Source organism: Xanthomonas fragariae, assembly GCF_900183975.1.
Lineage (GTDB): Bacteria > Pseudomonadota > Gammaproteobacteria > Xanthomonadales > Xanthomonadaceae > Xanthomonas > Xanthomonas fragariae.
On the sequence record NZ_LT853882.1, the window covers coordinates 1,486,843 to 1,544,513 of the forward strand.

The 57,671-nt window shown below is 62.6% G+C and carries 44 protein-coding genes, 1 tRNA gene and 10 pseudogenes (2 of these 55 only partly in view); 36 read left to right on the forward strand and 19 right to left on the reverse strand.

What is annotated here, in order from left to right; genetic code table 11:
• Positions 1–523, reverse strand: the 5' portion of a protein-coding gene (locus tag PD885_RS06860) for an IS5 family transposase (protein ID WP_088056725.1). It extends 446 nt beyond the left edge of the window; 523 of the gene's 969 nt are visible here — the first part of the coding sequence; it begins with the start codon at positions 521–523; its stop codon lies off the left edge, out of view.
• Positions 524–578: 55 nt separating this feature from the next.
• A pseudogene (locus tag PD885_RS06865) lies at positions 579–1,856 on the reverse strand (alginate export family protein); the annotation flags it as partial.
• A 148-nt stretch (positions 1,857–2,004) separates the two neighbouring features.
• On the opposite strand from PD885_RS06865, the pseudogene PD885_RS21970 reads away from it, so the two are divergent.
• A pseudogene (locus PD885_RS21970) lies at positions 2,005–2,106 on the forward strand (PadR family transcriptional regulator); the annotation flags it as partial.
• Between the two features lie 18 nt (positions 2,107–2,124).
• A pseudogene (locus PD885_RS22665) lies at positions 2,125–2,232 on the forward strand (sensor domain-containing protein); the annotation flags it as partial.
• Between the two features lie 222 nt (positions 2,233–2,454).
• Here PD885_RS22665 and PD885_RS06875 read toward each other — a convergent pair.
• Positions 2,455–3,762 (reverse strand): polyhydroxyalkanoate depolymerase, encoded by a 1,308-nt coding sequence (locus PD885_RS06875; protein WP_162597196.1) that lies wholly within the window; start codon positions 3,760–3,762, stop codon positions 2,455–2,457.
• Between the two features lie 314 nt (positions 3,763–4,076).
• Between PD885_RS06875 and PD885_RS06880 the strand changes: the two are divergent.
• Positions 4,077–4,931: pseudogene (locus PD885_RS06880) on the forward strand (IS1595 family transposase).
• A gap of 323 nt (positions 4,932–5,254) precedes the next feature.
• Here PD885_RS06880 and htpG read toward each other — a convergent pair.
• Positions 5,255–7,159, reverse strand: coding sequence for a molecular chaperone HtpG (gene htpG / locus PD885_RS06885; RefSeq protein WP_088056729.1), 1,905 nt, complete (start codon positions 7,157–7,159; stop codon positions 5,255–5,257).
• A 240-nt stretch (positions 7,160–7,399) separates the two neighbouring features.
• Between htpG and rsmD the strand changes: the two genes are divergently transcribed.
• The 7 genes from rsmD to PD885_RS06920 all read left to right on the forward strand — a co-directional run bounded on the left by rsmD (position 7,400) and on the right by PD885_RS06920 (position 13,426).
• Positions 7,400–8,023, forward strand: coding sequence for a 16S rRNA (guanine(966)-N(2))-methyltransferase RsmD (rsmD, locus tag PD885_RS06890; protein ID WP_002802980.1), 624 nt, complete (start codon positions 7,400–7,402; stop codon positions 8,021–8,023).
• A complete protein-coding gene (gene coaD, locus PD885_RS06895; protein ID WP_002802982.1) occupies positions 8,020–8,526 on the forward strand; it encodes a pantetheine-phosphate adenylyltransferase in 507 nt (168 codons plus the stop codon). Before rsmD ends, coaD begins: the two co-directional genes overlap by 4 nt.
• Positions 8,527–8,574: 48 nt before the next feature.
• Positions 8,575–9,072: a hypothetical protein gene (locus tag PD885_RS06900; protein ID WP_040762101.1), complete on the forward strand. Its 498-nt coding sequence runs from the start codon at positions 8,575–8,577 to the stop codon at positions 9,070–9,072.
• Between the two features lie 231 nt (positions 9,073–9,303).
• Positions 9,304–9,588 (forward strand): YfhL family 4Fe-4S dicluster ferredoxin, encoded by a 285-nt coding sequence (locus PD885_RS06910; protein WP_002802985.1) that lies wholly within the window; start codon positions 9,304–9,306, stop codon positions 9,586–9,588.
• On the forward strand, positions 9,585–11,363 hold the full coding sequence (gene ggt / locus PD885_RS06915; RefSeq protein ID WP_002802987.1) for a gamma-glutamyltransferase: 1,779 nt from the start codon (positions 9,585–9,587) through the stop codon (positions 11,361–11,363). Before PD885_RS06910 ends, ggt begins: the two co-directional genes overlap by 4 nt.
• Before the next feature lie 147 nt (positions 11,364–11,510).
• On the forward strand, positions 11,511–11,672 hold the full coding sequence (locus PD885_RS21375; protein ID WP_156775362.1) for a hypothetical protein: 162 nt from the start codon (positions 11,511–11,513) through the stop codon (positions 11,670–11,672).
• Complete coding sequence (locus PD885_RS06920; protein ID WP_088056731.1) at positions 11,669–13,426, forward strand: glycoside hydrolase family 9 protein; 1,758 nt, start codon at positions 11,669–11,671, stop codon at positions 13,424–13,426. The genes PD885_RS21375 and PD885_RS06920 overlap by 4 nt, the downstream gene beginning before the upstream one ends.
• Positions 13,427–13,553: 127 nt before the next feature.
• On the opposite strand, the gene PD885_RS06925 is transcribed toward PD885_RS06920, so the two are convergent.
• Both PD885_RS06925 and upp read right to left on the reverse strand, forming a co-directional pair.
• A protein-coding gene (locus PD885_RS06925; protein ID WP_088056732.1) for an IS5 family transposase occupies positions 13,554–14,359 on the reverse strand; the annotation gives its coding sequence in 2 pieces (ribosomal slippage) (positions 13,554–14,029 and positions 14,029–14,359; 807 coding nt in all).
• A gap of 62 nt (positions 14,360–14,421) precedes the next feature.
• A complete protein-coding gene (upp, locus tag PD885_RS06930; protein ID WP_002804577.1) occupies positions 14,422–15,054 on the reverse strand; it encodes a uracil phosphoribosyltransferase in 633 nt (210 codons plus the stop codon).
• 240 nt (positions 15,055–15,294) lie between these two features.
• On the opposite strand from upp, the pseudogene PD885_RS06935 reads away from it, so the two are divergent.
• Both PD885_RS06935 and PD885_RS06940 read left to right on the forward strand, forming a co-directional pair.
• Positions 15,295–15,558 (forward strand): annotated as a pseudogene (locus tag PD885_RS06935) (hypothetical protein); the annotation flags it as partial.
• Positions 15,559–15,694: 136 nt separating this feature from the next.
• A complete protein-coding gene (locus PD885_RS06940) occupies positions 15,695–16,402 on the forward strand; it encodes a glycosyltransferase family 32 protein (protein ID WP_002804579.1) in 708 nt (235 codons plus the stop codon).
• A 102-nt stretch (positions 16,403–16,504) separates the two neighbouring features.
• Here the strand turns inward: PD885_RS06940 and PD885_RS06945 are convergent, their stop codons facing one another.
• Positions 16,505–18,001, reverse strand: coding sequence for an aminotransferase class III-fold pyridoxal phosphate-dependent enzyme (locus PD885_RS06945; RefSeq protein ID WP_088056733.1), 1,497 nt, complete (start codon positions 17,999–18,001; stop codon positions 16,505–16,507).
• 121 nt (positions 18,002–18,122) lie between these two features.
• On the opposite strand from PD885_RS06945, the gene PD885_RS06950 reads away from it, so the two are divergent.
• From PD885_RS06950 to secF, 6 genes are all read left to right on the forward strand, one after another.
• Positions 18,123–18,554: an Lrp/AsnC family transcriptional regulator gene (locus PD885_RS06950; RefSeq protein WP_002804581.1), complete on the forward strand. Its 432-nt coding sequence runs from the start codon at positions 18,123–18,125 to the stop codon at positions 18,552–18,554.
• Between the two features lie 122 nt (positions 18,555–18,676).
• The gene (gene queA, locus PD885_RS06955) at positions 18,677–19,747 is read left to right on the forward strand and encodes a tRNA preQ1(34) S-adenosylmethionine ribosyltransferase-isomerase QueA (protein ID WP_002804582.1); all 1,071 of its coding nucleotides are present in this window, start codon (positions 18,677–18,679) and stop codon (positions 19,745–19,747) included.
• 81 nt (positions 19,748–19,828) lie between these two features.
• Positions 19,829–20,974 (forward strand): tRNA guanosine(34) transglycosylase Tgt, encoded by a 1,146-nt coding sequence (gene tgt / locus PD885_RS06960; RefSeq protein ID WP_002804583.1) that lies wholly within the window; start codon positions 19,829–19,831, stop codon positions 20,972–20,974.
• A 131-nt stretch (positions 20,975–21,105) separates the two neighbouring features.
• Entirely contained in the window at positions 21,106–21,459 is a 354-nt protein-coding gene (gene yajC / locus PD885_RS06965) for a preprotein translocase subunit YajC (RefSeq protein ID WP_002804584.1), read from the forward strand.
• A gap of 186 nt (positions 21,460–21,645) precedes the next feature.
• Positions 21,646–23,490 carry a protein translocase subunit SecD gene (gene secD / locus PD885_RS06970; protein ID WP_002804585.1) on the forward strand — a complete coding sequence of 615 codons (1,845 nt, stop codon included), beginning with the start codon at positions 21,646–21,648 and terminating at the stop codon, positions 23,488–23,490.
• Positions 23,491–23,549: 59 nt separating this feature from the next.
• The gene (secF, locus tag PD885_RS06975; protein WP_002804586.1) at positions 23,550–24,518 is read left to right on the forward strand and encodes a protein translocase subunit SecF; all 969 of its coding nucleotides are present in this window, start codon (positions 23,550–23,552) and stop codon (positions 24,516–24,518) included.
• 209 nt (positions 24,519–24,727) lie between these two features.
• Here the strand turns inward: secF and PD885_RS06980 are convergent, their stop codons facing one another.
• From PD885_RS06980 to ptsP, 4 genes are all read right to left on the reverse strand, one after another.
• Positions 24,728–26,005 (reverse strand): carbohydrate porin, encoded by a 1,278-nt coding sequence (locus PD885_RS06980; protein WP_002804587.1) that lies wholly within the window; start codon positions 26,003–26,005, stop codon positions 24,728–24,730.
• Positions 26,006–26,188: 183 nt separating this feature from the next.
• Entirely contained in the window at positions 26,189–27,925 is a 1,737-nt protein-coding gene (locus tag PD885_RS06985) for a PTS fructose transporter subunit IIC (RefSeq protein ID WP_002804588.1), read from the reverse strand.
• 117 nt (positions 27,926–28,042) lie between these two features.
• Positions 28,043–28,996, reverse strand: a complete 954-nt coding sequence (pfkB, locus tag PD885_RS06990) for a 1-phosphofructokinase (protein WP_002804589.1) — start codon at positions 28,994–28,996, stop codon at positions 28,043–28,045.
• Positions 28,993–31,509: a phosphoenolpyruvate--protein phosphotransferase gene (gene ptsP, locus PD885_RS06995; RefSeq protein WP_002804590.1), complete on the reverse strand. Its 2,517-nt coding sequence runs from the start codon at positions 31,507–31,509 to the stop codon at positions 28,993–28,995. The genes pfkB and ptsP overlap by 4 nt, the downstream gene beginning before the upstream one ends.
• A 160-nt stretch (positions 31,510–31,669) precedes the next feature.
• On the opposite strand from ptsP, the gene PD885_RS07000 reads away from it, so the two are divergent.
• Positions 31,670–32,665: a LacI family DNA-binding transcriptional regulator gene (locus tag PD885_RS07000; protein WP_002804591.1), complete on the forward strand. Its 996-nt coding sequence runs from the start codon at positions 31,670–31,672 to the stop codon at positions 32,663–32,665.
• A 404-nt stretch (positions 32,666–33,069) separates the two neighbouring features.
• Here PD885_RS07000 and msrP read toward each other — a convergent pair whose 3' ends face one another.
• Positions 33,070–34,038 (reverse strand): protein-methionine-sulfoxide reductase catalytic subunit MsrP, encoded by a 969-nt coding sequence (gene msrP / locus PD885_RS07010; protein ID WP_088056734.1) that lies wholly within the window; start codon positions 34,036–34,038, stop codon positions 33,070–33,072.
• Between the two features lie 180 nt (positions 34,039–34,218).
• On the opposite strand from msrP, the gene serC reads away from it, so the two are divergent.
• From serC to aroA, 3 genes are all read left to right on the forward strand, one after another.
• Positions 34,219–35,304: a 3-phosphoserine/phosphohydroxythreonine transaminase gene (gene serC / locus PD885_RS07015; RefSeq protein WP_002804593.1), complete on the forward strand. Its 1,086-nt coding sequence runs from the start codon at positions 34,219–34,221 to the stop codon at positions 35,302–35,304.
• 66 nt (positions 35,305–35,370) lie between these two features.
• Positions 35,371–36,597: a prephenate dehydratase gene (gene pheA, locus PD885_RS07020; protein ID WP_002804594.1), complete on the forward strand. Its 1,227-nt coding sequence runs from the start codon at positions 35,371–35,373 to the stop codon at positions 36,595–36,597.
• 124 nt (positions 36,598–36,721) lie between these two features.
• Complete coding sequence (gene aroA, locus PD885_RS07025; RefSeq protein ID WP_088056736.1) at positions 36,722–38,044, forward strand: 3-phosphoshikimate 1-carboxyvinyltransferase; 1,323 nt, start codon at positions 36,722–36,724, stop codon at positions 38,042–38,044.
• Between the two features lie 120 nt (positions 38,045–38,164).
• Here aroA and PD885_RS07030 read toward each other — a convergent pair whose 3' ends face one another.
• Complete coding sequence (locus PD885_RS07030; RefSeq protein WP_082244207.1) at positions 38,165–38,743, reverse strand: energy transducer TonB; 579 nt, start codon at positions 38,741–38,743, stop codon at positions 38,165–38,167.
• A gap of 249 nt (positions 38,744–38,992) precedes the next feature.
• The gene (locus PD885_RS07035; RefSeq protein ID WP_002804598.1) at positions 38,993–39,649 is read right to left on the reverse strand and encodes an energy transducer TonB; all 657 of its coding nucleotides are present in this window, start codon (positions 39,647–39,649) and stop codon (positions 38,993–38,995) included.
• A gap of 112 nt (positions 39,650–39,761) precedes the next feature.
• On the opposite strand from PD885_RS07035, the gene serS reads away from it, so the two are divergent.
• Positions 39,762–41,042 carry a serine--tRNA ligase gene (gene serS / locus PD885_RS07040; RefSeq protein WP_002804599.1) on the forward strand — a complete coding sequence of 427 codons (1,281 nt, stop codon included), beginning with the start codon at positions 39,762–39,764 and terminating at the stop codon, positions 41,040–41,042.
• A 291-nt stretch (positions 41,043–41,333) separates the two neighbouring features.
• Here serS and PD885_RS07045 read toward each other — a convergent pair.
• A pseudogene (locus PD885_RS07045) lies at positions 41,334–41,601 on the reverse strand (NAD(P)H-dependent oxidoreductase); the annotation flags it as partial.
• 105 nt (positions 41,602–41,706) lie between these two features.
• Between PD885_RS07045 and PD885_RS07050 the strand changes: the two are divergent.
• The 3 genes and pseudogenes from PD885_RS07050 to PD885_RS07060 form a co-directional block, all read left to right on the forward strand.
• A complete protein-coding gene (locus PD885_RS07050; protein WP_002804601.1) occupies positions 41,707–42,720 on the forward strand; it encodes a LysR family transcriptional regulator in 1,014 nt (337 codons plus the stop codon).
• Positions 42,721–42,908: 188 nt separating this feature from the next.
• Positions 42,909–42,998 (forward strand) — tRNA-Ser (locus PD885_RS07055).
• Positions 42,999–43,081: 83 nt separating this feature from the next.
• Positions 43,082–44,203, forward strand: a pseudogene (locus tag PD885_RS07060) (DUF6538 domain-containing protein); the annotation flags it as partial.
• Positions 44,204–44,210: 7 nt separating this feature from the next.
• Here the strand turns inward: PD885_RS07060 and PD885_RS07065 are convergent.
• Positions 44,211–45,009, reverse strand: a protein-coding gene (locus PD885_RS07065) for an IS5 family transposase (RefSeq protein ID WP_088056738.1) whose coding sequence is annotated in 2 segments (ribosomal slippage) — positions 44,211–44,739 and positions 44,738–45,009 — 801 coding nt in all. Because the reading frame shifts where the segments join, the coding sequence is not laid out codon by codon here.
• A gap of 37 nt (positions 45,010–45,046) precedes the next feature.
• Between PD885_RS07065 and PD885_RS21975 the strand changes: the two are divergent.
• From PD885_RS21975 to PD885_RS07080, 3 genes and pseudogenes are all read left to right on the forward strand, one after another.
• A pseudogene (locus PD885_RS21975) lies at positions 45,047–45,400 on the forward strand (site-specific integrase); the annotation flags it as partial.
• Positions 45,401–45,710: 310 nt separating this feature from the next.
• Positions 45,711–46,679, forward strand: a complete 969-nt coding sequence (locus tag PD885_RS07075; RefSeq protein WP_088056740.1) for an IS5 family transposase — start codon at positions 45,711–45,713, stop codon at positions 46,677–46,679.
• 558 nt (positions 46,680–47,237) lie between these two features.
• Positions 47,238–48,606: pseudogene (locus tag PD885_RS07080) on the forward strand (IS5 family transposase).
• A 186-nt stretch (positions 48,607–48,792) separates the two neighbouring features.
• On the opposite strand, the gene PD885_RS07085 reads toward PD885_RS07080, so the two are convergent.
• A protein-coding gene (locus PD885_RS07085; RefSeq protein ID WP_088057106.1) for an IS3 family transposase occupies positions 48,793–49,937 on the reverse strand; the annotation gives its coding sequence in 2 pieces (ribosomal slippage) (positions 48,793–49,700 and positions 49,700–49,937; 1,146 coding nt in all).
• A gap of 207 nt (positions 49,938–50,144) precedes the next feature.
• Here PD885_RS07085 and PD885_RS07090 point away from each other — a divergent pair.
• A complete protein-coding gene (locus PD885_RS07090; protein WP_002814546.1) occupies positions 50,145–50,636 on the forward strand; it encodes an acyl-CoA thioesterase in 492 nt (163 codons plus the stop codon).
• A 281-nt stretch (positions 50,637–50,917) separates the two neighbouring features.
• On the opposite strand, the gene PD885_RS07095 is transcribed toward PD885_RS07090, so the two are convergent.
• The gene (locus tag PD885_RS07095; protein ID WP_002814544.1) at positions 50,918–51,667 is read right to left on the reverse strand and encodes a C40 family peptidase; all 750 of its coding nucleotides are present in this window, start codon (positions 51,665–51,667) and stop codon (positions 50,918–50,920) included.
• A 109-nt stretch (positions 51,668–51,776) separates the two neighbouring features.
• Positions 51,777–52,388 (reverse strand): C40 family peptidase, encoded by a 612-nt coding sequence (locus PD885_RS07100; protein ID WP_002814543.1) that lies wholly within the window; start codon positions 52,386–52,388, stop codon positions 51,777–51,779.
• A gap of 46 nt (positions 52,389–52,434) precedes the next feature.
• On the opposite strand from PD885_RS07100, the gene PD885_RS07105 reads away from it, so the two are divergent.
• The 6 genes and pseudogenes from PD885_RS07105 to PD885_RS07130 form a co-directional block, all read left to right on the forward strand.
• Complete coding sequence (locus PD885_RS07105) at positions 52,435–52,914, forward strand: FKBP-type peptidyl-prolyl cis-trans isomerase (protein WP_002814541.1); 480 nt, start codon at positions 52,435–52,437, stop codon at positions 52,912–52,914.
• A 236-nt stretch (positions 52,915–53,150) separates the two neighbouring features.
• Entirely contained in the window at positions 53,151–54,392 is a 1,242-nt protein-coding gene (locus PD885_RS07110) for a DUF418 domain-containing protein (protein WP_002814538.1), read from the forward strand.
• A 7-nt stretch (positions 54,393–54,399) separates the two neighbouring features.
• Positions 54,400–55,650 (forward strand): NAD(P)/FAD-dependent oxidoreductase, encoded by a 1,251-nt coding sequence (locus PD885_RS07115; protein ID WP_088057107.1) that lies wholly within the window; start codon positions 54,400–54,402, stop codon positions 55,648–55,650.
• On the forward strand, positions 55,647–57,017 hold the full coding sequence (gorA, locus tag PD885_RS07120; protein WP_002814534.1) for a glutathione-disulfide reductase: 1,371 nt from the start codon (positions 55,647–55,649) through the stop codon (positions 57,015–57,017). Before PD885_RS07115 ends, gorA begins: the two co-directional genes overlap by 4 nt.
• A gap of 27 nt (positions 57,018–57,044) precedes the next feature.
• Positions 57,045–57,233, forward strand: a pseudogene (locus PD885_RS07125) (MGMT family protein); the annotation flags it as partial.
• A gap of 40 nt (positions 57,234–57,273) precedes the next feature.
• Positions 57,274–57,671: the 5' portion of a rhomboid family intramembrane serine protease gene (locus tag PD885_RS07130; RefSeq protein WP_002814531.1), read on the forward strand. The gene runs 301 nt beyond the window's last position; 398 of the gene's 699 nt are visible here — the first part of the coding sequence; it begins with the start codon at positions 57,274–57,276; its stop codon lies off the right edge, out of view.

Here is a 57,671-nt window from a genome sequence, read left to right on the forward strand (position 1 = left end):
CGAAATACCACTGATTGCCTTTCTTGGTCTGATGCATTTCAGGGTCGCGCGCGCGGTCGGTGTTCTTGGTCGAACTGGGCGCAGCGATCAGGGTTGCATCGACGATCGTGCCGGACCGCAGGCTCTGACCCTTGCGCACCAGATGCGCGTTGACGGCCTCCAGCATCCGCGCTGCAAGGCCATGGGTTTCCAGCAAGCGGCGAAAGTTGAGAATCGTGGTCTCGTCGGGAACATTGTCCAAACCGCCGAGCCGGGCAAAACGGCGCAAGGTCCGGATCTCGTGCAACGCTTCTTCCATCGCCGGATCGCTCAACGCATACCACTGCTGCTGCAAATGAATCCGCAACATCGTCGCCAGTGCGTACGGCTGTCGACCAGGCCGCCCCGACACCGGATAGTGCGGCGAGATCAGTCCGAGCAAATGCCTCCACGGAACCACCTGCTCCATCTCGGCCAGGAAGATCTCGCAGCGAGTCTGCTTGCGCTTGCCCAAACCTTCAGCGTCACCGAACGTCAGTTGCATGGATGACTCCTCAACGTAGGTGTGTAGTGTCGCGCATTTGAAGTGCGTTGTTCAGAGGTTCCAAAGTGAACGTGGATGCTGCGGTGACCAGATTGACCGGGCCGAAGAACGTCGCCCAGCTGAAGTAAATCGTGTTGCCATACAGGAAGTTGTTATTGCGCAAGGTGCCTGTACCGGAGGTGCCACCGCCACCGGAGGCGATCTCGCTATGGAAGCCCAGGCGCGGTTTCCAACCGGTTTCGCTCAGCGACCACGCGTTGGAGGTGCTCGCCATATATGCGCGTAGATCGCGTCCGCCGAAGCTACCGCGCTGCATGGTTAAAAACGAGTCGGTGCGCAGTTTGCCCACATTGCCCCACAAGCGCAGGCCGTAGTAATTGCGATTTTCTTCGGCGGTCTGGCGACCCCAGACATGATTGTCGTTGCGGTACTGATAGAAGAACGGTTCCAGATATATCGGTTTGGCGGTCGGCAACCGGTAGCCACCGACCACACCGCGGAGATGCCGCGAGCGGTCGATGCGGTCGTCGCCCAAGCCTTCGGTTCCATCCAGATTGAAGCTGAAATCGAACACATCCACACGGGTTTTTTCGCCGATTGCCCAGGCGCGCACACCGTTCAAGGTCACGAAGATATCGGTGTTGTCGCGCAACGCCATCAGCGTGGTCGGGCCGTCGACAAACACCTGACGACCAACGCGCAAGCCGAGGTCGGTGCCGGCGACGCGGCCTTTCACGTCGAAGAACACTTGCTGCAGGATCGCGTTGTTTTCCTGTGTGCCGGTCTTGGTACCTTCGTTGCGCCCATCCAGGCTGCCGTGCGCCAGTTCCGTATACAGGCGGAAGTGTTCGCCAACATGCAGATCCGCGCCGAAGAACGCGCGGAACAAGTACTGCTGCTGCGAATAGCTGCCCGGAAGCAGGCCGAGGTTGGTGATAGTGTTGCTGCGCGCGCGCAGTTCGTTGCTGAGCGACACATACACCTTGCCCGACTCGTTGAGCGGAATGTACTTGAGTGGATCGAACAGGCTCTTGCGCTTGGACGGGTCTTTCAAATATGACCAGTCTTCGGCCCAGCGCACCTGCCACATATTACCGCTCTGTTTGGCACCCCAACCCTGCGCTTCAAGCGGGTAGCCCTTCGACGCAGCAGGCGCGACAGGTGCGGATGCCTTCGCTGGCTCAGGCTGGGTCTGTTCGGGACTGACCGACGCAGTTTGCGCTTGCGCAAAACTCAGCCCAGGCAGCGAAAAACCTATCGCAAGGCACAGGCAGCGTTTCGCGCCAAGGGAAATATCGACCATAGCCGGCCGCATCAAGCGTGAAAATCGCATCGTGCCGCCCTATCTGAAAGCTGCTTCGTCTAACGAACGATATCGGCCCAGTAGGCAATGACTGTAGTGAAGCAATGGCGCAAAGGGGGTAATCCAATGGTCCTGAAAACATGAACTGGGATTGTCATTTGGGATTGGGGAATCGTAAAAGCGGGCTTGTCGATACCCCGTGCTGCGCAATCTGGAAGCGGTAGGGTTACTGCAAAGCCGTGTCGAGCCCTCCGCGCCAGGTCCGCCGCGGCGCTATTACCCATCACCCAAACCGTGTGCCTGGCTGACGTTACCGTTGTTGGTCACGCTGCATCTGGCACGCGCGTTCGGCAAGCTGCACGGCGTGTTCGCCAAGCACCTGCTGGTCAAGAGGGGCGAAGGCTGAGTGCGACGGTTCGTCGATCGCGACGTAGTAAATGCTTGCGATCAGATTGCAAACAGCGGGTCAGCAGCGGGTCTTCGATTGCAGCGTCTCAGTCAAGCGCTGCACCTGCGTGAGGTGTGGAGCACTATCGCGTCTGTTTAGTTGTGCTCAATACTCGCTCAGCACGATAACCTGATAAAAACGCGCCTGATTGTTTGCGATCAAAGAGCGTTTTTTGGCGAGTCAAGCGCGTTTGCTGCGCCTGCGGATCGACGTTACAGTGGCAGGGTCGCGGCTGCCCACCGGATCTGCATCGTAGCGACCGATGAATTCGCGTACCTGCGGATATACCACCTCGCGCCAGCGCCGGCCGCTGAAGATACCGTAGTGGCCAGCGCCTTCTACCACCATATGCCGGCGATGCGCAGCATCGATGCCGGTGCATAGATCGTGCACCGCTTCGGTCTGGCCAAGGCCAGCCATATTGTCCAGTTCGCCTTCAATGCTGAGCAACGCGGTCTTGCGGATCGCAGACGGCTTGACCAACTGGCCGTCCACTTTCCACTTGCCCTGCGGCAACAAGAAGTCCTGGAACACGACGCGAATGGTGTCGAGGTAATACTCGGCCGGCATGTCGAGCACGGCATTGTATTCGTCATAGAACTGACGATGCGCCTGCGCATCCTGCAGATCGCCCTTGACCAAGTCGATGTAGAAATCCCAGTGCGACATTACGTGACGATTCGGGTTCATCGACAGGAAGCCGGCGTGCTGCAAAAAGCCCGGATAGACCTGACGTCCCTGGCCCGGATAAGGAAAAGGCACAGTGTGGATCAGGTTGTTCTGAAACCACTCAATGCCGTTTTCCGTTGCCAGGTTATTGACCTGGGTCGGACTGCGCCGTGCGTCGATCGGGCCGCCCATCATCACCAGCGAGCGCGGCGTTGGCTCGTCATTGGAGGCCATCAGCGACACCGCCGCCAGTACCGGCACGGTTGGCTGGCACACGCTTACCACATGCAAGCGCTCGACTCCGATGTGGCGGATGAATTCCTGGATGTAACCGATGTAGTCCTCGAGCCGGAACGCGCCGGCTTCCAGCGGCACCATGCGCGCATCCACCCAGTCGGTCACATAGACCTTGTGGTTGCGCAGCAGCGTGCGCACGGTGTCGCGCAGCAAAGTTGCGTGGTGCCCGGACAACGGCGCAACCACCAGCACGGCCGGCTGCTGCTTCATTTTGCCGATCAGCTCGACATGGTCGCTGAAACGCTTGAAGCGCAGCAGGCGACAGAACGGCTTGCTTAGCACCTCGCGTTCGATGATCGGCAGCGAGTGGCCGTCGACCTCGACATCGTCGAGCGCCCAGGCGGGCTTTTCGTATTCCTTGCCCAGCCGATGGAACAGCTCGTTGGTGGCGGCCATGCGTTCGGCGCCAGGAAGCGATGCCCACAGGCTGTCGGGGTCGGAAAACATCTTTGCGTTCGCCTGGGCCTGATGCACCCAAGGGGCTAGAAGATTGCGGGTTAGCTCATGCAGTTGATAAAGCATTCTACCCATCCGTGCTGCTCTTTGCTGCCGCGCAGCATACCCGCTTTGGCGCATTTGCACCTTAATGGGGCTGGTTAGCTGACCATGTCGTCATATGAATGATTCATTTTTATGGTCGCGTGAAATCTTTTGCTCCGCGTGGGGGTGCCCCGCTTGCACACCGCACACCCAAGCTTGTGTTAGGTGGAATCCCTAGAGGAACATTATTACGAAAAAAAAACACCTGATTCGCCCCAAACCTTCAGCCGCCAGTCGCAGGATCAGCGTCGTGCTTTGTAGATGCTGTTGTCACCTGAAGCCAACGAGGTGGCGGGATGCGCATCAATGCCATGCAGTTCCAAGCTGGATTGTCGATGTCTGAGTTCTTCGCGTCCTATGGTACCGCGGCCAAAAGCTACCGCGCTGTGTACAAATGGTGGTGGCCGCAGGGATTTCGCTGCCCCTGCTGTGCTGGACGGGCGTGGTGCTGCGATCTATTACCAACGCAGCGCTTGCCGTCATCAGACCAGTCTGATGACGGCACGATGTTCGAAGGCACAAAACTGCCGCCGCGCACCCGGATGCCGGCCTTACACTTGTTGACCTCGACCAAAACCAATATGGCCGCGCTGGAGTTAATGCGCCATCTGGGGGGCAACTACAAGAGTGCCTGGCGGATGAAGCACAAGATCATGCAGGTCATGGCCGAGCGCGAAGCCACGCGCAGACTGTCTGGTTTTGTGCAGATCGATGCCACATTCACCGCGCCTAGTTATGTGGTGATCGAGCCGGTGCGCAGCTTTGATAATGCCTCGCTCAAGGACTGGACTGCGCATCGCCTGGCTCGCGAATGCGAGGTCTATACAGACGGGCTGGCCTGCTTCCGCCGCCTGGAAGATGCCGGCCACGCGCACACCACGCTGGACACCGGTGGCGGACGTGCGGCGACCGAAGCGGCCGGCGACCGCTGGGTCAACGTGGTGCTCGGCAACCTCAAACGCGCCATCGGTGGCGTGTATCACGCCATCACGCAAGGCAAATACGCAAGGCGTTATCTGGCCGAAGCCGCCTACCGCTTCAACCGAAGATTCCAATTGCGCGAGCTACTGCCACGACTTACCAAGGCCATGATGCAATGCAAACCCTGTCCAGAGTCGGTTCTGCGTGCGGCGAGCAATTTCCACAACTGAGAGTCAGGGCGAATCAGGTTTTCTTTTGATATGAAGCCGCAGCTCTCTTGTCGGCTCGGCCGACAAGATCACTTTCTGTTTGACGCAATAATCCGTGCAGTTGCGTACGAGGCGACGCCCTCATTGGCCCAGCGTCCAGATTTGACATCAAAGTAAAGAGGGCGGTTACTCGCCCAAGCGGCTCCAATGAGCGCCAAGATGCACTGTTCAAAATGTTGACAACGCAGAACGATGTGGTGATGAAGGCGGCTGCTGGCGCCCAAACACAAAGACCGGCGCATGCGCCGGTCTTTGTCTGCATCACTGCCAAATCACCGGCACTCTCAGGCCGACAGTTCCAGCAACAACTTATTCAACCGCCTTACATACCCAGCCGGGTCCTTAAGACTATCGCCCGCCGCCAAAGCAGCCTGATCGAACAACACCCGGCTCAAATCGCCGAAGCGGTCCATGTCGGCTTCGGCATCGAGTTTTTCGATCAGCGGGTGGGCCGGGTTGAATTCGAACACCGGCTTGCTTTCCGGCACGGCCTGGCCGCTGGCTTCCAGTAGCTGACGCATCTGCAGGCCCAGGTCGCCCTGGCCGATGGCGAGAATAGCCGGGGAGTCGGTCAGGCGGTGCGAGACGCGCACTTCGGCCACGTCGTCGCCGAGGGCGGCCTTGATGCGCGAGGCCAAGCCTTCCTTGGACTTGGCGACTTCTTCCTGTGCCTTCTTGTCTTCTTCCGAATCCAGCTTGCCCAGATCCAGATCGCCGCGTGCCACGTCCACGAACGACTTGCCGTCGAATTCGGTGAGGTAGCTCATCAACCATTCGTCGATGCGGTCGGTGAGCAGCAGCACTTCGATGCCCTTCTTGCGGAACACTTCCAGATGCGGGCTGTCCTTGATCTGCGCGTAGCTTTCGCCGGTGAGGTAGTACAGCTTGTCCTGACCTTCGGCCAGACGGCTGAGGTAATCGGCCAGGCCAACGCTCTGCGCGCCGGTGGTGTCGTGCGTGGAGGAGAACCGAAGCAGGCCGGCGATCTTTTCGCGGTTGGCATAATCTTCGGCCGGGCCTTCCTTCAACGCTTGGCCGAAGTTGCGCCAGAACGTCGCATAGTCGTCCGGCTTGTCCTTGGACAGCTTTTCCAGCATGTCCAACGAGCGCTTGGTCAGTGCGGACTTCATCGAATCCACCACCGGGCCGGATTGCAGTATTTCGCGCGAGACGTTGAGCGACAGGTCGGACGAATCCACCACGCCCTTGATGAAGCGCAGGTACAGCGGCAGGAACTGCTCGGCCTGGTCCATGATGAAAACGCGCTGCACATACAGCTTCAGGCCCTTGGCCGAGTCGCGGTGATACAGGTCGAATGGGGCGCGGCCGGGGACGAACAGCAGCGAAGTGTATTCCAGCTTGCCTTCGACCTTGTTGTGGCTCCATGCCAGCGGATTGCCCGCGTCGTGCGCCACATGCTTGTAGAACTCCTGATATTGCTCGTCTTTGATCTCGGACTTGGGTCGCGTCCACAGCGCGCTGGCGCGGTTGACTGCCTCCCACTCTGGATCGGCCGGCGTATCGGCCTGTTCGCCGTAATGCTCTTTGCGCATTTCGATCGGCAGGCCGATGTGGTCGGAGTATTTCTTGAGGATGCCGCGCAGCGTCCAGCCATCGGCGAAGCTGTCTTCGCCTTCCTTCAGATGCAGCACGATGCGGGTGCCGCGCTCGGGCTTGTCGACGCTGGCAACTTCGAATTCGCCTTCGCCACGCGAGGACCAATGCACGCCTTCCTCGGCGGGCAGGCCGGCACGACGCGAATACACGTCCACCTGGTCGGCCACGATGAAGGCGCTATAGAAGCCCACGCCGAACTGGCCGATCAGGTTGGCGTCCTTCTTTTGATCGCCGCTCAGGTGCTTGAGGAAGTCGGCAGTGCCGGACTTGGCGATGGTGCCCAGATGCGACACCGCATCTTCGCGGCTCATGCCGATGCCGTTATCGTCGATGGTGATGGTGCGCGTGTCCTTGTCGTAGTCCACGCGGATGCGTAGATCGCTGCTGCCTTCCAGCAGCTCGGGCTTGACCAACGCTTCAAAACGTAGCTTGTCGGCGGCGTCGGCGGCATTGGAAACCAGCTCGCGCAAGAAGATTTCCTTGTTCGAGTACAACGAATGGATCATCAGCTGCAGAAGCTGCTTGACCTCGGTCTGGAAGCCAAGCGTTTGCTTGTCGGTGTCAACGGTCATGGTGGTGGTGCTCCGTGGTGGCCCAGGCCGCAACGCGGCCGATGGCCAGGGGGATGAGGCCGCATGCGGATTTTTCAAGGCGCGCGTGCGCGAATGTGCCGTCTCGTGGATGTGGGCTCGGGGAGGGCGGCTGCGGCAGTCGCGGCGGTATCATGGTCGACCATTCGTCTTGCTCCGAGCCATGTCGCCATCTGCTCTGCTGCTGTCCTGCATCCGTTCGCCTTTAAAAGGCACGATGCGATGAGCCGCCCGGCACGGCCGGCGCCACGCGGCGCGGAAGGGCAGGTGCGCATCGTCGGCGGACGCTGGCGCAATACGCGGCTGGCGGTGCCCGAGTTGCCCGGCCTGCGCCCGAGCAGCGACCGCGTCCGCGAGACGGTGTTCAATTGGCTGATGCCGCGTCTGCCTGGTGCGCGCGTGCTGGATCTGTTCGCCGGGTCCGGCGCGCTGGGCCTGGAGGCGGTGTCGCGCGGCGCTGCGCACGCAACGCTGATCGAACGCGACCCTGGCCTGGTGCAACGGCTACGCGAGCACGTGACCAGACTCGATGCGGTCGCCCAGGTCCAGGTGCTGCAGGAAGACGCGCTGCGGTGGCTGGAACGCGCGCCCGCGGCCCAAGCCAACATCGTGTTCGTCGATCCGCCGTTCGCCGCCGGCCTGTGGCCCAGCGTGCTGGAACGGCTGCCCGTACATCTGGCCGCCGATGCCTGGCTGTACCTGGAAGCGCCGGCCGATGCGCCGCCGCAGGTGCCGGCCGGCTGGCACCTGCATCGTGAGGGCGCCACCCGGCAGGTGCGCTATGCGCTGTACCGCCAGCCCGCTGCTACACTGAAAAGCGATCAGACCCCGGTAGTTTCCGTATGAGCGTTGCCAGTAGCCGCACCGCCGTCTATCCCGGTACCTTCGACCCGATCACCAACGGTCATATCGATCTGGTGAACCGCGCCGCGCCGTTGTTCGAGCGTGTGGTGGTCGGCGTGGCCTACAGCCCGTCCAAAGGCCCTGCATTGTCGTTGGAACGCCGTGTCGAGCTGGCCCAGGAAGCGCTGGCCGCGCATACCAATGTGGAAGTGCGCGGCTTCGATATCTTGCTGGCTCACTTCGTGCGCGACATGGGCGCCGGCGTGCTGCTGCGCGGCTTGCGCGCCGTGTCCGACTTCGAATACGAATTCCAGATGGCCAGCATGAATCGCCATCTGATTCCGGAGGTGGAAACGCTGTTTCTCACACCGTCCGAGCAGTACAGCTTCATCTCGTCCTCGCTGGTGCGCGAAATCGCGCGGCTGGGCGGGGACGTGTCCGGTTTCGTTCCGGCTTCGGTCGTCGAGGCTTTGCGGCAGGTGCGCCAATCCCGCGCGCAGGCTTAATCTCATCAGCAGTTACATCACCACATCCTTTTCAAAGGGAGGAGTTTCATGAAACACACCATGCGCGCTCTGGCGCTCGCTTCGATCGCCGCTCTGGCGGTTACTGCTTGTAAGAAGGAAGCGCCGGCTCCTACCGCTGCCGCGGCTCCGGCTGCGCTGACCGCACCGGCCAAGGACGACAACGCCGGCTGGAAGAAGTACCTGCAGGAAGTGGTCGGCCAGAACCTGGGCACAACCACCAACAGCCCGTTCCTGTACTACTTGCCGCCGGAGTCCGATGCCGAGTTCGCCGGCAGCTATGAGCGTCAGCTGGAAAGCGTCAAGACCGCGCTCGCCCGTGGCGTGCAGCCGGGCAACATGCTTGCCTTCGGCTCGTCGGCATCGACCAAGATGGCCGACCTGATCGATGCGGCGTTCAAGGACGTGGCACCGGACTCGATGAAGGGCGTGCGCGTGTTGTTTATCGGCAATGCCGCCGACAAAGCGCGTGTGCAGACCATCATCCAGCCCAAGGGCGCGGAATACATTTTCGTTGAAGCCAAGTAATGCCGTGCCAGGCAGGATGCGCGGGAGGGTGCATCCGGTCGCAGCGTGGAAACGCACCATGCTGCCGAGTTCGCACTCCACCGGAGCCGGCCGTCTCAGGCCGGTGTCCAACAATGCTCACGGTGTTGTCCGTTCGTTACTCTGTGCGATGTGCGCCCGTCTGCAACAGCATGTTGTGTTTCAGCGCCTGCAGTTGAATCGCGCTGCGCCACATCGCATGGTGTCGTCGACATGTCGCTGAAGATCAACGAGCTCTGCGTCAACTGCGATGTTTGTGAGCCAGCGTGCCCGAATCAGGCCATTTCGATGGGCGAAACCATCTACGTGATCGACCCGGCACGGTGTACCGAATGCGTGGGCCATTTCGACGAAGCGCAATGCGTGGTGGTATGCCCGGTCGAATGCATCGACCCGGATCCGGCCATCCCGGAAACCCATGATCAATTGCTCGCCAAGCTCATGCAGCTGCAGCGTGATCATCCCGAATTGTACGAACAGGAGCCTCCCGCGGCATGAGCATTTTCTCCCGACGTCTTTCTTCGCGCGGCCTCGTGTTGCTGGCCTTCGTGCTGGCACCGCAAGCCTGGCCTGCCGATGGCGCCAAACCCGCGGCGGCTGCGACCTCGCCGTTGGCAGCGCATCCGCCCGGTGCGGCGATCGCCAGCGGTCACGCGCTGGCGACCGATGCCGGCCTGCAGATCCTGCGTGAAGGCGGTAATGCGTTCGATGCGGCGATTGCGGTGTCGTCCACGTTGGCGGTAGTCGAGCCGATCAGCTCGGGTCTGGGCGGCGGTGGTTTTTTTCTGTTGCACGACGCCAAGACCGGCAAGGACGTGATGCTGGACGCGCGCGAATATGCGCCGGAGTCGGCGAGCGAGGCGCAGTTCCTCGACAGGAAAGGTGAGCTGGACCGCGACCGCCCGGTCAACGGCCCGTGGTCGGCCGGTATTCCGGGCCTGCCTGCCGCGCTGGTGGAGCTGGCGTCCAAGCACGGCCGGCTGCCGCTGAAGCAGTCGTTGGCGCCATCGATCCGCATCGCCACTGAGGGCTTCCCGGTGTACGCGCGAATGGCCAAGGGCTACGCATCGCGTCGCGAGGTAATGGAGCGCTACCCAGGGACGCGCGAGGTGTACCTGCGCGGCGGAAAACCCATTGCCGAAGGCGACATCTTCAAGCAACCCGAGCTGGCGCACACCTTGCAGCTGCTCGGCGCCAACGGCTTCGACGGCTTCTACAAGGGGGAAACCGCCAAGAAGCTGCTGGCCGGCGTCAAACAGGCCGGGGGGCGGTGGAAAGCGTCCGAGTTGGCCGGGTATCGGGTCAAGGAGCGCACGCCGATCCAGTTCGATTACCGCGGCTGGAAGATCACTACCGCGCCGCCGCCTTCCTCCGGCGGCATCGCCCTGGCGGCGATGCTACAGATACTGGAAGGCTGGGACCTGGACAAACTCGACGATGTGCACGGCACCCATCTGGTGGTGGAAGCGATGCGCCGCGCCTACCGCGACCGCACCTTTTTTCTTGGCGACCCAGACTTCGTCGCCGTGCCGCAGCGCGTACTGACCAGCAAGGATTACGCGCAAGGTCTGCGTGCCACGATCAACCCCGAGAGGGCCACGCCCAGCGATATGCTGTCAGGCAACCCCAGCCCGCTGGAAGACGACGAGACCACGCATTTTTCCATCATCGATGACGAAGGCAACCGCGTTGGCGCCACCCAGACCGTCAACCTGCTTTATGGCTCCGGGCTAATCCCCAAGGGCACCGGTGTGCTGCTCAACGACGAGATGGACGACTTCGCGCTCAAGCCGGGCACCCCGAACGCCTTTGGCGTGATGGGTTACGCCGCCAATGCGCCGAAGCCGGGCAAGCGCATGGTCAGCTCGATGACACCGACCTTCATGGAATCGGTCGACAAAGTTGCGGTAATCGGCACCCCGGGTGGCAGCCGCATCATCACCATGGTGCTGCTCGGCATCCTGGGCTACGACGCCGGCCTGGATGCGCAGCAGGTCAGCGCCCTGCCGCGGTATCACCACCAGTGGCTGCCGGACGTGATCGACGCCGAGAGCAACGCGTTCTCGCCACAGACCGCCAAGGCCCTTGAAGCGATGGGCCACGCGCTCAGGCTGCCAGGCGACACCGCCGAGGGCGGCCGCGGTTCCAGCCACGTGTGGGGCAACCTGCAGACGGTGGAATGGGACAAGCGCATCAACGTGCTCAGCGGCGGTAGCGACCCGCGCAATCCGGTAGGCAAGGCCGAGGTGCAGCTGGACGCAGCGGCGCACTGAGCGCTGAGCCCGGTCGACTGAGAGCGCTTGGTTCCGTGCGATGGAGCCATACGCTCAGTGTGTTGTTGCCATGACGCCCGGGCAGGCAGCAAGCAGACGTGGCTTTTACGGCGATTGGCGTCTGCAGCACACATAGCGCATTGCTGGTTGAAGCGCATACCTCCCGATGTGTTGGAGCCGCGCGACAGCGGCGCGCCGCTGGTGTTTGTCGCGGCGTGGGCGCCGCCGCGGCAATGCGCATTGACGCAGTGGGCGATGCCTGGATTGCACTTGTCGCCGTCATCCAATGCAGTGACCATCGCGGCATGACTATTTTCCAGGCTCTGCTCACCAGCATAGCGATCGCATCGCCTATTGCCGCCTGCGCGGCCGATACCACCGGCAACCAGGCCGCATTGGCACCTGGCGCTGCCATCCACGTCAACCAGCTCGGCTACCTGCCGGGCTCGGCCAAGCTTGCGGTGGTCGGGTTGCCGCAAGGCGCGGCGACCGTTTCGGACCGCTTCACAGTCGAAGATAGGCAAGGCCGCCGTGTGCTCCAGGGCACCTTGCAACCTGCTGCGCTGTGGTCACCAGCGGGCCAACAGGCGCGAGTGGCGGATTTTTCCAGTGTGCGCGTTGCAGGCACGTATCGATTGAAGATCGAAGGGCTGCCGGCATCCGATCCGATCCGGATCGCGGCGGAGGCGTATCAGTCAGTCGTCGATGCATCGCTCAAGGCGTTCTATTTCAATCGCGCCAGCACCGCGTTACCGACGCAGTTTGCCGGGCGTTATGCGCGTGCGGCCGGGCATCCGGATACGCAGGTGCGCATCCATCCGTCGGCGGCATCGGACACGCGGTCGGCGGACAGCGTGATCAGCGCGCCCAAGGGCTGGTATGACGCCGGCGACTACAACAAATACATCGTCAATTCCGGCATCAGCACCTACACCTTGCTGGCTGCCTACGAGCAGTATCCGGCGTTGTTCGGGGCGCAGGCACTGATCATTCCCAACGATGCGCCAGGCGTGCCCGGCATCTTGCAGGAGACTTGGTGGAATCTGGAATGGATGCTGGCCATGCAGGATCCTGCCGATGGCGGCGTGTATCACAAGCTCACCGACAAACAGTTCGATGGTCTGGTGATGCCCGACCAAGCCAAGCAGCAACGCTATGTGGTGATGAAGGCGACTGCCGCCACCCTGGATTTTGCTGCAGTGATGGCGGTGGCCAGTCGCGTGTATGCGCCGTTCGACAAGCAATATCCAGGTGTGTCGGCGCGCATGTTGAAAGCTTCACGCAGTGCCTGGGCATGGGCGCAGCTGCATCCGGATGTGATCTATCGCCAGCCCGACGATGTGCGCACCGGCGGTTACGACGATGCGCATGTCGACGATGAATTCGCTTGGGCCGCGGCGGAGTTGTACCTAACCACGCGCGAGGATGGTTTTTACGATGCAATGACCGCGCAGAATGTGCCAGCGACGGTGCCGTCGTGGGGCAATGTCGGTGGGTTGGCCTGGATGTCGCTGGCCGGGCATCGCGACCAGCTCACCTCGCATGCCGATCGCACGCGCATCGAGCGTGAGGTCGCCGGGCTGGCGCAACGGTTGGCCGACAAATGGCGGGCCTCGCCATGGCGCTTGGCGATGACCGACAAGGACTTTGTCTGGGGCAGCAATGCGGCGGTACTCAACCGCGCGATGATGTTGATGCAGGGCTACCGGCTCACGCAGCAGCGCCAGTACCTGGATGCTGCGCAGTCGCACTTGGACTACATTTTGGGTCGTAATCCGCTGGGGTTGTCGTTCGTCACCGGAATGGGGCGGCGCACGCCGAAGCATATCCATCATCGCCCCTCCGAGGCCGACGGTATCGATGCACCGGTGCCCGGTTGGTTGGCCGGTGGCCCGCAACCAGGCCAGCAGGATGCCAAGGACTGCAACGTGGCGTATCCCTCAAAACTGCCGGCGCTGTCGTATCTGGACAACACCTGCAGCTACGCTACCAACGAAGTGGCGATCAACTGGAACGCACCGCTGGTGTATGTGAGTGCGGCGATCGAGGCGTCGACGCGGTAAGGGGCATGCGACGTCGAGGCTCCCTCTCTCCCATCTGACGCCGTCCTCCGTCTAGGCATGTCGGTTTTCTCGTCCGGACACGCTGCGGTCGCTTCCCGTCCCCGTTGGAAGAGGGGGTTTAGAGCGGCTAACAAAACCCAGGAAGAAGCCGTAAGCAGACGATGGAGCAAGCAAGCGAGAGCAACGCCAAGTGGAGATCGATGCGGCGTTCAAAGCGGATGCGCAGTTTGCCCATGCCTGCGAACCAGGCATGGGTGCGCTCGACGACCCAGCGATGGCGGCCCAACCGGTCGTTGCGCGCGATCCCCTTGCGTGCGATCCGCGCAATGATGCCGCGCTGCTTGAGGAAGGCGCGACAGCGGTCGATGTCGTAAGCCTTGTCGGCGTGCAATTTGTCTGGCCAACGTCGCAGGCGCCCTGGTTTGCCACCAATTGGCGGCAAGGCGTCGATCAACTCCTCGAACACGACCGAGTCGTGCCGATTGGCGCCGGTGACGCACACCGCCAAGGGGATGCCGTTGCGATCGACGATCAGATGCCGTTTGCTGCCGAGTTTGCCGCGATCGGTCGGGTTCGGCCCGGTATATGGGCCCCCCGGGGGGAGGCTACGCTAGCGGCGTCCAGACCAGCTCGGCTCAGGTCCAGCGTCTGAGCGCAACGTCGCTCGGCCAGCAACACCTGATGCAGACGATGCCACACACCGGCGGCCTGCCAATCACGCAACCGGCGCCAGCAGGTCATGCCGCTGCCGTAGCCCAGCTCCATAGGCAGGTCTTCCCACGGCACGCCCGTGCGCAGGACATAGACGATGCCGTTGAGGGCTTGCTGATCACTGATACGCGGCCGTCCACCTTTGGGCGAACGCTTCACTTGCGGAATCAGCGGCTCGATGCGCTTCCACAGCGCAATGGGGATCTCTTTGCGACGTGTCATGTCCGCAATTTTGCCACCGGCGAGACAAGATTCAAGGGGTTTTGTTAGACGCTCTTAGTCGTTCACTCCACCCGCGTACCAAAAATCCGGTCACCGGCATCGCCTAGGCCGGGCAGGATGTAGCCCTTCTCGTTGAGATGGCCGTCGATCGCCGCGGTGTAGACCTCTACGTCCGGATGCACTGCCTCTAGCGCTTTCAGACCTTCAGGTGCGGCGACCAGAAAGATGCCCTTGATGCGCTGCGCGCCGGCGCGTTTGAGCATGTCGATGGTAGCGATCAGGGTGCCTCCGGTCGCCAGCATCGGATCCAGAATCAGCGCATCGCGCTCTTCGAGGCGTCCGGTGAGGCGTTCGAAGTACGGTACCGGCTGCAACGTTTCTTCGTCGCGTTGCAGGCCAACAACGCTCACGCGCGCGGTGGGGATCAGCGCCAGTACGCCGGGCAACATGCCCAAGCCTGCGCGCAGGATCGGCACCAACGTGATCTTGGCGCCGGCGATGCGCTGCACTTCCACCGGACCGGCCCAGCCCGGTTGCACGTGCGTTTCGGTATCCAGATTCGCGGTGGCCTCGTATGCCAGCAATGTGCCCAGTTCGGTGACCAGCTCGCGAAAGCCCTTGGTGCTCAAGGCCGCATCGCGCAGCAGGCCGATTTTATGCTGGACGAGAGGGTGGCGGACTTCGACGATTTTCAAGGCCAACGACAGGCGTGAGAGGCGCACAGTGTGCCGCAGCCACCGGTGACGTCGCCACACATCGGATGTGATTGCGTTTGCATATGTCATGGCGGCGAAAAATCATGAACATAGTGTGCCAGCCCAGTCTTGACCGATTGGGGAAACCCCTGTATTAAACAACACGCCGGGCTGTCCTGCGATCACGCTGACGTTGTGGCCGCGGCCATGTGGGCACGCGCTGGCGCATGCGGCTGAGGGCGATACCGGCTTCCGGATAGGGCGCGCAAGACCATGCGCCCAGTGAGTGAAGACACCCAGCTGTCACAGGTGCTACGTATCGACAACCAGCAGCTTGTTGACCAGTCGCGCACCGCGACCGGTCGCCTGTACGACGCGTTCGAACTGCGGCGCGATAGCGCCGGTGGCAAGCGACTGATCGAACACGAGGCAGGACGCATCGCGCCGTGCGATTGTCCACGCAGTGCAACCTTCAAAGGTCGGGCGGATCGCTGCTGGGAATGATGCTGCGGCGGCCCACTTTAATAATGATAGTAATGATAGTAACGTGGGGTTAGCCGGAACTAAGACCGGGTAACCGGCTTCAGGGCGGTGCTGCGGTGGAGGGCCTGGTTCTCCCCCCCGCCCGCCGAGAAGCTCCATGATTCCCAACGTATTCCATCTGACTGCGCCGACCAAGCATCTGCTATGGGAAGAGCGCAAGATTCAGGCCCGTTTGCAACGGCTGTTGCCGAGCTGGACCTGCCATGTCTGGGACGATGCCGACAATTCGGAACTGATGCGCCGCGCATTTCCGGAGTTTGCCCAGCGTTACGAAAACATCCGCTTTGGAGTGATGAAGGCCGACATCGCGCGTTGCGCCTATATGCACACGCACGGCGGCTTCTACTTCGACACCGACTACAAATTGTTGCGTCCGCTTGACGCCGACCTCCTGTCACAGCAATGCGTGTTGCCGATCGAAGAGGGCGCGCCCGGTCATGAGGACTTCAAGATCGGCAACGCCGTGTTTGGTTCCGAAGCCGGACATCCGTTCTGGCGCGCATTTATCGAGCACATCTTCAAAGTGCACACGCCGGAAACGCTGGAAGACCACCGGCAGATCCCGATGATTTCCGGTCCACGCGGGTTGACGCGTTTTTATAACGCGCACGCCGCGGATTTCTCCGGCATCGTGTTTCCGGCCCGTGATGCGTTCCACCCGGATCGCACCTGGTTTGGACTCGGTCACCGCGGCGGCAAGGTCGCGGTGGGTTCGCATCTATGTTGGGCGTCCTGGCGCGGCAAGTCGCCACGCCGGGCGGTGACTAACTATTTAAGGCGCAAGTTGAGCGCAGTGCCGATTTGATCGGCTGGTGGTCGTGTAGATCCGCAGTAAAACCTTGCAAAGTAGAAGGTTACCTCGATTCAATTCAGCAGGTGCGCAGTCGACGCGTCACCTGCTGTCAGCTCAGGCCGCCTCGGCCTGCTCCTGACGTGGACCTTCCTTCAGTGCACGTGCGATTAACCCGACTAGCAGATCGAGCTCGTCCTCGTCCATCGCAAAGTGCGGGGTGAAGCGCAGCGAATTTTCGCCGCCATGAATCACGTTGACGCCGCGATGGCGCAGCCACTCTTCCGTGGAACCGGCGCCGTAGCATTTGAATTGCGGTGCCAGCTCGCACGAGAACAGCAGCCCGGTGCCTTGCACTTTGGTAATCAAACCACCTAGCTCGGACTTCAGCGCTTCGAGTTTGCTGATCGCTTGCGCGCCGCGAGTGCGGATGTTCTCGCGCACTTGCGGCGTAAACAACGCCAGCGTGGCGCAGGCCACATCGAGCGCGCGTGGATTGGTGGTCATGGTGTTGCCGTAGGTGCCTTCGCGATACACCCGCGCGGCATGTTCGGTCACCGCTAGCACCGACAGCGGGTACTGCGCGGCGTTGAGCGCCTTGGAATAGGTTTCCAGATCCGGTGGGTCGAGTTGCTCGAAGCCGGGGTAGTCGACCACCGACAGCACGCCATGCGCACGCAGGCCGGCCTGGATCGAATCCACCAGCAGCAAACCGCCATGTGTGCGGGTCAGCTCGCGCGCGGCTGCGTAGAACGCGGCCGGCAATGCACGCCCCGGGTCGCCTTCGCCCATCACCGGCTCCAGAAACACCGCCTCGATAAACCATTGATTGCGCGCAGCCTCGTCGAATGCGCGCTGCAGCGCCGCCACGTCGTACGGCGCGATCGCGATCACTGAATCTTCGTCGCGGTAGCTGGCAAGATACTTGGTGTAGGTCTTGCGGCTAGAATCGGAATACAGGCCGGGGCGATCGGTGCGGCCGTGGAAGCTGCCCTTGACCACCACGCGCTTGATGGCGGCGCGGGCATGGCGCGCACCTGGATCGGTGTGCAGCTTGGCGTTGGTATCGACAATACGCGCGGCCAGGCCCACCGCCTCAGAGCCGGAGTTGAGGCACATGAAGCGTGCGAACGGACAACCGCCGCGGCTGTGGCCGATCTCCGCACGCAGCGCGCGGTCGAGCCGGCGCTGCGCCAGGCTGGGCGTCATCACATTGGCCATTACCTGCGGCCGCGCCATCGCTTCGAGCACTGACGCGGGGGTGTGGCCGAAGCCGAGCATGCCGTAGCCGCCAGCGTCGTACAGCACCGCACCCTTGAGCGTGACCACCCACGGGCCGCGTGCGGCCAGCGCCACGTACGGAGTCACCGCATCAGCGGCGTAGAAATTGATGAAGCCTTCCTGCACCGCGCTGGTCTGCGCGTCTTCGTCCAGATCCAGCAGGTCCGCCGCCTCCTCGCGCACCAGCGCGTATTCGGCAGCGGCTGCGCTGATGGCCTGAGCGAGATCCGGGTGGTTGCTGGCCAGGCGCGCGATGCTGGCATCGTCCAGACCATCTGTCAGGCGGCGGCCGGCATGGGCGCGCAGCGGGGCGAGCGGGGCAAGGACGGACATGGCGCATCTCCTACAAGGTGGCATTCCCCTTCTATTATCGGCAGAACATCGGCGTTTGGCAGCGTAAATCTGGACACGATGTGCGGTATTTTCGTCGATTCGCCGAAGCAAACAGTCAAAAATGAAAATCACCCCTTCCGATGAACGCCTGTTGTCGCTGCTACGCGAGGACGCACGTGCTTCCACCGCGCAGATCGCGCGCCGGCTCGGGCTGTCGCGCACCACCGTGCAGAGCCGCATCGAGAAGCTCGAACGCGACGGGGTGATCAGCGGCTACACCGTGCGCACCCACTACAGCTACGAGCAGGGCCGCATCCGTGCGCACATCCTGATCACCGTGCTGCCCAAGAGGATGCCTGCCGTGGTCAAGGCACTGCGTGATATCCCTGCAGTGCGCTTGCTGCACTCCGTCAGCGGTGCCTATGACCTGATCGCCCTGGGCGTGGTCGGCTGCGTCAACGAAATGGACGTGCTCACCGACGCCATCGGCGCCATCGACGGCGTCGAGCGCACGACCACATCGATCATCTTGTCGACGAAGTTTGAACGGTGATGGTGCGGGGATTAGGGAATCGGAATTGGCAACAGCACCAGCGCGCCCGCGTTTACGGCTCCCGACTCCCGACTCCCGGCCCAGCTACAATACCGGCCCCCGTTTACGCGATCTAACGGCCCTTGAAGAAGTCCGATTTCCATTACGCGCTGCCTGATGACCTGATCGCCCAGGCACCGCTCGCCGAGCGTGCTGCCAGCCGGTTGCTGGTAGTGCCCCCATCGCCGCGGGCGCTGGTCGACCGCCAGGTGCGCGATCTACCCGCGCTGCTGCAACCCGGCGATCTGCTGATCTTCAACGATACCCGTGTGATCCCGGCGCGCCTTTTCGGGCAGAAGGCCAGCGGCGGGCGGGTGGAGATCCTCATCGAGCGGCTGCTCGGCGAGCGCGAGGCGCGGGTGCAGATCGGCGCCAGCAAATCGCCGAAGGCCGGGAGCCTGATCGCGCTCGATGCGGGCGGTCAGGCCGAGGTACTGGGCCGCGACGACGCGTTCTATCTGCTGCGCTTCGATATCCCCACGCCGCTGGAGCATTGGTTGCTCGAAGCAGGGCGTTTGCCGCTGCCGCCCTACATCCGTCGCGAGCCGGGTGTTGAAGACCGCGAGCGCTATCAGACCGTGTTCGCGCGCGCAGTCGGCGCGGTTGCCGCCCCCACCGCTGGCCTGCATTTCGACGAGGCGCTGTTGGCGCAACTGCGCGAGCGGGGGGTGGAGTTCGGCCACGTCACGCTGCATGTGGGCGCCGGTACCTTCCAGCCGGTGCGCGTGGACAAGCTCGATCAGCATGTGATGCACAAGGAATGGCTCAATGTCGGCGCCGGGCTGGTGGAGCAGGTCCGCCGCACTCGAGCGCGCGGTGGCCGTGTCATCGCGGTGGGAACAACGGTGGTGCGCTCGCTGGAAAGTGCCTGGCGCGTCACCGACACCGCACCCGAGGGCGAATTGCTGCCGTTCGCCGGCGAAACCCAGATCTTTATCCTGCCCGGCTACCGCATTCGCAGCGTCGATGCGATGGTCACCAACTTCCATCTGCCCGAAAGCACACTGCTGATGATGGTCTCGGCCTTTGCCGGCCGCGAGCGCATCTTCGAGGCCTATCAGCATGCTATTGCGCAGCGCTATCGCTTCTTTTCGTATGGCGATGCGATGTTGTTGTGGGGCCGGGAATCGGGAGTGGGGAATGGTGAATCGTAAAGCGGCACTCACCGCACGTTCCGCCATTTGCCAACCGCTTCTGCGATTCCCAAATTCCGATTCCCCATTCCCGGCTTTCCAATGTCCCGACTCCAGTTCCAGCTCCAAACCACCGAAGGCAATGCCCGGCGTGGCCGCCTGACGTTTCCGCGCGGGACGGTGGAAACGCCGGCGTTCATGCCGGTGGGCACCTACGGCTCGGTCAAGGGCATCCTGCCCGAGCAGATCCGCGCGCTGGGTGCGGAGATCATTCTGGGCAATACTTTTCATTTGTATCTGCGGCCGGGTCTGGAAGTGATCGGCGATCACGGCGGGCTGCACGGGTTCGCGCGCTGGGACGGGCCGATCCTTACCGATTCCGGCGGTTTCCAGGTGTTTTCGCTGGCGCATCGTCGCAAGATCACCGACCAGGGCGTGACGTTCTCCTCGCCTACCGATGGCGCGCGGGTGTTCTTAGGTCCCGAAGAAAGCATGCAGATCCAGAAGGTGCTCGATTCGGACATCGTGATGATCTTCGACGAGTGCACGCCTTACCCGGCCACCGAAGACGTCGCGCGGCGCTCGATGGAACTGAGCCTGCGCTGGGCGCAGCGCTCGCGCGACGCGCACGACGGGCTTGGCAACGACGCGGCGCTGTTCGGCATCGTGCAGGGCGGTGTGCATCCGGATCTGCGCAGCCGCTCGCTGGACGGGCTGCAAGGCATCGGCTTTGACGGGTATGCGATAGGCGGGCTGGCGGTCGGCGAGCCGGAGCACGAGCGCAACGCCATGCTCGAACACCTGCATCCGCGCCTGCCGGCCGAGCGCCCGCGCTACCTGATGGGGGTGGGCCGCCCCGAAGATCTGGTCGAGGGCGTGGCGCGTGGAGTGGACATGTTCGACTGCGTGATGCCCACCCGCAACGCACGCAACGGCCACTATTTCACCTCGTTCGGCACGGTGCGCATCCGCAATGCCAAGTACGAGCGCGATCCGGACACCATCGAGCCGGGTTGCGGCTGCCATGCCTGCAGCAGCGGCTACACGCGCTCCTACCTGCGCCATCTGGACCGCTGCGGCGAGATGCTGGCGCCGATGTTGGGCACCCTGCACAACCTCTGGTACTACGAAAAATTAATGTCCGACATGCGCACGGCGATCGCCTCGGGAACCTTCGTGGAGTTCCGGCGGTCTTTCTATGCGGCCCGTGGCGCCACCACGCCGCGGTTGCCGGGGGAGTCCAGCTGAGAACGGCCGTCCGTGCCCTGGCGCGTACGGCGTGGGACCTGCATGGCATAATTGCCGGCCGTTCCGCTACGGCGGTACCTGAATAGCGAGCGGCCCTATTGGCGCGCTGGCACCAAACTAGGATGCATTGAATGACTCTGCTCGATTTCCTGATTCCCGTCGCCCAGGCGCAGGCCACTGGCGGCGCGCCGGTGCCCGGCCCGATGGGAAGCCTGTCTACCTTCGCGCTGCCTGTCATCCTGATCGCGGTCATGTATTTTTTGATGATCCGCCCGCAGATGAAGCGCCAGAAAGAGCACAAGTCGCTGCTGGACAAGCTGGCGCGCGGCGATGAAGTCATCACCTCCAGCGGCGTCGCTGGCGTAATCACCGATATCGGCGACAACTTCATCACCGTGGAAGTGGCCGACAACGTTCGGATCCGCGTGCAGAAGAGCGCCGTGGGCCATGTGCTGCCCAAGGGCACGCTGAAGTCCGCCAACTGAGAGCGGCTTCAAAACGACTGCGCACACCGTCAGGCGGGCGCAGTCGGTGCTCCGATTCGGTACCCATTCCGATTCCGCGCACAGCTCGTATCCCCCTGACGACCGCTCGCGACGTTGTATCGGCCGCTTGAAGTCGTTCTCACTGCTAGGCGCGTCGCCGGGATGGTGTCGCGCGGGACCGTCGCAATGCTTGAATTTCCTCGCTGGAAATACTTCCTGATCCTGCTGGTGTTGGCGGTCAGTGCGCTGTATGCACTGCCCAATATCTATCAGAAGAACCCGTCCGTGCAGATCACCGCCAACCGCGGTGCTCACCTCGACGACGCCTTGCGCAGCCGCATCGACGCCGACCTCAAGGGCGCCGGCATTACGCCGAAAGCCGTCACCAAGGAAGGCGAGAGCCTGATGGTGCGTCTGCCGAGCCTGCAGGCACAGACCCGCGCCAACGACGTGCTGCGCCAGCAATTGGGTGAGAACTACACGGTGGCGCTGAACCTGGCGTCCACCGTGCCGGACTGGCTGGCCAAGCTGGGCGGCCGGCCGATGGTGCTGGGTCTGGACTTGGTCGGTGGCGTGCACTTCGCCATGCAGGTGGATCAGAAAGCCGCGCTGGAAAAGCGTCTGGACGGCTTTGCCGAAGACATCCGCACCACGCTGCGCGACAGCCGCATCGCCTATCGCGCGGTCGAGCGCCGCGGCGACAACAGCATCCACGTCAGCCTGGGCGAGGACGCCAGCGCCGATGCCGCGCGCGCTGCGTTGGCCAAGTCGCAGCCGACCCTGGCGTATAACGTCAGCGGCCAGAACATCACCGTCGAGGTGCCGGAGGCCGAGCTCAAGCAAATCGCCGCCGGTGCGATCGAGCAGAACCTCACCACGCTGCGCAACCGCGTCAACGAGCTAGGTGTGGCCGAGCCGATCATCCAGCGTCAGGGCGAAGACCGCATCGTGGTCGAACTGCCGGGCGTGCAGGACACCGCCGAGGCCAAGCGCCTGATCGGCGCGACCGCCACACTGGAATTCCGCGGCGTAGTCGAAGGCAATGCCGAAGACGCCGTGCGTACCGGCAGCATCCCGCCGGAAGCCAAGGTCTATCGCGTACGCGATACCGGCGCGTCGGTGCTGCTCAACAAGCGTGTGCTGGTGTCCGGCGACCAGATGGTCAATGCCACCGTCAGCAACGATCAGAACGGCATGCCTGCCGTGGCGGTGACGCTGAACAACGTCGCCGGTCAGCGCATGCTCGATTACACCAGCGCCAATGTCGGCAAGCTGATGTCGGTGGTCTACATCGAGCGCATCCCCACCGTGACCATGGTCGACGGCAAGGAGGTGCGTAGCGTGCGGGTCAAGGAAGAAGCCTTGTCGCCGACCCGCATCGCGGGCGTGTTCGGCAAGAACTTCCAGACCACCGGCCTGGAAAAGGCCGAAGCCGAAAATCTGGCCAAGCTGCTGCGCGCCGGCTCGTTGGCCGCACCGATGGACTTCGTCGAGGAATACGTGATCGGCCCGAGCCTGGGTGCAGAGAACGTTGAGCGCGGCGTCACCGCAGTGGTGTTCTCGTTCGTGTTCACCCTGGTGTTTTTCACTGTGTACTACCGCATGTTCGGCGCGATCACCTCGGTGGCGCTGCTGTTCAACCTGCTGATCGTGATCGCGGTGATGTCGCTGTTCGGCGCCACCATGACTCTGCCCGGCTTCGCCGGTCTGGCGCTGTCGGTCGGCCTGTCAGTGGATGCCAATGTGTTGATCAACGAGCGTATCCGCGAGGAACTGCGTCTGGGCGTGCCGCCCAAGTCGGCGATCGTTGCCGGTTACGAGAAGGCCGGCGGCACCATCCTCGACGCCAACCTCACCGGGTTGATCGTCGGCGTGGCGCTGTATGCGTTTGGTACCGGCCCGCTGAAGGGCTTCGCGCTGACCATGATCATCGGTATTTTCGCCTCGATGTTTACCGCGATCACCGTGTCGCGCGCACTGGCGGTGCTGATCTACGGTAGCCGTAAAAAACTCAAGTCGGTCGCCATTTAATGCGAGTCCCTCGCAAGAGCCCGCACATCAATGTGCGGACTTTTTAGGAAGATCCTTCCATGAAAATTTTTCCGCTTCATCTAATCCCGAACGACACCAAGATCGACTTCATGCGCCTGCGTAAGCCGGTGCTGATCCTGATGCTGCTGATCGCCGTCGCCTCGATCGGCATCATCGTCGGCAAGGGTTTCAACTACGCACTGGAATTCACCGGCGGTACGCTGGTGCAGACCTCATTCCAGAAGACGGTGGACGTGGACCAGGTGCGCCAGCAACTGACCAAGGCCGGCTTCGAGAACGCCCAGGTACAGAACGCCCGCGGCGGCAACGAGGTGATGATTCGCCTGCAGCCGCGCGCCCAGCACAACAATAACGACGATGCCGCGCGCAGCGTCGCCGAAGAAGTACGCAATGCCGTCAGCACCGAGCAAAACCCTGCCACCGTGCAGCCGGGCGAGTTCGTCGGCCCGCAGGTCGGCAAGGACCTGGCCTTGAACGGCGTGTACGCCACGGTCTTCATGCTGGTGGGCTTTCTGATCTACATCGGCTTCCGCTTCGAGTGGAAGTTCGCGGTGGTCGCCAGTCTGACTGCGTTGTTCGATTTGTTGGTCACGTTGGCGTACGTGTCGCTGACCGGCCGCGAGTTCGACCTGACCGTGCTGGCCGGCCTGTTGTCGGTGATGGGCTTTGCGATCAACGACATCATCGTGGTGTTCGACCGCGTGCGCGAAAACTTCCGCGCGCTGCGCGTGGAGCCGCTGCTAGTGCTGAACCGCTCGATCAACCAAACGCTTTCGCGCACGGTGATCACCGCGGTGATGTTCTTCCTGTCTGCCATGGCGCTATATATCTACGGCGGGGAGTCGATGGAAGGCCTGGCCGAGACCCACATGGTCGGCGCAGTGATCGTGGTGATCTCGTCGGTGATCGTGGCAGTGCCGATGCTGAGCATTGGGCCGTTCGCAGTCACCAAGCAGGATCTGCTGCCCAGGGCCAAGGACGTGGAGGCGCTGGCGCGTCGTCCTTGATCGGTTGAGTGGTATCGCTTACGAAAAAACCGCGCATTGCGCGGTTTTTTCGTTCCAGGCGTATCGAGTCGACAGCTTTTTGACGAGTCAGGCCATCGCGTCGCTGTCGCTTACTGTTTGCGCTGCTTGTCAGGGCAGCTCTGAACAACGCTTCCATAAGGTGGGGTTACGCAACGCTACGCAACGCGGACAAACCCACCAACCTCAACTCATAAATTCCAATCCACCCGCATACCCGCGATCAACGCATTCTTCAGGTCGCTGGTGCGGGTCGGCTCGTTGAACTGGTCCGGATTGATCACGTAATGCAGGTTCGGCGCGATACGCAAGCGCTGGGTGACCTGAATTCCGTAGCTCAGCTCCATCATGATCTGGTTGTCGTGCGGCGTGCCGGTGCCGCCGGCCGACGCCCGGGCCAAACGCAGGTTTTCGAGCGCCGCGTCGCTGTACTTCTGCTGTGTAATCACGAAGGCGATGTTGTCCTGCGGGCGGCTGGCAAAGGTGCCTTTCTGCACCAGACCGAGCTGGATGAAGTGGTCTTCGATCGCCTGGCCAGAGGTGCCCTTGAGCACCGCGCCAAACATGGTCAGGCCGCGGGTACTGGTGGGGTCGGGGTTGGTGACCTGTTGTTCGAAGCGGGCAAACAGACCGGAGCGACCCTGCTTGTTTTCATAACCCAGGCCGCTGAGCAGGGCCGGGTTGCCGTTGCGATCGCGCAGTGGGTCGGTGTAGTCGGAGTTGTCCTGCCAGCCGCCGAGTTCGTACATCGCCGCCAAGCTGCCGTCGCTGCCTTTGTTTTTGTAGCCGACCGCGTACGGCACGACCACGCCGGTGGTGTCGTCGGTGCTCCACTTCAGTCCGTGTTGGCCGTCCTGGGCCTGCACCGGATTCACCTCATAGGCACCCACGTGCAGATAGACCTTGGGCGTGACCCAGGCGGTGGCGTGTGCGGCCCAGCTGGAGACAGGCCAATAGGTGAAGTTGCTGATGCGGAACACGAAGGTGGGGTTGCCGCAGGTCGAGTTGCTCTGGAAGTACTGGCACAGGTCCGAGCCGAGGAAGTGGGTGTTGGCCACGCTGCGGCCGGCTTCCAGTTCCAGGCGGTCGTCGAAGAGCTTTTGCAGCAATGTGAAGTTGGTCAGGCGCGTGCCCTGGCCCCCGTAAATTTCCTGCACCGAGGTGCTGTTGCCGATGCTGCTGTTGGACAGGTTGGTGCCGTGGCGGCTGGAGACGTACAGCTTGACCGTGGCGCCGCCCCAGCCAAACAGGCGGTCCATGTCGACGTCGGTACCCACCATCAACTGGCCGGCGTAGGCATCGCCGCTCTTGCGGCCGCCATCGATCATCGAGGCCGCTTCGCCGGTGTAGCCCAGTTTGAGCTTGAAGGCGTCGGCGGCGTCCTGCGCGTGGGCGAGCGGGGTCAGCGCCAGTGTCAGCGACAGGCACAGCAGGTGGGGGCGGGCACGGCGGGGGGCGAGGGCGGTCATGGCAGGACTCCGGACGAAGAGGGCGTGGCCGAGGTGGCAAACGCGACAGCAAGGGGGTAGGCGGGCAGCTGGCCGCGCACGCAGGTACGCAGCGCAGCGGTGAAACCAATCAGTGGCGAGGTGAGTCAGCAATCAGAAGAGTCGGATGTGGGGGCAGGATTCGGCAGTCACTTGGCCGCAGCGTCAGGCGACGACCCCGGCAACCGGCTTCTTGAGCAGGCGTAGTGCCACCGCAGTGACTACCACGCCGACCACCAGTGCCAGCACGTAGTTAAGTAAGTGGGTCACGGCATTGGGAATCACCAGCACGAAGATCCCGCCGTGCGGTGCCTTCAATTCGGCACCGGCAGTCATCGAGATCGCGCCGGCCACGGCTGAGCCGATCACCAGCGCGGGGATGGTGCGCAACGGGTCGCGTGCCGCATACGGGATCGCGCCTTCGGTGACGAAGGCCAGGCCGAGTACAGCGGCAGCGGTAGCCGAGCCGCGTTCTTCGACGGTGAAGCGGTTGCGGAACACCCAGGTTGCGATTGCGATGCCCAGCGGCGGGGTCATGCCGGCCACCATGGCGGCAGCCATTGGGGTGTAGACCTGGCTGGCGATCAGGCCGGTAGAGAACGCATAGGCGGCCTTGTTGACCGGCCCGCCCATGTCGAAGGCCATCATGCCGCCGAGCAACAGGCCGAGCAGCAAAGCGCTGCTGCCCTGCATGCCGCGCAGCCAGGCGGTGAGCCAGGCCAGCAAGTCTGCCACCGGTTGGCCGAACACGTACATCATCGCCAGGCCAACCAGCAGGGTGCCCAGCACCGGCAGGATCAGCACCGGCTTGAGCCCTTCCAGGTTGCGTGGCAGGCGGAGGTAGCGATTGAGCGTGGCCACACCGTAGCCGGCGATGAAGCCGGCAATGATGCCGCCCAGAAAACCGGCGTTGAGATTGGCCGCGACCAGACCGCCGATCATGCCGGGTGCGATGCCGGGGCGGTCGGCGATGGAGTAGGCGATGTAACCGGCCAGCGCCGGCACCATCAGGGTGAAGCCGGCCTTGGCGCCGATCTGGAACAGCGACCAGGCCAGCGTGCCCTGATGTGCGTCGTCGCCGGCATAGATGCCGCCGAGCGCGAATGCCAGTGCAATCAACAAGCCGCCGGCAGTGACGAACGGCAGCATGAACGACACCCCGGTCATCAGGTGCTTGTAAGCGCCGGTGCGCGCATTGTCTTTGCTTTCGGATTTGGCAGCCCCTGCGAGCGGCGCCGCGCCTCCATGCACGCCAGCTTCGGCCAGCGCCTTCTGGATCAATGCCGGGCCATCGTTGATTGCCGGCTTGGTACCGCTCTTGAACAATCGCTTGCCCCCGAAACGAGCCAGGTCGACTTCGCGATCGGCCGCGATCAGTACCAGGTCGGCGTCGCGGATTTCGGCGTCGGTCAATGCGTCCTGCGCACCGACCGAGCCCTGGGTTTCCACGCGGATCTGGTAGTCGAGTTTCTTGGCCGCCTGCTGCAGGCCTTCGGCGGCCATGAAGGTGTGCGCGATCCCGGTGGGGCATGAAGTGATCGCGACGATGCGCTTGCTGCCCGAGCCAGCCGTGCCTGCGGTAGCCGAGGTGTTTGCGGTGGCAGCTGCGGCGAGCTGGTCCAGCGCAGCGGCCGGATCGTCCAGCACTGCCCCCAAACTCAGTCGCACGAGTTGGGCACCGCCGAAGCGGGCGGTGTCGGCATCGGCGTCGCCCACCACCAGCACCTGGGTGGCGGTGCCGGCGAGCTCGTCAGGCAATGCGCCGAGCACGCCCTGGTCGCTGCGGATTTCGATTGTCACGCTGCGCCCGGCGGCGGTGGCCGCGCGGCGCAGCGCTTCGGCCGCCAAGACGGCTTCGGTGCTGCGTTCGCCAGCGGCGATGACCGCGATGGAAGAGGACATGCGAATCTCCTGCGCTGTTCGGACGCCGGATCAAGCCGGCGGTATACATGCGTTCTGCGGGAACTCTCTTCAGCGCGATGCGGTGTTGATCGAGCAGTCGCGCTTGAGAATTCCTAACTAGAGGTGGTCGATCTCGATTTCTGTGGCGAGCGTGCGAACCTGCTGCGGATTCAGGCGTCGCGCATCGCCGCTTTCCAGCCGGCTGACCGAGAACGCGGTCGCCAGGCGCGCGCAACTTTCCAGATTGGTGGACTCTCCAAGCAGCGCGGCGGCCAGGCCGGCTACCATCGCATCGCCAGCGCCCACACTGCTGCCGTGCGCCAATCGTGGCGGCCGCGCGATCAAACGCTGGTTGCGCTGCACGAATAAAGCGCCTTCGGTGCCCATCGAAATGACGACCAGCTGGATGCCGCGTGCGATCAGTTCGTGCGCTGCAGTGCTGAGCGCGGCGCTGCCGGTCAGCGGGCGGCCGGTCCAGGCTTCCAGTTCGTGCCGGTTCGGCTTGATCGCGTAGGGCAATGCCTCACGCGCGGCACTGAGCGCAGACACCAGTGGCGCGCCGCTGGTGTCCAGCAGCACGCGCGCGCCAGCGGCGCTGGCCTGGGCCTGTAAGTGTGTCCAGCTGTCGTCCGGCAGGCCGGCCGGCAGACTGCCCGACAGCACCACCGGCAGGCCGGGACGCAGCAGCGGGGCCAGGTGCTCGGCCACGCCTTGCAGATGCGGCTGGCCCAGGCGCAACCCGGGCAGGTTGATGTCGGTGGTGTCGTTGCTGCGCGCTTCGACCAGCTTGAGATTGATGCGGGTCTCGCCGGCCACGCGTTGGCAGTGGTCGATGATGCCGCGCTCGCGAAACAGTTCCTCGAACACGCCGGCGTTGCAGGCGCCGAGCACCCCAAGTGCCGCAACCTGGCTGCCCCAATCGGCCAGGCAGGCGGCGACGTTGATGCCCTTTCCGCCTGCGTCGTTGCGCACGCTGCTGGCGCGATGCACCGCACCGGGCTGCAGGCTGTCGAGCTGAATGGTCTGGTCGATCGCCGGATTCAGCGTGACCGTGATGGCCTGCAGGCTCATGCCTGGCCCTCGCGTTGAGTTTCCAGCGCGCGCACCTGTTCGGCGGTCTCGCACGCCAAAGCCTGTTCGGCCAACTGCTGCAACTGGCTCAGCGCGGTGCCGCGCAGGCGTGCCTTGACCGCCGGGATATCGTTTGGCGTCATCGACAATTCCTGCACGCCCAGGCCAGCCAGCAGGCTGGCGCCGAACGGGTCGCCGGCCAGGCCGCCGCACACGCCGACCCACCGGTCGTGTGTGTGCGCGCCTTCAATGGTGCTGCGGATCATGCGCAGCACTGCCGGATGCAGGCTGTCTGCTTCGCCGGCCAGCTCCGGGTTCTGGCGGTCGATCGCCAGCACGTATTGGGTGAGGTCGTTGGTGCCGATCGAGAAGAAGTCTGCGTGCCGTGCCAGCACGTCGGCCTGCGCGGCGGCGGCGGGCACTTCGATCATGATGCCGATCGGCAATTGCGGTGCGTCCAGCTCGGCGCGGATGCGTGCGCAGATTTGGCGCAGCGTGATCAGCTCCGGCACCGAGGTGATCATTGGGAACATGATCGACAGCCGTGCGCCGTCTTTGGCGGCCCGGTAAAGCGCACGCAGCTGCGGTTCGAGCAGGTCCGGGCGACGCAGCAGCAGGCGCGCGCCACGCACGCCCAGGAACGGGTTTTCTTCGTGCGGCAGTTCCAGATGGGCCACCTGCTTGTCGCCGCCGATGTCCAGCGCACGCACAATCAGTGGCCGGCCATCCAGCGCCTGCGCCATCGCCAGGTAGGTTTTGTACTGCTCGTCTTCGGTGGGCGTGCTCCCGCTTTCCAAGAACAGGAACTCGGTACGCATCAGGCCGACGCCTTCGGCACCCTGGGCCAATGCCATCGCGACCTGGTCGGGCAGATTGACGTTGGCACCGATGTCGATGTGGTGGCCATCGGTGGTTTCGGCCGGCAATGCACGTTGCGCGGCCTCGCGCTCGCGAACCCCCTGCTGCTCGGCGATATGCGTGCGGGCGGCGTCCAGATCCACGTCGGACGGGTTGATGTACAAGCGCCCACTGCTGCCGTCGATGATGGCAGTGATGCCGTCTTCGATATCCAGCAACTGGCCGCCGGCAGCGACCAGCGCCGGCAGGCCAAGCGTGCGCGACAGGATCGCAGTGTGCGAAGTCGGCCCGCCTTGTGCAGTGGCCAGGCCGAGCACGCGCGCAGTGTCCAGATTGGCGGTGTCCGATGGCGACAGATCGCCGGCGAGCAAGATGCAGGGCTGGGTGGGTAGGTCGGTCAGGCCCGCGCCGGCTGCTGCCGGATCGAGCTGGGCCAGCACGCGGCGACCGACGTCGCGCAGATCCGCAGCGCGGCCGGCCAGCACCGGGTTGCCGAGTGCGGCCAAGCCCGAGGCGATCTGCTCGACCGCCTGATGCCACGACCACGCCACGCCGTGGCCTTCGACCATCAGCTGGCAGGTGCGGGTGATCAGGTCGGTGTCGTTGAGTAGCTCGGCCTGGGCCTTGAAGATGGCTGCGTCCGAGGCGCCGAGCCGGCGCTGGGTATCGTCCTGGATTGCCGCCAACTGCTGGCGGGTGCGCGTCAGCGCGTCATGCAGCAGCGCACCGCCATCGCCCAGGCCGACCGGCTGGTCGGCCACTTCGGTATGCGCCGCACGCAGGCGGTGCACGATGCCGATCGCCACGCCCGGGCTGGCGCCAATGCCGACGATGGCCGGCTGCGCCTGCGGCGGCGTCCAACCGACCACTGGGGCAGCGCGGCGTTGCGCGGCGCGCTCGGCATCAGCTTTTTCCTGAGCGGTCAGGCTGTCCATCACCGCGCGCAGGCGCTTGAGCAGCGCGGCGGCATCGCTGCCTTCGGCCGAGACGGTAATTTTGTCGCCGGCACGCAGGCCGAGCTGCAACAGGCCGACCAGGCTCTTGGCATCGGCGGCCTGATCGCCGGCGCGCACCTGGGCGCGTGCCGGGAAACCGCGTGCAGTTTCGGCCCAACGGGTGGCCGGGCGCGCGTGCAGGCCGCTTGGATAGGCGATGGTCCACTCGAAGGACTCGGCTAGATCGGTGGCTGGTGCTGCGCTGGTATCGGGCGCGCGGTCGCCGGTCAACGCCGACACAATTACGCCAGGGTCGTCGGTGGTGAACAGCGCTTCCAGCTCGGCCGGGTCCTGGATCAGCCGGGTCAGGCGGCGCAGCACGGTGATGTGGGTGTCCGACTGCGCGGCGATGCCGACCACCAAGCGAGTGGTCTGACCGGGATTCCATTCCACGCCCTCGGGCAACTGCAGCACCGCGATGCCGTCGCGGCGCACCAGATGGCGGTCTTCCCCGACCCCATGCGGAATTGCCAGTCCGTGGCCAAGAAAGGTGTTCGCCAGACCTTCGCGGCGCCGCATGCTGGCCTCGTAGCCCGGCGCGACGCAGCCGGCCGCAACCAGCAGCTGGGCGGCCTGCGCAATGGCGTCGTCCTTGTCGCGTGCATGCGCACGCAGGCGCACGAGGTCGGGGGTGACGGGGGCGGGCAACGGAGGGGACAAGGCAGGCTCGGAGTAGTGAAGCGGGCTGGAAAGTATAGTGGGAACGTTCCCACTTCCAAGGTCAATGTGCAATGCACAAAAGCCTGTAGTGCTTTCGGGTTAGCATCCAAGCTGACGCGACACCTGGGTTTTGGTGCGCAACGGAGCGGGAACGGTTCCAGTGAGTATCAGCATCAATGACGTGGCCCGGGTGGCCGGGGTGTCCAAGTCCACGGTTTCGCGCGCACTTGGCACCGGTCCGGTCAGCGACCAGGTGCGTGCTAAGGTTGAGGAGGCGGTGCGCCAGACCGGCTATCGGCCCAATCTGATGGCGCGGCGGCTGCGCTCGCAGCAGTCTGGCATCCTGGGGGTGATCGTCGCCGACATCCGCAACCCGTATTTCACCGCGCTGATCCGCGCGGTGGAGGAAGTGGCCTACCGCGCCGGCATGCGCGTGACCTTGTGCAACACCGACGAAGATCCCGAGCGTGAGGCGCTGTATCTGGAGCTGATGCAGGAAGAACGTATCACCGGGCTGATCTTCGCACCGACCCGGGTCACCGTTGGGCGTATGCGCGAGCTGGCCCTGAACTACCCGACTGTGCTGGTGGATCGCGCCGGCCCTGGCAGCCGCTACGACAGTGTGGTGCTCGACAATGCAGCCGCCATGGGCGAATTGGTCGCTCACCTGCAGGCGCAGGGCTATCGGCGGATCAGCGGCTTGTTCGGCAGCACCAGCACCACCGCTGCCGAGCGTAGGGATGGTTACTTGGCCGCAATGACCGCGCAGGGGCTGGTTCCTGATTACCGCGAGGTGGCACCCACCGCCGAAGCGGCCATCGCTGAACTTGAGCACTGGCTAGCGGGCAATGACCGGCCCGAAGCCATCGTCACCAGTAACAGCCTGCTGCTGATGGGCGCGCTCAAGGCAGCACGTACCGCCTGCCTGCGCCTGCCGCAGGATCTGGCCCTAGCCGGGTTCGACAACGAACGCTGGACCGACTTGGTCGAACCGGGCATCACCGTGGTGGAGCAACCGGTGGAAGATATGGGCCGCGCGGCGATGTCGCTTTTGCTCGAACGCCTCAAATCACCGCAGTTGCCGGTCCGCCGCCTGGTGATGACCGGACGTTGCGTGGTGCGTGGTTCGACTGGCGCACGCGGGCCAATGGCTTAAGCCCGGACGCGTAGCGCCGTGCTTTGTGTAGATGCCTGGATACCGTCTCCCCTTATCAGCAGACAAGCGCTCTTTGCGGGTCAAACGCAGTGCCGATTTGAGCACGCCGTCGGCTAGCTGCAGCAACTTGTACATGGCGGCGCAGACGACCTGCTTGCCATGTGCCATGGTTTGAGCACGCATACCCGGTAGCGGTGAGCGTGCAGGATCTCGGCAAGTGCTTGGTGATTGACGCCAGTGGCTTCCATCACGATCCAGCTGTCCGGCCGGGCGTGGCTGCGCAGCCACGGGTGTACGGCCTGAAAGTCGGTCCTATCGTAAGGAGCGCGCTTGCGCGCGATGAAGCCTTGCAGGGAAAGCCCCATCGCGTACGACAAGTCGAGATCATGCTGGACGTTGCTGACTCAGAACCACTTCTTCAAGTCCATCCCCGCGTATAAAGAGGCAACCTGATCGGCATAGCCGTTGAACGGTTTTGTGGCGATGCGCTCGGCAAAGAGTTTACTGGCGGTGCCGGCGATACGACGCTCAGTCTTCTGGCTCCAGCGCGGGTGGTCCACCGCCGGATTGACGTTGGAAAAGAAGCCGTATTCGGATGGCTGGAGATCGTGCCATGCAGTCTCTGGCATGTTCTGGACAAGGCGGATTTCCACGATCGACTTAATGCTCTTGAAGCCGTACTTCCACGGCACTACCAGCCGCAACGGCGCGCCGTTCTGCTGCGGCAGCGGTTTGCCGTACAGGCCGGTTGCAAGCAATGTCAGCGGATGCATCGCTTCGTCGATGCGCAGGCCTTCGCGGTACGGCCAGTTGATCGGGCGATAGCGCATGCCCGGCATCTGCTGCGGGTCGGCCAGTGTGGTGAAGGCCACGTACTTGGCCTTGGAGGTCGGCGCGAAGCGCTTGAGCACCTCGCCCAGCGGCACGCCGGTCCAAGGGATCACCATCGACCAACCTTCGACGCAGCGCAGCCGGTAGATGCGTTCTTCCGGCGTGATGCCCTTGAGCAGTTCGTCCAGCGACAGGCTGCCGGGCTTTTCGCATTCGCCGCTCACCCTCACCGACCACGGCGACAGCTTCAAGGTTTTGGCGGCCTTCGACGGATCGGTCTTGTCGGTGCCGAATTCGTAGAAATTGTTGTAGCTGGTGACATCTTCCAGCCGCGTCAGTTCCTCGGCAGTGCGAAAGCCGCTGCGCGCCTGCGCTGGCGTCACCACGGTCTTGGGTGGCGGCGGCGGGTCGGCCTCTGCGCACCCGGCCACGCTCAGCGCTGGAGTCAAGGCGAACAGCTGCAGCAGCCGACGTCGGTCGCGGTAGACGGCCTCATCAGTAATCTCGCTGGACGGCGTCTTCAAGGCATCGCGAAGGGACATGGCTCGCTCCTGACAGTGGCTGCTGATGGGTGAATAACGGACTGCGGAACTGGCACCGTCCATGGACCTTGAAAACCATACGTCGGCGTCGGTGAGAAGGATGCACATGCAACTTTTCTGCAACGCTGCCAAGGCCGATGCGCTGCGGCATACTAGGAGGCTAGATCGACAAGGTTTGCCATGACACGCGCGTTCAATTTCAGTGCCGGCCCTGCGACATTGCCGGAATCGGTCCTGCGGCAGGCGCAGGCCGAGATGATCGAGTGGAATGGCGTCGGCGCCTCGATCGTGGAAATCAGCCATCGCAGCACCGATTTCATGGCCGTGGCGGCCGCGGCCGAAGCCGACCTGCGCGCCTTGTTGTCGATTCCCGACGACTACGCGGTGCTGTTTACCGCTGGTGGCGCCACCACCATCCAGGCGCTGCTGCCGCTGAATTTTGCCGCGCCCGGCCAAGCGTCCGATTATGTGATCACTGGTCACTGGGGCAAGACTGCCATCAAGCAGGCAGCCACATATGTAGATGCGCGTATCGCTGCCTATGGGCAGGCGGACGGCTTTATCGACATCCCACCGGTGGCCAGCTGGACCTTGTCGCCGCACTCGGCATACGTGCACATCACCGCCAACGAGACCATCCACGGCGTCCAATTCCGCGACACGCCGGATGTAGGCCCATTGCCATTATTCGCCGACTTCAGTTCGTCGATCGCCTCCGAGCCGCTGGACATCTCGCGCTACGGGCTGATCTATGCCGGCGCGCAAAAGAACCTCGGCCCGGTCGGCATTTCAGTGGTGATCGTGCGGCGCGATCTGCTCGAACGCCCCGGTCAGCCGCGTGCCGACATCTTCAATTACGCCTCGCACCTCGCGCGTGACTCGATGCTCAACACCCCGCCGACCTGGAACTGGTATCTGCTCGGGCTCACCGTGAAGTGGATGCTTGAGCAGGGCGGGGTGGAAGAATTCGCCCGTCGCAATGCCGAAAAAGCCGCGCTGGTGTATGGCGCGATCGATGGTTCCGGTGGCTTCTATCGCAACCTGGTCAAGCCGGCAGTGCGTTCGCGCATGAACATCCCGTTTTTTCTGCCGGATGAGCAGCTGGAGGCGTTGTTCGTCAGCGAATCCAAGACGGCTGGTCTGCTGGCATTGAAGGGCCACAAGGCGGTCGGCGGCATCCGTGCTTCGCTGTACAACGCAATGCCTGTGGCGGGTGCGCAAGCGTTGGCGGCCTTCATGCACGACTTTCAGCAGCGTCACGGCTGAGTCTTCATTTACCTGCGGCGTATGCCGCGCAGGCGCATGCGCCGTTATTCCAAGGAATGCCGAGCGATGGCTCCCAAGTCCAATAAGCCCACTGCCGCCACTGGCGGCAAGACCAAGTCGGCAAAGAAATCCGCAGACACTTTTTCAAGCAAGGCTGCGATTAAGGCTTTGGATAAGCCTGTAGCCAAGTCCGCAAGCAATTCGGCGACGGCTGCGCCGGTGCTGGCCGATGTGCGCGCCAAGATCGATGAGATCGACCGCAACATCCAGGCGCTGATCGCCGAGCGTGCAAACTTTGCGCATCAAGTCGGCAAGGCCAAGGGCAAGCTCGCCACGGCGGTGGATTACTACCGGCCCGAGCGCGAGGCGCAGGTGCTGCGCATGGTGGTGGACCGCAATGAAGGCCCGCTTAGCGATGAAGTACTGGTACACGTGTATCGCGAAATCATGTCTGCCTGCCTGGCCCAGCAGGAGCCGTTGAAGATTGGTTACCTCGGCCCGGAGGGCACCTTCAGCCAGCAGGCGGTGCTCAAGCATTTCGGGCGTTCGGCCGTGGGTCTGCCGATGGCGACCATCGAAGAAGTATTCCAGGAAGTGGAAGCCGGCAATGCCGACTTTGGCGTGGTGCCGGTGGAAAATTCCGGGCAGGGCACCATTCAGGTCACGCTGGACATGTTCCTGACCTCCAATCTGAAAATCTGCGGCGAAGTCGAGCTGCGCGTGCACCAGTATCTGCTCTCGCGCAATGGCCGGCTGGAAGACATCGAGCGCATCTACGCGCATTCGCAGTCGTTCGCGCAGACTGCCGGTTGGCTGCGCTCGCACTTGCCCAAGGTCGAGAAGATTGCGGTGTCCAGCAACGCCGAAGGTGCGCGCCGGGTACGCAATGCCGAAGACGCTGCGGCGATCGGTGGCGAGAGTGCCGCGCACGTGTATGGCTTGAAGAAAGTCATCATGAAGTCGATCGAAGACGACGACGACAACACTACGCGGTTTCTAGTAATTGGCCGGCAGATTTTCCACTCGTCCGGTCACGATCGCACCTCGGTGCTGGTGTTCATCCACGACAAGCCGGGTGCGTTGTTCGACGTACTCAGCCCGTTCGCACGCCACGGCATCAGTATGAATCGCATCGAGTCGCGCCCCTCGCATCAGGCCAAGTGGGAGTACGGTTTCTTTATCGATCTGGTCGGCCACGTGGAAGACGAGGCAATGAAGCAGGCATTGGCCGAACTGGAAGCACACTCGGCGCAGATCAAGGTGCTGGGCTCGTATCCGGTGGCAATTCCCTGAGCGTCACGGCTTAAACAGCCGGCCACATCCGGCGCGTCGACATCCGTATGGTGACGGCAGTGCTGCGACATTCTTCAAAGCGCATCGCCACTTCTGGCGGTGTCGCGGTAATCGGATCACACGCATGAGCAGCAGCAAACAACATTGGATCGCGCAGCGCGGCAGCGCACTGCAGGGCAGCCTGGCCATTCCTGGCGACAAGTCGGTCTCGCACCGCGCGGTGATGTTTGCCGCGCTCGCCGATGGCGTTTCGCAAATCGATGGCTTCCTCGAAGGCGAAGACACGCGCTCCACCGCGGCGATCTTCGCCAAGCTTGGCGTGCGCATCGAAACGCCGTCTTCCTCGCAGCGCATCGTGCATGGCGTGGGTGTGGACGGTTTGCAGCCACCCAGCGAAGCACTGGACTGCGGCAATGCCGGCACCGGCATGCGTTTGCTCGCGGGTCTGCTCGCTGCGCAGCGCTTCGATAGCGTGTTGGTGGGCGACGAATCCTTGTCCAAACGACCGATGCGACGCGTGACCGGTCCACTGTTGCAGATGGGCGCGCGTATCGACGCCGAAGAGGCCGGCACGCCGCCGCTGTGCGTGCATGGCGGGCAGGCGCTGCACGGCATCGATTTCGTCTCGCCGGTCGCAAGTGCGCAGGTGAAATCTGCGGTGTTGCTGGCGGGCCTCTACGCGCAGGGTGAGACCTCGGTGACCGAGCCGCATCCCACCCGCGATTACACCGAGCGCATGTTGGCTGCATTCGGCGTGGAGATCGAGTTTTCGCCTGGCAAAGCGCGTCTGCGTGGTGGCCAGCGCCTGCGCGCGACCGATATCGCAGTGCCGGCGGATTTCTCGTCGGCAGCATTTTTCATTGTCGCCGCCAGCATCATTCCAGGTTCGGAAGTGGTGCTGCGTGCGGTGGGTTTGAATCCGCGTCGCACCGGTCTGCTGGCTGCGTTGCGGTTGATGGGCGCAGACATCGTCGAACAGAATCATGCCGAACACGGCGGCGAGCCGGTAGCCGATCTGCGCGTGCGCTATGTACCGCTGAAGGGCGCACTGATTCCCGAAGCACTGGTGCCGGACATGATCGACGAGTTCCCAGCCTTGTTCGTGGCTGCGGCTGCTGCGAACGGCCAGACCGTCGTCACCGGCGCTGCCGAATTGCGGGTCAAGGAATCTGATCGGCTAGCGGCGATGGCCACCGGCCTGCGCACGCTGGGCGTACAAGTAGACGAGACGTCCGATGGCGCCACCATTCACGGCAGCAGCATCGGCAGTGGCGTGATCGAAAGCCATGGCGATCACCGCATTGCGATGGCGTTTGCGATTGCTGGGCAGCTGTCCACGTGCAGTGTGCAGGTGAATGATGTCGCGAATGTTGCGACCTCGTTCCCGGGCTTCGACACGCTGGCGCAGGGCGCTGGGTTCGGTCTTAAGCGGCTTGACCAGACGTAGTGAGCGGTATTGAGTCGAACGCGGGTGCCGTACAGAAACCGCGGCCTATGAGCGATCTACACCGTACCCAGGCACCAGCCGCGCTCGCTTGGCGGCAGCACGGCCGTGCGTTGGCCGCTGTTAGCGCTCTGAGCTGAAATCCACCGGCACTCGCACGCTGCTGCTCGCCACAGCGTGGCCGTCACGCGTGGCAGGTTCAAAGCGCCACTGACGCAGGCTGTCCACCACCGTTGCATCCAGGCGTGGGTCCTCGCCGCCGCTGCGATCGACGATGACGTCGCTCACCAGACCCTGCACATCCAGCTGCAGGCGCGCGGTACGGCTGCCTTCGATGGCGGCACGGGCAATTTGCGGCGGATAGCTGGGCATTGGGTTGCCCGGCATCGGCTTGGCTTCCTCGCTGCTGATCGGTGCCCGTGCGGGCTGGTGCGGGATCATGGTCATCGTGCGCGGGCCATCTGCGGTGGGCAGGATCTGCCGGCTCGCCGCGGGCAACGGGCGCGTGTCGGTCACAAAGGACGCGTCGCTGTGCCTTGTCCACCACCAAGTCGGCACCGCGATCAGCAAGGCAATCAGGGTTGTACATAACCATGGCGACGCGCCGTCGCGATCTGTGTCCTCGGTGCGGGCACAGATGTGCGGAACATGATGCGACAATGATTGGGTGTGGGGTGAAGAGGGATTCGAGCTGAAGGACATGGCCGACCTCCCGGCGCATCTGTGGGATGACCGGACTAGTTTCGTCGCCACCGCCTGAGGCCCAGCTAAGGCAAGGAGCGAATGAAGCGTTGAAACTCGGTAGATGTTCAGCTTTGTCAAGCTGATCGTGCTGCTTCGTTAAATCCACTCAGACTCGGTGGATACGCGCAATCGTCAATCGCCCGCTGTATTTTCTTGCGCTTGCCACGCGCAGTGCGTCGACTACGCGTGACGATCCGTCAGCCACGCTTACTGCGCGGGCTTGAATTCGAATGGGATATCCAGACTGCCGGCAACCGGCTGGCCATCGCGCTGCGCCGGATGGAAGCGCCAACGACGCACCGCTTCCATTGCCGCACGGTCCAGATCGCGCGAGCCGCTGCGCTGCACCAGCGTCACGCCGCCCGGATTGCCGGCCGCGTCCACGTCGACCCGTACCACCACATCGCCGGCATCGCCGCGACTTAACGCGGCCGAAGGGTAGCGCGGCGGCGGCATCTGGCCTTGCATCGGCACCGGACGATCGCCGCCGGCCACGGAAGCGGTTGAAGGCGCGGCGGTGTCAGGCGCGCCGGGAACTGCGTCTTCCGGCAATGGCGTCGGTGGAGCAGGTGGCGCGGTGTCTACCAGTGTCGGGGTATCTTCCAGCGGCTTGGTCTGTGGCATATCGCTGGCGCCGTCCTGGGCCGGCAACGGTGCGGGCAGCGGCTGGATACTGTCGTCGGCCTGCGCACCTGCAGCCGGTTGGGCCGGCGAGGCTTTGTAGAAGTCGTCCTTGCGGCCGGCGGCCCAGACCAGCAGGAACAACAACACGCCGGCAACGAAGGCGATGCCGGCAATTTTCAGAGTGTGGCGGGGCAGACGCAGGACGATCTGACGATCGGACGTAGGGCGGGGCGCGGGCATAGGGCTCACCTGAAGGATCGGGACAATTCTGGCATAGCCCCGGTGAATCGATCGCAGCAGGTGGCGGAACAGGCGATAATCCCGCGCTATCCCACTGACGCACCTATTCCCGATGCTAGATCCGGCCCTGCTTCGCCAACATCCCGCCGACCTTGCCGAGCGCCTGCGCAGCACGCGCGGTTTCTCCCTGGACACTGCGGAACTGGAGTCGCTGGAAAGCGAGCGCAAGCGCATCCAGGTGCGCACGCAGGAGCTGCAGAGCCAGCGCAATTCCAAATCCAAGGCGATCGGGCAGGCCAAGGCCAAGGGTGAGGATGTGTCCGCGCTGATGGTCGAAGTGGCCGGGTTTGGCGATGAGCTAAAGGCCTCGGAAGAAGCGCTGGATGTGATCCGCGCCAAGCTCGAAACTATTGCGCTGGGCCTGCCCAATTTGCCGGCAGAAGACGTGCCGCACGGCAAGGACGAGAGCGAGAACGTCGAGCAATCGCGCTGGGGGACACCGCGTCAGTTCGATTTCGCAGTCAAGGATCATGTCGAACTCGGCGCGCCACACGGCGGGCTGGATGGCGAAACCGCCGCCAAGTTGTCCGGCGCACGTTTCACCGTACTGCGCGGGCCAATCGCGCGCCTGCACCGTGCGTTGGCGCAGTTCATGCTCGACCTGCATGTCGGCGAGCATGGCTACGAAGAAACCAACGTGCCGCTGCTGGTCAACCCTGAGTCGATGCGAGGCACTGGGCAATTGCCGAAGTTTGAAGACGATTTGTTCCAGACCGAAGTTGGCGATTCGCGCCGCTATCTGATTCCCACCTCCGAAGTGCCGCTGACCAATATCGTGCGCGACGAGATCGTCGCCGCCGAGCGTCTGCCGCTGCGCATGACCGCGCATTCGATGTGTTTCCGTGCCGAAGCCGGCAGCGGCGGACGCGATACGCGCGGCATGATCCGCCAGCATCAGTTCGAAAAAGTGGAACTGGTCACCGTCTGCGCGCTGGAAGACAGCGACAGCGAGCATCAGCGCATGACGCGCTGCGCCGAGGTGGTACTGGAAAAACTCGGCTTGCCGTATCGCAAGGTGCTGCTCTGCACCGGCGACATGGGCTTCTCTGCAATCAAGACCTACGATCTGGAAGTATGGCTACCTTCGCAGCACACCTATCGCGAGATTTCGTCTTGCTCCAATTGCGGCGATTTCCAGGCGCGGCGCATGCAGGCGCGTTGGCGTCACCCGGTCAGCGGCAAGCCGGAGTTGCTGCACACGCTCAATGGCTCGGGCACCGCCGTGGGCCGCGCGATGATCGCGGTGATGGAGAATTACCAGAATGCCGATGGCTCGATCGATGTACCCGAGGTGCTGCGTCCGTACATGGGCGGGATCGAGCGGATCGGGTAAGCGCTGCGACGGACACGCTGCGATCAGCGCGACTGCGCAGCCGCCTGGCGCGCGCACCCAGGGCGCTGAATCTGCATTCCTTGCGTGCGCTGCGATTGTTTTTAGCTGTTTGAAGTGGTTCGTAGGTCGAACGTGGCGCCCGCGCGTTGTGCGAGGTTAACTGCATTTTTCGCTCGCATGCCGCACGTTTTGCATGATGGCGTTTGATCGCGCTGAACCGTTGGGGCAACTGCTGATGTAAGAAAGACCGGGCCAGCGATGGCCCGGTTTTTTTTAACCTATCGCAACGCGTCACGCATCGCCGCAATGCTGTGGCGAATACGCCACGCCTCCGGCGCGCACGAACATGATGTCCCCTGGATGCCCAGCAAACCGAACGCCTGTCGCAGCTAAGGCTCTTGGAAATCGTTCTGCTGGCCGCTGTAAATACCGCCACGCGCGCTTGCGATGCTGAGGCGTTTGTTGCCGGCCAAACCCTCCGGACCGTTTGCGGTCCGGAGGGGAGCGCGCGCCCGGCCACCGCGACACGATCGATCCAAGCCTTGAGCGTGGGGATGATCGAATGGCGATGACCTGTGGCAAGCGGCAGCGCCGCGGAGGTACGCAGAGCAACTCGTTGCTTTGATGGAATAAAATTGCTTAAATATCACTTATTGTTCTATTCATGGATGCATGCGCCATGCACGACTTGAACGACCTGTATTACTTCGCAATGGTGGTGGACCACGGCGGCTTCGCCGCGGCCGAGCGTGCGCTCGGGATCCCCAAGTCGCGCCTGAGCCGTCGCATCAGTCAACTCGAAACCGACTTGGGCGTGCGCCTGCTGCAGCGTTCCACGCGCCGCTTTGCGGTCACCGACGTCGGCACCAGCGTGCACCGGCATGCCCAGACCATGCTGGCCGAGGCCCAGGCTGCGCGCGAGGTGGTAGATCGTCTCAGCGCCGAGCCGCGCGGTCTTGTACGTGTGAGCGTTCCTGTCTCGCTGGCGCAGATCCAGTTGCCCAAACTATTGCCGGAATTCCTGGCCAAATATCCCAAGGTGCGGCTGCAGCTCAACATCAGCAATCGCCGCGTCGATGTGATCAACGAGGGCTACGACATCGCATTGCGCGTGCGTTCGCGCCTGGACGACGACGGCAGTCTGGTGATGCGCAGCTTCGGCCAGGTGCAGGAACTGTTGGTGGCCAGCCCCAAATATCTGGACCGCGCCGGGCGCCCCAAGGACCCCAGCGAGCTGGCCAAGCACACCACCATGAGCACCAGCGAGGACGAAGCGCATCAGCGCTGGGAACTGCACGGGCCAAACGGCGAAATGCGCCGCGTGGACCTGCAGCCCCGCCTTGCCGGTTTCGATTTCCCGCTACTGCAGTCGATGGCACGCGATGGATTCGGCATCACCATGCTGCCGGAAACCGTGTGCGCCGAAGCGGTGCGCAGTGGTGAGCTGGAAGTGGTACTGCCGCACTGGTCGCTGCCGCAAGGTGTTTGCCACGCCGTGTTCGCCTCGCGTCGCGGCCTGTTGCCGGCGGTGCGCGTGTTCATCGATTTCCTGGCGGAGCATCTGCCGCAGGAAATCGAGCGCTCGCGTCTGGATTGCGGCGGCAACTGCGCCGAATTGGCCGAAAAGCTCAAGCGCGCCGCCGGCACCGCAGCGCGCTTGGTCGCTGAAGCCGGTTGATCAACGCGCCGCTCAGCAGGCCGCGTCACTTAGCAAAGCGTAAGCGGGCATGCGAGAATGCATGCCTGGAAGCAATCCCGGTGTTGGTGATATCGCACAACTGGCGGCACACCGACAGGCGCAACCCGCACAGCGCGTGGCGCACGCGTGATCAGCCGATGTCGTTGGCGATCACGCAGAGCAGCATCGGAGAGATGGCCGAGCGGTTTAAGGCACCGGTCTTGAAAACCGGCGAAGGGTCAAACCTTCCGTGGGTTCGAATCCCACTCTCTCCGCCACTCACTCCTAAGTCATTGATTTAATTCATTAATTTTTTAGGCAGATTGATTGGAGGCAGGAAGCATGCAGAGGAAACACTCGCATGCGCATCCCTCATCATTTGAGCCGGTCGTCCACCGGCCGCTGGTCCTTCGTCCAACGTGTGCCCATCGATTTGCAAACCGTGATGGGCTGCCGGCTTATCAAACGCACCCTGCAAACGAAGGACTTGGCGCAAGCTCACGTGCGTGCGGTGGTGCTTGGAGCGGGCTATGCTCGGCTCTTCGCACAGTTGAAGGATCAACGCGTGGCCAATCTGAGCAAGACGGACGCTGACCTACTCATCGCTCGCCTGACGAGCGCTGAAAACCTCCAGGAACTGACTCTCAACCGCACCCGCCAACCGGATGGGACGGTGACCGAGCAGTGGCAGATCGACAGCCCAAAAGACCTGAAGTTGTATCGGCAGTTGATGGAGCTGGAAGCAAGGGGTGGGGCAACCGCCCAACCGCGCCTCCCAGTGGCCGCCTACGCCACATTCGGAGCCTCGCATCTTCGGCATGGCTCTGCGTCGGCCATCGAGACGATGACGCTGGGAAAGGCTCGGGACGCGTTCTTGGGGACCCTGAAGGGCTCGACGCTGCCCAAAACTTTCACGATCAAGAAGACGGCGATCGAATCCTTGGTGAGCTTCTTGGGTCCGAAGGCAAAGGTCCATGCCATCACCCGCTCAGATTTGGCGCGTTGGTATCAGGACATGCGGGAAAAGGGCGCGTCTACGCCCACGCTCACAAACAAGCAGAGCTATATCGGTGGCAAAGGTGGCTTCTTCGAGTGGGGCATGGCCTCGGGGCACTATCCACGAGGTGACAACCCTGCCTCCGACCATGTCAGCTATTCCCGGCGCGAGAAGCGGGCTAGGAAGAAGCTTGGATTCAAGGCCTATGATAGGTCCCGGATCCAAGCCCTGTTTTCACCAGAGGCGCTGGCCAAGCTGTCTGAGCCGGCCCGCTGGGCCTCCCTCCTTGGACTCTATACTGGTGCTCGGGCGTCGGAGGTCGGTCAACTCCTCATCAAGGATGTGTTCGAGGAAGACGGCATCCCATGCATCCGGATTTCGGACGAAGGCGAACACCAGAAAGTCAAAACCGAGGTCAGTCTTCGCACCGTCCCTCTCCATCCGGACCTCCTGAAGATGGGCTTCCTGGCCTGGGTCCAGTCTAAGAGCCTGTTCACGATCTTTTGAGTAGAAGCGCCAAGAAGGCCAGATGGATGAACTGCAAGCTGGTGTTGAGTTTGCGCTCGCAGTTCTTCCACAGCCTTCGGTTTTTCTCCAGCCAGGCAAAACTGCGCTCGACGATCCAGCGCTTGGGCATGACCTTGAAGGTGTGCAGTTCGCTGCGCTTGGCAATCTGCACCGTGAGCTGCTCGCCTAGAATCTCTCGTACGCCTTCGGCAAACGGTACTCCGGTGTAACCACTGTCGCACAGCAGGCTTTGTACATGCGTCAAGTTTGACTGACAGCGCTCCAGCGCCTGCAGCGCACCTTTGCGGTCGGTCACCTCCGCCGTCGTCACCGCGATGGCATGGGGCAACCCCTGGGTATCAACAGCGATATGCCGCTTGATGCCCGACACCTTTTTGCCCGCGTCATATCCCTTTTGCCCGGCTGTGTCCGTGTTCTTGACGCTCTGCGCGTCCACGATCAAGAACCTGCTGAAGATGTTGCGCTCCTGTTTCTGGCGGGCCACGCCAACCTGATTTTTTGAGCGCCCGCTCCAGCAGGCTCACTCCTTCATCGTCGCACTCGCCCCACTTGGCAAAGTACGCGTGCACGGTCCGCCACTTCGGAAAGTCGCTGGGTAGCGCTCGCCATTGGCAACCGGTTCGCAGCACGTACAACACTGCGCACCACACCTCATACATATCCACTCGGCGTGGCTTGGTGCGCTTGCGCGCTTGTTCCAGGATCGGGAGGATGTGTTCGAAACGCTCCCGGCTCATGTCGCTCGGATAGGTTTTTTGGCGCATCCGCAGAGTCTGCACCAATCAGGAAAGATCGTGAACAGGCTCTAAGCGAGACGCTGGCCATACTCGGCTGTTCTCGGCCGCCAAAGCCGATGCCAAGAACGGGCAGGGGAATTGGATTACGAAGGCGTTTAGCCGGCATCTTGCCCACGTGGGCAAGGACTGGGCGCCGGCAAAGCGGGGCTTCCACTCGCTCCGGAAAACATTTATCCAAAAGCTGCAAGGCACTGGCGTGGTTTCCGAGCTGCGGGCTCAGATCGTGGGGCATGAACTAGATGACGAGCATCATGCGACCTACAGCCGGGATTTTACCGTTCGCGAGAAGCTTGAAGGATTAGGAACACACTGCCCAGGGATAAAAGCTCTTCAGTATAGATTGAGGATTAATCAGTAAGCGAGAATTAAACACTAGGCTTGGGCACAAAAAGGATCAAGAGATGAGATCTTCTCAGGTTTTAAGTGGGTTAGTCATTGGTTTTTTCGGTGGGTCGCGGGCGAGAAGGCTGCAACCCCTAGTAGTTAGTGATGATGTCCTGAAACTGAGGGCTGACATCAATTCTTTGAATGAAAGAATAAACGAGCTGGAGAGAGTCGGAACTAAAATAAAAGTTATCGAAAATCGATTGAGCAAGTCCTTTCTAGGGAACCTCTGAACAACGCACTTCAAATGCGCGACACTACACACCTACGTTGAGGAGTCATCCATGCAACTGACGTTCGGTGACGCTGAAGGTTTGGGCAAGCGCAAGCAGACTCGCCGCGAGATCTTCCTGGCCGAGATGGAGCAGGTGGTTCCGTGGAGGCATTTGCTCGGACTGATCGCGCCGCACTATCCGGTGTCGGGGCGGCCTGGTCGACAGCCGTACGCACTGGCGACGATGTTGCGGATTCATTTGCTGCAGCAGTGGTATGCGTTGAGCGATCCGGCGATGGAAGAAGCGTTGCACGAGATCCGGACCTTGCGCCGTTTTGCCCGGCTCGGCGGTTTGGACAATGTTCCCGACGAGACCACGATTCTCAACTTTCGCCGCTTGCTGGAAACCCATGGCCTTGCAGCGCGGATGCTGGAGGCCGTCAACGCGGATCTGGTGCGCAAGGGTCAGAGCCTGCGGTCCGGCACGATCGTCGATGCAACCCTGATCGCTGCGCCCAGTTCGACCAAGAACACCGACCGCGCGCGCGACCCTGAAATGCATCAGACCAAGAAAGGCAATCAGTGGTATTTCGGGATGAAGGCACACATCGGCGTGGATGAGTTTTCCGGGCTGGTGCACTACGTCCGTTGTACGGCTGCCAATGTGGCCGATGTCACGGTGACCCACGCATTGCTGCACGGCAAAGAAGACAGTGTGTTCGGCGACAGCGGCTACACCGGTGCGGACAAACGCGAAGAACTGCAGACCTGCAAGGCTGGTTTTTTCATTACCGCCAAGCGTTCGACGATTCAAGCCATTGGCAACAAACGCGAGCGCCGCCAGGAAGAACGTTGGGAATACTTCAAAGCAAGTGTGCGTGCGAAGGTGGAGCATCCATTCCGCGTGATCAAACGCCAGTTTGGCTACACCAAGGTCCGCTATCGCGGCTTGACCAAGAACACCGCGCATGTGCTGACCCTGTTCGCACTATCCAATCTGTGGATGGTGCGCCGGCAGTTGCTGCCGGCCAGGGGATAATGCTGTCTGGCGCCAGCCAACGCCGCAAGAAACCGTAGAAATCGTATCGTACGCATCAACTCTGTGCGCTATTGGCACGCAGCAGGCTCGAATTTTAGAGGTCTGGTGCGTTGTTCAGACCTTCCCTAGATAAGGAGGGGGGCGGAAATTTTATAAATGAGGTTAATTGTTTTCAGACCTCTGCCGCATTCCTGTCGTTTGGCGTAATCGCATACCTCTTGTCCAAGGGGGTCGCCTACGATGCCTTCCTCACTTCATTTGGATTTATTGGGAGCGGGATTTCGCTTTTCTCTGTATTAATTAATTCAAAAAATATCAGGAATAACCCGGATCGTCTGGACAAGAAATTTAGGCCAATTGCTTGGGCAGTTTTTTGCCTCAACGTATTGGCCTCCTTTGGCTGGGGTGTGATACTTCTTTCTAGGTTCTAGTTAGTCGCCCCTGAAAAACCCCACCCACCCACCCACCCAACGACCGCAAGGCCTTGATGTCTGCACCGGCGTGCCAAAACTACCAGTGTTCGCTACGCTGAAGGCTGGTTTCTGGCAATTTTCACTCATGCGTACACGCCGTCCTGCTGCCGAGCACATGCCTGCCGACGAGTTGTTTCGTTCGCGGCTGGAGAACCAGATCGATCTGCGTCATCCGCTGACGCGGCTGAGCCAACAGATGCCGTGGGCGGCGTTGGAGCAAGCACTTTCATCGCGCTTGCCGGCCACCCAGGCCGGTGGCGGTCGGCCGGCATTGCCGGTGCGGCTGATTGCCGGTTTGCTCTACCTCAAACACGCCTACGACCTGTCCGATGAAGCGGTGTGCGAGCGTTGGCTGGAGAATCCGTACTGGCAGTTCTTCACTGGCGAGGTCGTGTTCCAGACGCGCTTGCCGTGCGATGCCAGCTCGCTGACGCGCTGGCGGCAGCGCCTGGGTGAGGCCGGGATGGAAGAGCTGCTGGCGCACACCATCAACGCCGCGCATGCGATGCAAGCGGTGGACGCACGCGAGTTGTCGCGGGTGATCGTGGACACCACGGTGCAGGAAAAGGCGATCGCCTATCCGACCGACAGCCGTTTGCTGGAGGTGGCACGCAAGAAGCTGGTGTTACTGGCCAAGCGGCACGGCATCGGATTGCGGCAGAGCTACGCGCGGCAAGGCCCGGCCCTGAGCCGCAAGGCAGGTCGGTATGCGCATGCGCGCCAGTTCAAGCGGATGCGGCGCGTGCTGCGACGTCAACGCACGGTATTGGGGCGGGTGTTGCGCGACATCCAACGCAAACTCGATCAGGTAAACACCGGCGTGCGCGAGCGCATCGCTGTCTGGCTGGAACGTGCGCAACGGCTGTACACGCAGCGTCCGAAGGACAAACAAAAACTCTACGCATTGCATGCCCCGGAAGTGGAATGCATTGGCAAGGGCAAGGCGCGTCAAGCGTACGAATTCGGCGTCAAGGTCGGCATTGCGGTCACCGCCTGCAAGGGATTGGTCGTGGGTGCGCGCAGCTTCCCGGGCAACCCGTACGACGGCGATACCTTGGCCGAGCAGCTGGAGCAGACACGCGGGTTGCTGCAGGATGTGAGCGTAGAACCGACGGTGGCGATCGTGGACCTGGGCGATCGCGGGCGCGAAGTCGATGGCGTGCAGGTCCCTGCATCGCGGCAAGGCCAAGACGCTGACGCGACGGCAATGGCGCTGGATCAAGCGACGGCAGGCGGTGGAGCCGGTGATCGGACATCTGAAAGACGACTGCAGGTTGCGTCGCTGCAGGCTGAAAGGTGCCCAAGGCGATGCGCTGCACGTGCTCGGCTGCGCGGCCGGCTACAACCTGCGCTGGCTGCTGCGCTGGATCGCGTTTTTGCGTGCCTGGATGCGGGCGATGGGATGGTCATCCTTGAGTGCCGTGCCGCTGTCACCGACGGCACTTGGCGCTTGAAGGGAATTTTTCAGGGACGGCTAGTTAGGGCTTGCCGTGTTCATTGGGGCTATAAGCACAAATAGCGCTCCGACGCCTACGACGCTATAAAAGCCAAGTGCGACAGCTTGGGTATGGCTCATTTTTGTTAGCTTGTTTTTGGCTTTTTTTAACTTGCCGGTGATACGCCCAGGGTTCCGTAGACACTCAAGACCCTCGTTGCGCGTAGCGCCGTTCAAACTCTACAGGGGACAGGTCGCCAGTTGAACCGTGGCGGCGGTTGGGGTTGTAGAACATCTCGATGTAGTCGAATACCTCGGCGCGAGCGGCGTCCTTGGTGGAATAGGTCCGCCGCCTGATCCGCTCGCGTTTGAGCAGGCCGAAGAAGCTCTCCACGGGTGCGTTGTCGTGGCAGTTGCCACGCCGACTCATGCTGCACACCACGCCATGGGACGCCAGGAAACTGCGCCAGTCATCGCTGGTGTAGACAGACCCTTGGTCCGAATGAACCAAGCAACCAGCGTTGGGTTTGCGCCGCCACACCGCAGACAACAAGGCCTGCACGACCAACTCGGTGTCGGCCCGATCGCGCATCGCCCAGCCGACGACCTGCCGGGAAAACAGATCGATCACAACAGCCAGGTACATCCAGCCTTCATGCGTGCGGATGAAGGTGAAATCGCTCGCCCAGGCCGTGTCCGGCTCAGTCACGTCGAACTGTCGGTCAAGCAGGTTGGCCGCCGCCTTGCACTGCATTCCTCCATGGAAGCGCGGTTTGCGACCATAGCCCACCTGGGCACGCAGTCCCTCGGTGCGCATCAGCCGATGCACCCGATGGCGACTGCAACGCTCACCCAGATCGCGCAGATCCCTGGTGATCTTGCGATGCCCATAGACACTGCCGCTGGCCAGCCAGTGGTGCTTGATCAGTCCAAGCAAGCGCCCATCTTCCTTGGCGCGCTCACTGTTGGGCGAGCACAACCAGGCGTAATAGCCCGACCGGTTGACCCGCAATACCCGGCACATCGCACACACCCTGAATTCCCCACAGTGGGCTTGCATGAAGGCGTACTTTGCCCTTACCCCTTGGCAAAGTACGCGGCGGCCTTTTTTAGGATGTCGCGCTCCTCGGTCACTCGACGCAACTCTGCCTTCAGCCGCCGAACCTCGGCGCTCTGGTCCACCTCGGCGCGCTGCACCACGCCAGGCTTGCCGAACTTGCGCAGCCAGGCGTAGAGGCTGTGCGTGGTGACACCCAGTCGCTCCGCGACTTCTGCCACCTTGAAACCACGATTGGTCACTTGCCGGACCGCCTCGATCTTGAATTCATCCGTATACCGCTTGCTGCTCATGGACACCTCCGAATTGACCATTTTCCATGGCCTTGAGATGTCTAGGAAACCCTGGGCGTATCAGTTGCCAAGTGGAACAAGCGCACCTCGGACAATCGATGCTGATTGCTTGGTTTACCGCAGCAAGCGCGTCAGCTAGAGATCCCGGTGCACCGACGTCCCACCTGCATGGCACACTGCCAGCTCATCCATTGACGAGGGCGGGCGGTGATTGGCCAACAGCGTGATCTGACATTTCGTTTTCTGGCCGAGCCCAGCGACGTCAACTTCGGCGGCAAGGTGCATGGCGGCGTGGTGATGAAGTGGATCGACCAGGTGGGCTTCGCTGCGGCCAGCGGCTGGAGCGGGCATTACTGCGTCACCGTGGCGGTGGGCGGTATTCGCTTCGTGGCGCCGGTGCGGATCGGGGATCTGGTCGCGGTGTCGGCCAAGCTGGTCCACACCGGGCGCACCAGCATGCATTTCGCCATCGATGTGCGGGCACGCAGCCCGATGGGCGGCAACTCCCGGTTGTGCACGCACTGCATCATCGTGTTCGTGGCGATGGACCCGCATGGCGTCACGCCGATGGAAGTGCCGTCGTGGCAGCCGGACACGCCAGAGGATCAACGCCTGGCCGAGTACGCGCTCAAGGTGATGGAACTGAGCAAAGGCATCGAGCACACCATGTCGCATTACCAGGCCGATACCGCGCGTTGATCTGTGCGCTGCTGAAATGCCTGGTGTGATCTGCGCATGAGCAGGGTAGGGCTGACACATTTGTGGCATCGCACCGCGCAGACGGCACACTGTCTCGGTCTGGCGGTGCCGCACGCTCAATCACGCATAACTCGGCAGTCGCGTACCCATCGTGGTGCAGCTCGACAGCCTGCCACCAAGTGCTCACGCAAGCTGGTCAGTCTGCACTTCATCAACCACGAAAAAGGCCGCGGGATTGCCGCGGCCTTCGCCTGTGATGTAGGTACATCGCGGAATTCGGGTCAGAGTACCCGACGCGCCTGAATGAACTTCTCGCTCCAGTAGCCGCTGGCCAGCGAATCCACGCGCACATCCTTGCCTCGGCTAGGTGCATGCAGGAACTTGCCGTCGCCGACCACCAGACCCACATGGTCGATGCGGCCACGCTTGCCGAAGAACACCAGGTCGCCTGCCCTGAGCGCGCTCGGATCTTTGATCAGTTCGGCAGATTCGTCGCGGGCGATATCTCGCGAGACGCGCGGCAGGTCGATGCCCAGTGCGGTCTTGAACACGTAGCCGACCAAGCCACTGCAGTCGAAACCTTCGGCGGACTCGCCGCCCCACGCGTATGGGGTGCCGAGTAGGGCCATGGCGCGTTGCAGGATCACCTGGACACGGCTGTCGGCCACTGCATTCTGGGCAGCGTTGGCCGCGCTCTGCGAAACGTCGTAATTGGCCAGCAGGCGGCTGAGGTCCCCGGCGAACATCGCAGAGCGGTCCATCAGCGGAATGGCGTCATTGGCAGCCAGGTGCGGAAGCAGCGCGGCCAGAGTTGCGGTGGCAGCGGCATCGGCGCGACCGTGGGTTGCTGCTTTATCAGTGGCGACGGCGCTGTCTGGCGTGGTCGTCTGCGGAGCGGATGGGGGGCTGTTGGCAGTCTGCGCCAGAACTGGAAGTGCGGCTAGCCAAAGAGCGGTGGCGCACAACAGGCGGAGCGGTTTCCGGGGCGGAAGAGGTGCGGCGCCAGTTTTGATCTGTTCGTCGTTCGTCACGCGGGAATCACACGTTTGCTGTCGATGCCAGATGATGCCCTGGTGAAAGAATTGTTACGTTCAAAAAAAGTTAGGTTTCCGTTTAATTACTTGTGGTGTGTGTCATGTTTCAACGTAAGACACGTTTGGACCCTGAATAATGGTCACGCCAGTAGGCGCCGTCCAGGAAATCCAGGCGGACTGTACCGCCGGTGTTAGGGGCATGCACAAAGCGGCCTTCACCGACATAAATGCCGACGTGGGTCACATTGCCTCTGGAGCCGAAAAACACCAGATCACCGCCAGCCAGTTTTTCCGGCGCAATGCGCGGACCCTGGACCGCAGCCAATTCGCGTGAGGTGCGTGGTAGCGACAACGCCAACATATCTTTGTAGACATAGATGACCAGCCCGCTGCAGTCGAAACCGGTTTCCGGCGTATTGCCACCGAACCGGTACGGGGTGCCGACCAGGCTCAGTGCGCGCATCAAGATGGTGTTCGCAGCGGCCGGGTCCGCCGGCGGCACTTGTGGCCAGACACGCGGGGCCGGTGGCGCAAAAGCGGCCGGACGACGCACCAGCGTCTGTGCGCACCCGCCCAGCAGCACGAACAGGCCCAGCAGCAAACTGGCCGCGGCGGCGCGATGGGCGCGGGCGGCGACAACTGGCGTGATATGCATGGAGCCGGGATAATTGGCGGTTGGAAAGGTCGCCATGATGGCGGCGCACCCGGCGGCAGACAAGCCGTCCTCAACCGTCTGCTACCGAGCAGACCATTTAGAGCCAGGCATGAAGATCGAAAAAGACAGCGTCGTCCGCTTCCATTACACCGTTTCCGAGATTGGCCAGGAGCCGATCGAGAGCTCCAAGGAAAGTGAACCGTTGGCGATCATGATCGGTCACGGCAACATCATTCCGGGCCTGGAAGCGGCCATGATGGACAAAGAAGCCGGCGAGAGCTTCAGCGTGGACGTCAAGGCTACCGAGGCCTACGGCGAATACCGCGAAGGCATGCGCCAGCGCGTACCCAAGAAGCATTTCGGCGCCACCAAGCTGGTGCCTAGCACCCAGGTCGTGCTGCAGACCAACTTCGGTCCGCGTGCAGTGACGGTGCAGAAGGTCGGCATGAGTGTGGTTGATGTCGACCTCAATCATCCGATGGCTGGCAAGGATCTGCACTTCGCTGTGGAGATCATTGAAGTGCGTGAAGCGACGCAGGAAGAGCGCGACCACGGCCATGTGCACGGTGATGGCGGTCATCACCACTGAGATCGGGCCATCCAGGCTGCTGCGCAGCTGCCTGGATGGCGGCGACGATGCTCGGGATTGCTGTGTACAGTCCTCGGATACTCCGATTCCCACACGCCGTCCTCGTTCACCTGATAGTCGCTCGCTCCGCTTTGCTGGCCACTGTGCATGATGGCTGTGCCCCTGACGGCCTGCCGCCTCGGCGGGCCGCTTGCGTTTTGCGGCGCGCGACGCCGCATCCTGTTGTCTGAGCCGTGATGACACAGCGCGATTTGCTGCCCATTGCCACGACCGAGCGCATCTTTGTGTTGGACGTGCTGCGCGGTTTCGCGCTGCTTGGCATCCTGCTGATGAATATCGAAGCCTTCGTCGGCCCGCTCGATCTGGCCTCGACCGGCGTGGAGCCGCATTGGCACGGCGCCGATCGTATTGCCGATGCGCTGGTGTATGTGCTTGTGCAGGGCAAGTTTCATACGCTGTTTTCGTTGTTGTTCGGCATGGGCTTTGCGGTGATGGCGCAGCGCGCCGAGCAGGCCGGGCGCGCGTTTTTCGGCATGTACCTGCGTCGTACCGCCGGGCTGTTGGTGATCGGCCTTGCCCATGCATTGCTGATATGGTCCGGCGATATCCTGGTAGCCTATGCGCTGCTGGCGTTGCTGCTGCTGACGGCGCGCACGGTGCCAACGGTGACGCTGCCGTGGTTTGCCGCGTTGGTTTATCTCTGTGCGCCTGGTTTGATCCTGCTGTATGGCGCGGCACAGACGGTGACGCAGGCCGATCCGGCATATGCAGTGGAATGGAAAGCTGCGATGGCCGACGCCGCGCAACAAGCGGTGGCAAATGTGCAGGCGCAACGCGCCGCGTTCGGAAGTGGCACCTATCTGCAGGCCACGCTGCAGCGTTGGCATGACTTGCGGGAAGCGATGACCGGGCTCGGCATCAACGGCCCTGCCATGCTCGGCATGTTTGTGCTGGGCAGTTGGTTTGTGCGTAGCGGTGCGATCGCTACGCCTGAGCGCTTCCCACGCCTGTTTGCAACATTGCGCTACGGCGTGTTGCCGCTCGGCTTGGGTGCGATGCTGGTGAGTCTTGCGCTAGAGCCGTGGATCGATCCGGCACGTCTGGATTTGCGTCTTTCGGGTGCGTTCGCGTTGTCGCTGATTGCCGGGCCGCTGATGAGCCTGGGCTATGCAGCGTGGGTTGTGCGACTGGCACCGTACTTGGCTTGGCTTGCGCCGGCCGGGCGCATGGCATTGAGCAACTACTTGCTGCAGTCGTTGTTGTGTACATGGATTTTTTACGGCTACGGGCTGGGCTATTTCGAACAGTTGTCGCGGGTGTGGCAGCTGCCGTTTGCGCTGGCGCTGTTCGCGCTGCAGGCGGTGCTGAGCCAGCTGTGGCTGCGCTGGTTCCATTTCGGGCCGATGGAATGGCTGTGGCGCAGCGTGACTTATTTGCATCTGCCACCGATGTGGCGTGGCAGCGCGCGTGTTGGGTAGCGCGCACATGACCGGTGCACGTGTCGATGTGGTGGTGGTCGGTGCCGGCGCTATTGGTCTGGCTACCGCATTGGCACTGGTCGAGGCCGGTCGGCACGTGCGCATACTCGACGCCGGTGCGCTTGGTGCGGCTACCTCGTATGGCAACTGCGGCACCATTACGCCGAGTCATGCGCCGCCACTGGCGGCACCAGGCATGCTCGCGCAGGCGTTGAAATGGATGCTGACGTCGGATGCGCCGTTGTATATCCCACCGCGACTAGATCCTGCGTTGTGGCGCTGGTTACTGCGATTTGCACGGCGCTGCAATGCGCGCGACTGGCAGACCAGCGCGCAGGCGCGGGCGGCATTGTTGCGCGATGCACGCCACCGGTTTGATGATTGGGTCCAGCGTTATGCGCTGGATTGCGAATTCCGCAGCGACGGGCTGGACTACGTGTTTGGCGACGCGGGCCGCTTCGCGCAGTACCGCGAAGAGTGCACGGTGCTTGCGCAGTGGGGCATCCAGGCAGAGGTGATCGATGGCGCCGACTACGCGCGCCAGGATCCTGCGTTTCGCAGCGGCATCGCAGGAGCCATCCACTTCCCCGGCGATGCGCATCTGCGTCCGGAGCGCTACACCGCCGAGCTGGCGAGCGTGTTGCGGGCGCGTGGCGCTGCGATCGACGAGCACTGCCGCGTGGATGCGGTCTTGCCCGAAGCCCACGGTGCTTGCGTGCACACCCAGCACGGGCAGTTGCATGCGCGCGAGGTGGTCATTGCCACCGGTCCGTGGTCGCCAGTGTTGGCTGCGCAATTGGGCTTGCGCTTGCCGGTGCAGGCCGGCAAGGGCTATTCGATCACCTACAGCGCCCCATCGCTGATGCCGCGTCGCCCGGTGGTGTTGAAAGACCGCTGGGTGTTCGTGGTGCCTTGGCGCGATCGCTTGCGGATCGGCAGCACGATGGAATTCTCAGGGTACGATACGCAACTGAATCCCACACGTTTGGCTGCACTGGAACGCGCTGCGGCCGACTATTTACACGCGCCGGCCGGTCCTGCGGTGATCGAACGTTGGTACGGATGGCGGCCGATGACCTGGGACGATGTGCCGGTGTTGGGCGCGGTGCCCGGCCGTCCTCACGTTTGGCTGGCAGCCGGGCATGGCATGCTCGGCATCAGCATGAGCACTGCAAGCGGACAACTGATGGCTGACCTGATCACGGGCCGCGCACCTGCGCTTGACCCGCATCCTTACCGTGCGGAGCGCTTCGCATGAGTGCGCGTTACGATTATGACGTCGTGATTCTGGGCGGCGGCTCGGGCGGCCTGGCCGCTGGATTTCGCGCGGCCAAACATGGCGTGCGCGTGGCGATCATGGAGCCGAACGCGCTGGGTGGCACCTGCGTCAATCTTGGCTGCGTGCCGAAGAAAGCGATGTGGTTGGCGGCCGATCTGGCCGGCAAGATCGAGCTGGCAAGCGCGCTCGGTTTCGATGTGCCACGCCCGACGCTGGCCTGGCAGGAGCTGGTCACGCACCGGCAGGGCTACATCGCCAACATCCACGCAAGCTATCGGCGCCGCCTCAACGAAGATGGCGTGGTGCTGATTCCGCAGCGTGGCGTGCTGCAGGACCGTCATACCCTCATGGGCGGCGACGGCGTGCCGATTAACGCCGAGCACATCGTGATCGCCACCGGCGCGCATCCCTTGCGCCCGGAGGTGGACGGTGCCGAGCACGGCGAAGTCTCCGACGATTTCTTCAATCTGTGTCATGCGCCTGCGCATGTGGCGATTGTGGGTGGCGGCTATATCGCTGTGGAAATTGCTGGTCTGCTGCAAGCGCTTGGCAGCCGCGTGCATTTATTCGTGCAAGGCGATCGTTTGCTGGAGCGCTTCGATGCCGAACTGACGTTGCAGTTGGCCGATAACCTGCGTCATCTGGGTGTCCGTCTGCATTTCGGTTTCACCACCACCGCTCTGGAGCGCGATGCGCAAGGCGCGCTACGTGTGCACGGTCGTCCGGCACACACCAGCGAGCAGGGCAACGACGTATTCGACAAGGTGTTCTTTGCCGTGGGCCGACGTGCCAACAGTGCCGGGTTAGGCCTGGAAACGGTCGGCGTTGCGCTCGGTGACAAGGGCGAGGTGTTGGTGGACGATGGACAGACCACCGGCGTGCCGAACATCCATGCGATCGGCGATGTCGCTGGCAAGGTGGGACTGACGCCGATAGCGATCGCTGCGGGTCGCAAGTTGATGGATCGTTTGTTTGGCAATCAACCTGATGCGCGCATGGACTATGAAGGCGTGCCCAGCGTGGTGTTTTCGCACCCGCCGCTCGGGCATGTCGGGCTCACCGAAGAACAGGCGCGCGCGCGTTACAACGGAGCGGTGCGTGTCTATCGCAGCACCTTCCGGCCCATGTTGCATGCACTGGCCGCCGCATCGCAGCGCAGTCTGTTCAAGCTGGTCTGCGTGGGCGAGGAAGAACGCGTGGTTGGTATACACCTGATAGGCGAGAGCGCCGACGAAATGCTGCAGGGCTTCGCCGTGGCAGTGAAGATGGGCGCGACCAAGCGCGACTTCGACGAGACCGTGGCGATTCATCCCACGTCGTCTGAAGAGATTGTGTTGATGCATTAATGTTGTAAGTGCGGTGGGCAGGCGAGGGATTCGCAACTCCCCTGGCACCGTGTGCTGCGCAGCGATGGCCGAATCGCCTTGCCCGAAGGCTCGTCCGGTTACCGCAAGCAATGTCAGCGCCTGCGCTGCGAAGGCCTGCTGCAGGTCGAGCAGGGACGTGTACGCTGCGCCGGCGCCGCGCAGCGGCTGGATGCCGCCGTGTGGGGGCCTTCATAAGCCTGCCGTTATGATGCCTGGGATTACGAAGGATGCCGTCATGCCCCAACTGCCGCCCGTCACCAAAGCGTTGTTGATCGCCAATATCGGCGTGTTCCTGTTGCAATGGGCATTGGGCGATCTGGGCGCGGCGTTGCTGCCGTCAGACGCCGCGCTGTCATCGCTGATGTTGTGGCCGATCTCCAGTGGCTTCGATGCGTTCTCGCCCGGCGCCAGCTTCATGCCGTGGCAACTGCTGACCTATGCATTTCTACATGGCAGTTTCAACCATCTGTTCTTCAACATGCTGGCGCTTTTCATGTTCGGCGCAGCGCTGGAACAGACCTGGGGCCAGAAGCGTTTTCTGACCTACTACCTGGTGTGCGTCGCCGGTGCCGGCGTGTGCCAGCTGTTGATGGCCTGGTTCACCCAGAGTGGTGCGCCGGTCGTGGGTGCCTC

Bases quoted from the DNA above. Each gene is read 5' to 3' on its own strand.
- PD885_RS07110 (WP_002814538.1), top strand. From the start codon at position 53,151: ATGACACAGCGCGATTTGCTGCCCATTGCCACGACCGAGCGCATCTTT.
- secD (WP_002804585.1), top strand. From the start codon at position 21,646: ATGCTTGAATTTCCTCGCTGGAAATACTTCCTGATCCTGCTGGTGTTG.
- PD885_RS06950 (WP_002804581.1), top strand. From the start codon at position 18,123: ATGAAAATCACCCCTTCCGATGAACGCCTGTTGTCGCTGCTACGCGAG.
- yajC (WP_002804584.1), top strand. From the start codon at position 21,106: ATGACTCTGCTCGATTTCCTGATTCCCGTCGCCCAGGCGCAGGCCACT.
- PD885_RS06875 (WP_162597196.1), bottom strand. From the start codon at position 3,762: ATGCTTTATCAACTGCATGAGCTAACCCGCAATCTTCTAGCCCCTTGG.
- serC (WP_002804593.1), top strand. From the start codon at position 34,219: ATGACACGCGCGTTCAATTTCAGTGCCGGCCCTGCGACATTGCCGGAA.
- secF (WP_002804586.1), top strand. From the start codon at position 23,550: ATGAAAATTTTTCCGCTTCATCTAATCCCGAACGACACCAAGATCGAC.
- PD885_RS07105 (WP_002814541.1), top strand. From the start codon at position 52,435: ATGAAGATCGAAAAAGACAGCGTCGTCCGCTTCCATTACACCGTTTCC.
- PD885_RS06985 (WP_002804588.1), bottom strand. From the start codon at position 27,925: ATGTCCTCTTCCATCGCGGTCATCGCCGCTGGCGAACGCAGCACCGAA.
- PD885_RS06945 (WP_088056733.1), bottom strand. From the start codon at position 18,001: ATGTCCGTCCTTGCCCCGCTCGCCCCGCTGCGCGCCCATGCCGGCCGC.
- pfkB (WP_002804589.1), bottom strand. From the start codon at position 28,996: ATGAGCCTGCAGGCCATCACGGTCACGCTGAATCCGGCGATCGACCAG.
- rsmD (WP_002802980.1), top strand. From the start codon at position 7,400: ATGAGCCGCCCGGCACGGCCGGCGCCACGCGGCGCGGAAGGGCAGGTG.
- PD885_RS06910 (WP_002802985.1), top strand. From the start codon at position 9,304: ATGTCGCTGAAGATCAACGAGCTCTGCGTCAACTGCGATGTTTGTGAG.
- PD885_RS06900 (WP_040762101.1), top strand. From the start codon at position 8,575: ATGAAACACACCATGCGCGCTCTGGCGCTCGCTTCGATCGCCGCTCTG.
- PD885_RS06920 (WP_088056731.1), top strand. From the start codon at position 11,669: ATGACTATTTTCCAGGCTCTGCTCACCAGCATAGCGATCGCATCGCCT.
- PD885_RS07050 (WP_002804601.1), top strand. From the start codon at position 41,707: ATGGATGCATGCGCCATGCACGACTTGAACGACCTGTATTACTTCGCA.
- aroA (WP_088056736.1), top strand. From the start codon at position 36,722: ATGAGCAGCAGCAAACAACATTGGATCGCGCAGCGCGGCAGCGCACTG.
- htpG (WP_088056729.1), bottom strand. From the start codon at position 7,159: ATGACCGTTGACACCGACAAGCAAACGCTTGGCTTCCAGACCGAGGTC.
- PD885_RS07035 (WP_002804598.1), bottom strand. From the start codon at position 39,649: ATGCCCGCGCCCCGCCCTACGTCCGATCGTCAGATCGTCCTGCGTCTG.
- PD885_RS07030 (WP_082244207.1), bottom strand. From the start codon at position 38,743: ATGTCCTTCAGCTCGAATCCCTCTTCACCCCACACCCAATCATTGTCG.
- gorA (WP_002814534.1), top strand. From the start codon at position 55,647: ATGAGTGCGCGTTACGATTATGACGTCGTGATTCTGGGCGGCGGCTCG.
- coaD (WP_002802982.1), top strand. From the start codon at position 8,020: ATGAGCGTTGCCAGTAGCCGCACCGCCGTCTATCCCGGTACCTTCGAC.
- PD885_RS07115 (WP_088057107.1), top strand. From the start codon at position 54,400: ATGACCGGTGCACGTGTCGATGTGGTGGTGGTCGGTGCCGGCGCTATT.
- PD885_RS06980 (WP_002804587.1), bottom strand. From the start codon at position 26,005: ATGACCGCCCTCGCCCCCCGCCGTGCCCGCCCCCACCTGCTGTGCCTG.
- ggt (WP_002802987.1), top strand. From the start codon at position 9,585: ATGAGCATTTTCTCCCGACGTCTTTCTTCGCGCGGCCTCGTGTTGCTG.
- tgt (WP_002804583.1), top strand. From the start codon at position 19,829: ATGTCCCGACTCCAGTTCCAGCTCCAAACCACCGAAGGCAATGCCCGG.
- PD885_RS07075 (WP_088056740.1), top strand. From the start codon at position 45,711: ATGCAACTGACGTTCGGTGACGCTGAAGGTTTGGGCAAGCGCAAGCAG.
- PD885_RS06940 (WP_002804579.1), top strand. From the start codon at position 15,695: ATGATTCCCAACGTATTCCATCTGACTGCGCCGACCAAGCATCTGCTA.
- msrP (WP_088056734.1), bottom strand. From the start codon at position 34,038: ATGTCCCTTCGCGATGCCTTGAAGACGCCGTCCAGCGAGATTACTGAT.
- pheA (WP_002804594.1), top strand. From the start codon at position 35,371: ATGGCTCCCAAGTCCAATAAGCCCACTGCCGCCACTGGCGGCAAGACC.
- serS (WP_002804599.1), top strand. From the start codon at position 39,762: ATGCTAGATCCGGCCCTGCTTCGCCAACATCCCGCCGACCTTGCCGAG.